We start from the raw sequence: 57,671 nt of genomic DNA on the forward strand, positions 1-57,671 counted from the left end.
CGTAGATGCTCCAGTGGGAGGGAGAGAACATATCCGCATCAAAAGCTCCGTTGTTTCCGTTTTTTATATACGGAAGGTATTCCTTTTCCACTTGTCCCAGGGTGCCGTAGCTATGTGGAAGGATCAAATCTGCTCCTCCCGAAGGGCTTGCCCCCACCTGTATCTCTTGCCATTTCAGGCCGAATCCGTCGAAATAGACGATGTCACTGACCGTCTTTGCACTACTGCTTCCTGTTTGGGAAGTGGGTTCTATATACGTTTTCTCAGCGGTATAATTGCGCGTTCCCGTATATCCTGTCGTATTCTGCCCTTTTGCCAATGGAAAGAAGAACAGCAGACCAACAAGTAACTGTATTTTTTTTGTATACTTCATCTTTATATGTTTTTTATTGATTAATAATTCGGTTGTATTTGTATTCTTTCAGCAAGTTACCGTATTGGTCCTTTATCTGAGTGACTCTTCCTGCCGGGTCGTAGGTGTACAGTTCCAGACGTTCGTTCTGATCGAACCGGGCATGTGCTGTTCCGTCAGCATTGAAAGAAGTTGCATTGAAAGAGGCTCCTTCGGGCACCAAAGCCATGTACACCCCTTGCGGTGATACGCTGACCGTCGTTACATTGGTATACGTGCTCAGGTCAATGTCGTATACTTTCAGTGAAGACGAGTTGTTGCTTGTTACCGTACTACTTGCCACTCCGCCTGCATGGGTAATGGATACCGAAGCTGTCTGGTTTCCACTCATCACATATAGTTTCATTCGCTTGATATCCGGCAGCGAGGCCAAATTGACTGAACATACCGAACTGCCGGGTGTTCCTGTATCATATCGCTTTAAGTATAAATACTCAAAGAACCTTTGCTCGTCATAAGACATCATAACGTTATCCAATGCCTGCACAAACCGGGTGAGTGGCTGGTATTTCGGATAGAGCTGGACAAGCCTGGTATATTCCTGTTTGAACTGGTTGAGTATTTTCTTCCCATCGGTTGAGATGATGTCATAATAGGTTTGTGCTTCATTGATATCCGGATTGCTCTTTATCATTTCTTCTGCGAATGAAATGATAAAAGAATGTTCGCGCGATCTGAAGAAACTAAGAAAACGGTCATCTTTTACATCTGCGGGAATCGTCCTCGACATGGACTGAAACTGCTGGTAACTTCCTTTGAAATTGCTTAATGACAAATCTATATCCGGCTGACTGTTCCATTCGATTACATCATACCTGTCTTTCGCATCGGCTACGGCTGCATTGCATTCCAGCAATACCTTACCATAGTCATCGTAAGCATAGCTTTTTTTCTTAGTCCGCCCTTTTTCCTTCACCGGCAGGCGGGAAGTTCTGTTACTGGCATACTGGTAAGAGGCAACAGGCGTATAGTTGCTTTCGCCGTAAGTGAACAATCCTGTTTCCTGTGCAACTACAGCATCGGTAACCGAAGTCTCGGGTACGTACAGGAGTGCTTCTGCCGGAACGATAATGTTTCCCGATTCTTTATGCCGCCACACCGTCTCGTTGATCAACCGTCCCTCACAAAGCATCCGGTCTTTCACTACGGCCGACAACAAATTGCTTTGTTTCATCTTATCAATGGTAGTCTGAACGCCGTCTGCCATATCCACTACCCGTTTGCAGACTTTCGTGAGGGTTCGGCCATCCGATCCGGTACGCATGATCCGGTTGGGGAACATGGTCCGGGGATTGTCATACAGGTAGGTTGTCCAACTATAGGGTGTGTTCTCATCAAGCCTGTATTCTACCTCTTCCTTCAAAACGGTTTTTCCTCCATAGCCCAAATTGTAAAACTGGGGTGCGTCGGCAGGAGATAAACGGGGTTTTATGTTGTTCTGATACAGTTCGTCTCCTTTGATGTAGCTGGTTGTCTGAGATTTGTAGTAGGGCTCTAAGGCTGCTCCATCCAAGTAATAGTCCGAGGGTTGCATCTGGGGCAATTGTTTGTTGTAGGCAGACAATGTCTCGTAGCTGTACTTGGTCATTTGCTGCAAGTTGCCACTGGCATCATACACTGCTTTTTCAGATAGCAATCCGTTGGTCCAGAACGGGTAAGACGTATTCACGCTCAACGATGGAGTCGCTATATGAAACCGATACGTATTCATTCCCTTCCCATGAATTGTTTCTGTCACATACGGATAATAGAGTCCGTTGTTACCCATATTCACCACCGGATGTCCTTCCGGGCGTACTCTGTCATAAGTGATTTTATCACAAAAGCCCGAATAACAAACACTGACAATATTGGAATAGGAATAATACACACTTTTGCCAGGTTGCGGATAGCCGTACGAGATCGTATCCTTCCGGTTGCTTGCTCCGTCATTGAACAGCAATGATTTTAGCCGGATTCCTCCGTAATTGGAGCCTGTGCCGACCTTATTCTTCTCGTATTCAATGCCTATTTTCCCTCCGTCGGTCAGCGTAATGCCTTTCAGTGAATACAAGGCAGTCAGCATTTCATAAGCCTGTCCCGATGCGTTGCGTGCGCTGCAATACCCCCATAGGTCACCGGTCACTCCATTTGGCAGTGATGGAAAGTCTTCGTATGTGAAATAGTCAAACTTCATGTTGGCTGTTTCCTTGCTGTCTTTACCGAGGAAAGAAACTTTTTTCAACGTTTTGTCGTATTGTGTAAAGCGGACGGAAGAAAGTAGTGTCTCACTCGGAGTGTACAAATTGATTTCAGACAAGGATAGAACTGCATCTTCTTTGTATGCAAACTTCACTATACGTTCGGGGGAGATAATCATACTTAGTATCGGTGATACTATATCATAGCGGCTTCCTCCGCTTATTTCCTTTTCTGTGATGTTCTTGATCTCAACCAGGCAGGCATGTACGCTGTTGGCTGCACTTCTCAGGCAAGCCCCGGCTCTTTCCATATGGGCAGAGGCTTCTACGTGGGAAGAAGTGCCGGCCAATTGGTCGCAGGTACTCGATAAGGAGAGCAGTGCTTTTTCCAGATCTTGGGAGGCGGAAGTCATCTCCTTGATATTTGTCAGCATGCCCATAATCCTGTTGTTGGTTTTTACAATGGGGTTTTCTAGGGGTTGAATAGCCATGCTCTTCAGTCTTATGAGCAAGGTCATTTGTGTATCAACCTCTTTCAGTAATGTTTCCTGGGAATGCAACCTCAAATTGTATCTGGCTTCTTCAATATAGTTTTTGAATCCCTTCTGATATTTATCAAAGTCAAAGGGCTGCTCTTTTACCGACTTCCCATACAAGTATTTCATTGTATACGGATCGTTAATCTGTTGCGTGTTTATTCTCCCCGTCGTATAGTACTCCGAGTTATCCACATCGCCTTTATAGCAGAATTCAATAGGTGCCCCGTTGTATGGAAGGATACGGGTGAGATGCCATGCCGAAGGATATACTGTTTGCGAGATGGCATTGGAAGTGGAAACGTCCACATGGCTGACATCCGCATTCTTCTCTATTTGCCTGTAAATATACCGGTTCCCATTATTATCGGTAATGGTCCATCCTGTGATTTTGCCGGACTCCGTTTCGCACTTGATACGTGCATCCGTTTGTTCCAGCGGTTCTGCATATATCTTTTTGTTCTCATCAACACGAATGATGAAATCCACTTTCTGTCCGTTGAATACAGCTGTAAAGATGTCACTTTCACCATCTCTTTTGCGAAGCCCTACATTCTTTGCATCATCCTGTAGAGGGGTGGAGTTACTTTCGGATTGTAGATAACCAAAGGAGGTATCTTCATCGGGAAATCCTCCACGCATCGTACGGGTGACGATTCCACCCACATTAAGCGTCCAATTATAGCCGATGAATCCGGGAGAGTCACTATCCTTTACTCCTTTTCCAATATAATCCAGCGAAATAGGCAACTCATAATTTCCTGATTTCAATTCGTATAAGGGTACTTTGTAATTGAATATTCCCGTTGAATAATCGACCATTACATTTTTCTGTTCCGTCAGGTTTTGTGTTTGCTCTCCGGGTTTAAAATCTTGCGCCCATCCGTTTAGTGTGATGAGCAGGAGAAATAATAAATATGTTATTCTTTTCATGATTGTGTTTATTAATTAAGTTTTAAATGAAAGCCGGAAGTCCTTTTCCTGTGTTCTGCTCCTGTTCAAAGGACTTCCGGCTTATAGATAATTTTTTATTGACTTTATGTACAGTCTACAGATTCATTGCATTCGCCCCCAGTGCCCCGAGCACTGCTGAAGCCACAGCGATAATTGCTTTTAGGATTATATCCCATGTTGCTTTTCCGATTGCCATTGTTTTTTACCTCCTTTCCTGTTCTTTAAATAGTTTAGTTTACTTCAGACAGTAGTTTCATCCTGATGTATGGATATACTTTCATCCTTCGGGAAGAGCGTACGATTCCCCTTTCATAACGTTGTTAGGCGTCATGATCAAATTGATATCCAACAGGTAGGCAATTGATTACTAGTCCGGTTCAGTTCTCAAATCTTTGTTTTCTAGTTTAGTTGATTTTGTCTTTAAGCTTATTGACACTACAAAGATAAAGTAATGTTTTCAGATGAATAAGTGATTTTAAAAGTGTGCGTTAATAAGTTCGTTAATATGTTTATGTTGTTGATATATAGTGTTTTATTGTATAAACGTCTATTTATTTACTATACTCAACAGATAATGACTGGGCAGTATTCTTCGCATAATAATTCTATTTTAGTATTTTATTATTAAACTTGTTATTTTTGATTTGTTAAATATCCTGTTCTGCTTCCACTGCCAGAAGTTTTTGTCTTTTGCGTTGGATACTGGCTGCAACAGTTTCAAGGGCATGGAGAATGAGTTCTTTTCGCACATTAGGATCTTTGATGAGGGTAATGACGGGATATGCCGTTTCTCCCTTGGTTACAAGAGTTTGTTTTTCTACTTTGCGGTAATTCCGGCTAGCAGATTTCCGGCATTCTTTACAATAATTTCCGGGAAGATTCGTTTTCTTATTCAAATAGAAAGCTTCCAGAGGAAGTGTACGTTTGCAATGTCCGCAGACGTGATTAGTTGATTTTTTTAAAGTTTCCATGTTTTTATTCATTTTATTATTTTGATAAATAGTTAGTTGTTGTAATAATTATTTTCTTGTATTTTGCTTTAATTCCTCATTATCATTTGTTAATATTCAAATTAATAGATAATAATAATTCACATCTAAGCTATTGATACTTTACATGTTAACTATTAATAGTCTACATTTGCTAGTCCTCTTTTCACAAATCAATAAAGAAGTTTTCGGAATTCTCGCATTTTTTTTTGTTTTTTCATGGATTTCCCATTTTTAATTTATACATTTGAAATGTATTAGTAGCATCCGTACTGCAAATATAAAATGAATTTCATATAAGAAACAAGCGGTTTTAGATTTTAATTCTTAATTATTTTATAAAGTACTATTAATGAGGAGTTAATAAGTTTATAATTATTTACATTATATTAAAACAATAACAGATGGATACATTTTTAGATGTTACAGCAATTGTGAACCGTGCCAAGCAGGTTCTCAATTTTAAAAAAGACAGTGAATTCGCTGATTTTCTAGGAGTTTCACGACCAACACTATCAAACTGGTGTGCACGTAATCGGATTGATTTTCCTTTATTATTGGATAAGATGGGAAATGATGTAGACTACAATTGGCTATTGATTGGAAAGGGAAATCCTAAACATCACCTAGTCTATTGTAACGATGAGTTAGCACAGGGAGAAGTGGCGATAATTCACAATCCAAAAATAATGGAAGTAATGAATGATCGTAGTGTGGTATTATACGATATTGCTGCAGCAGCCAACCTGAAGACTCTGTTTACGAACAAAAATCAGTTTGCTGTAGGAAAGATACAGATTCCGAGTATTCCTGTGTGTGATGGAGCGATTTATGTGAGTGGGGACAGTATGTATCCTATTCTCAAGTCAGGGGATATTATAGGATTTAAGGAGATAAATAGTTTTAGTAATCTGATTTATGGTGAGATGTATTTGGTATCATTTAATATTGATGGAGACGAATATTTGTCTGTGAAGTATGTAAATCGGTCGGATAAAAAAGATTGCCTGAAACTGGTTAGTTACAATACGCATCATGAACCGATGGACATTCCGTTTGCTGCTATTAATGCTATGGCGATTGTGAAATTTTCCATCAGAAGACACATGATGATGTAGAGCAGGTGATATGAAGGTGTAAAAACGTAATGTGTACAAACAAATAACGTGGAAAATGGATTTATTTTGATAATCCGTTTTCCGCGTTATTTGTATTAAAAGAATGTTTATTTAGTTTCTTCAGAATCCTGTAACATCTGGAATAACTTATCCAACTTAGGAGCCATAATGATTTCTGTGCGGCGGTTTTTACTTCTTCCTTCGGCTGTTTCATTGTCATCAACTGGCATAAATTCACCTCTTCCGCTAGGTTGAATCTGCAACGGATTAACATCATATTTCTTAGTCAGAATGCGTACCACGGATGTAGCACGAAGCACACTTAAATCCCAGTTGTCCTTGAATATTGCTGTATTGATAGGTTTGTTATCCGTATGTCCTTCGATAAAGACATCGATATCCGTCTGTTTATTCAATACTTGAGCCAGTTTGCCAAGTGCTTCCTCACCACGTTTATCAAGAGTGGCACTTCCTGACTGGAACAAAAGCTTATCGGACATAGCCACATATACTTTTCCATCTTTTTCTCGGATGGTGAGTTCTTCGCTGCTAAAGCCTAATAATGCGTCTTTTACACTATTCAACAGTTGTTGCACTTTATCATTTTGTGATTTAATCATAGCTTGTAACTCATTGATAGTACGTTCTCTCTCGTTGAGTTCATTTTTTTTCTGGTTTAATAGTGCATTTAGTTTTTCTTGCTGGGTCATGTTGCTGCTCAGCATATTCTGAAATTCACGAATACTATTTCCCATTCGAGTGGTATCCTGCATAAGATTTTTAATTTGCGCCGACATTTGTGCTCCCTTATTTCGGCAGTCGGATAATAGTCCGTACAGACTGTCTCCACTTGCGATAGCTGCTATACGTCCGGTCTCAGCAATCATGTATTTCTTTTTAGTTACACATGAAGTACACACAAGCAATGTAATAAAAGTAAATAATGTAATTTTCTTCATCGCACTTTATTTTTATTTTTTGCAAAGTAATAATTTTCTTGGGAAGATTACAAATATCTTATAAAAAACTCTGTATCATATTGTTTAGCTTTGCAAAAACTTGCAGAGTTTCTGCAAAGCTAATGCCCGGTGGCTGATTTTATTTTTTATATCATTTCCCAGTTCAGCAAAAGTACGGTCATATCCTTCGGGTAGGAAAATAGGATCATAACCGAAACCGGAATCACCACGTTTCTCTTTGATTATTTCGCCTTTTATCACTCCTTCAAAGAGATATTCCTTTCCATCTAAAATCAGCGAGATAGCGGTACGGAACTGGGCTTTGCGATTTTCTTTTCCTTCCATCTCGTGAAGCAGTTTGAGCATATTAGCTTGTGCATCGTGTCCTTCTCCGCTTGCATAGCGGGCAGAATATACTCCGGGAGCTCCGTTCAGTGCTTCCACTTCCAGTCCGGTGTCGTCGGCAAAACATTCCAGACCAAAGTTCTTATAGACAAAAGAAGATTTTAGCAGGGCATTTCCTTCCAGCGTGTCGGCTGTTTCGGGAATATCTGTATGGCAGTCAATATCGTTCAGGCTAAGTAGTTCGATCTTATCACCTAAGATGGCGGCTACTTCTTCCAGTTTATGAGCGTTGTTGGTAACAAATACGAGTTTGCGTTTCATAGGTTTATGGTTTTATATGTGAGTTGGTACTTGTGGAATGGTTTATTTTACTTTCAGTTGGTCAAATCCTTCACCATATACGCCGATAACAGAGCTTTGTGAGATAAAAGCATTTGGGTCGATGCGTTTTACCAGACGGAAAATATCCAGTGATTGACGTTTCTTGGCTAGTACGACCAATACTTTCACATCGTGTTTGCTATACCATCCTGTACCGTTGAGGACAGTCACCCCTCTGTCTGTTTCTTTCGTGATGCAGTCGGCTATTTTCTCATATTGTTTAGAGAAGATAAGGAACTGAACCGATTGGCGGGCACTATTGATGATCCAGTCAAGTACGACACCGATAATGAACAGGGTTACGAAACCGAAGATGACACGGCGCCAGTCATGAAAAACGAAGTAACAGGAACTAATGATGAATACATCGCAAATCATGATCATTCTTCCAAGTGTCACGTCTTTGTATTTATTGACGATGGCAGCGATGATATCTGTTCCTCCGGTACTTCCGTTATAGTTGAATACAATGCCAAGACCTATGCCACATAAGGCAGCACCGATGATACAGGCCATAAAGTCCTGTCCGGCTCCCAGTAAAAGAGGTTTGCCGTCTGTCGATACATCGGGTACTTGTACGTAGTCATTGACTACTATTTGGAAAATCCAAAGTAAAAAAGTCAGCATGAAAATAGCATAAGTTGTTTTTATGCTGAATCGCGGACCTAATATCCGGATGGCAAATGTCATTAGGATGGCATTGATGATGAAATAAGACCATTGGATAGGAAATCCGGTGGCATAATAGATGATAGCTCCGATACCGGTAGTTCCTCCGGTGGTTATTTGGTAAGGGAGAAGGAAAGCTGCCCAACCGAATGAATAACTTATCAGTCCGAGAGTGATGTAAAAATAGTCTTTTACTTCTCTCATTATTTCCGCTTTTGCTGGTCTTCGCATAGAGTTATATTTTGTTTTTTAATTTACCACAAAGGACACAAGAGGCATAGAAGTTTATCGTTTGAAAAGAAAACTTTCTGTCCTCTGTGTCCTCTGCAATGAAATGAGATGTTAGATTACAACGTTTACTATTTTTTTCGGCACGACAATCACTTTTTTAGGAGTTTTGCCTTCGGTCCATTTCTGCGAACGCTCATCGGCTAGAACAGCAGCTTGGATAGCGTCTGAAGTAGCATCAGCGGCAAATTCCATATTGAAGCGAGCTTTTCCATTGAAAGAGATGGTGTAGTTGATCGTATCTTCTTTCAAGTATTCTTCGTTATAGGCAGGCCATTGGGCGTCGCATACGGAAGTGGTATGTCCCAACGTAGCCCACAGCTCTTCGCAAACGTGTGGAGCGAAAGGTGCAAGAACGATAATCAATTGTTCCAATATCTCTTTTTTGCTGCATTTCAGATTAAATAATTCGTTTACACAGATCATGAATGCGCTGACAGAAGTATTATAAGAGAACTGTTCAATGTCTCCGGTTACTTTCTTAATCAGTTTGTGGAGGCTTTTCAGTTCCTCCTTGTTAGCTGGTTCGTCTTTTATCAGATATTCGTCTGTACGGCTATAGAATAATGACCAGAATTTACGGATAAAGCGGTGTACGCCGTCAATACCGTTTGTATCCCAAGGTTTGGATTGTTCAACCGGACCGAGGAACATTTCGTACATACGAAGTGTGTCTGCACCGTATTTCTCAACGATCATGTCTGGATTGACAACGTTGAACATAGACTTGCTCATCTTTTCAACTGCCCAACCACAAATATATTTTCCATCTTCCAGGATAAACTCTGCTGTTTCGTATTCAGGACGCCATGCTTTGAAAGCTTCCTGATCAAGGATATCATTAGATACGATATTTACATCTACGTGAATCGGAGTAACTTCATACTGATCTTTCAGGTTCAGGGAAACGAATGTATTGGTATCTTTGATACGGTATACGAAGTTACTGCGGCCTTGAATCATACCTTGATTTACCAACTTCTGGAATGGTTCTTCCATTACCGATATACCTAGATCATACAAGAACTTGTTCCAGAAACGAGAATAAATCAAGTGGCCGGTAGCATGTTCCGTACCACCTACATAAAGGTCTACATTTCTCCAGTATTGGTCTATCTTCGGATCAACCAACGCTTTGTTATTGCGTGGATCCATATAGCGCAGATAATATGCGGAAGAACCGGCGAATCCCGGCATTGTGTTTAGTTCCAGCGGGAAGACGGTCATGTTGTCGATTTTTTCATTGTCTACAACACACTTGTTTACAGTGTCCCAAGCCCATTTAGTAGCATGTCCCAATGGAGGTTCACCTGTTTCGGTAGGCAGGAATTTAGCTACTTCCGGAAGTTCTAGAGGCAGGCTGTTTTCGTCAATCATATAGGGCATTCCATCCTTGTAGTAAACAGGAAATGGTTCACCCCAATAACGTTGGCGGGAGAAGATGGCATCACGCAAGCGGAAGTTCACCTTCACACGGCCCAGGTTATGTTCTTTTACATATTTTTTTGTGGCGGCAATGGCTTCTTTGATAGTCAATCCATTCAGTGAGAGGTCACAATATGCAGTAACATCCGGACGAGGTGAGTTACAAACGATACCTTCCTTCGCATCGAAGCTTTCTTCGCTCACATCGCAGCCTTCTACCAATGGACGGATTTCCAAACCGAAATGTTTGGCGAAAGCATAGTCACGACTGTCATGAGCCGGTACAGCCATGATAGCTCCTGTTCCGTATCCGGCTAATACATAATCGCTGATCCAGATGGGCACCGCTTCACCTGTAAACGGATTGATGGCATAAGAACCACTGAATACACCGCTGACACTTCGGTCGGCAATGCGTTCACGTTCCGTACGTTTCTTGGTACGGTCGAGGTAAGCATCTACTTCCGCTTGTTGGCTGGGTGTGGTTACTTGAGCTACCAATTCACTTTCAGGAGCTAATACCATGAAAGTAACTCCGAACATGGTATCAGCACGTGTAGTAAAGATGGTGAATTCGAGATCGCTGTCTTTTACTTTGAACTGGATTTCAGCACCTTCCGAACGACCGATCCAGTTTTTTTGAGTTTCTTTCAAAGATTCGGTCCAGTCGATTTTATCCAGTCCGTCGAGCAAACGTTGTGCATAGGCAGACACACGCAAACACCACTGACGCATTTTTTTCTGGACAACCGGGTAACCGCCACGTTCGCTGACTCCGTCTACCACTTCGTCATTAGCCAATACAGTTCCCAGTGCAGGACACCAGTTTACCATCGTTTCGCCCAGATAAGCAATACGGTAGTTCATCAGGATTTCCTGCTGTTCTTTTTCACCTTTTGCTTTCCATTCGTTAGCTGTGAAATTCAATTCTTCGCTGCAAGCAACATTCATGCCTTCGGTTCCGGTAGTTTCGAATGCACTGATCAGTTCTCCAATAGGGCGGGCTTGTTGTTCATCGTTGCAGTAGTAACTGTTAAACATCTTCTGGAAAGCCCATTGTGTCCAATGGTAATATTCGGGATCACAAGTGCGGATTTCACGATTCCAATCGAAGGAGAAACCTATTTTATCCAACTGTTCGCGATAGCGGTTGATATTATTGACTGTAGTAATTGCAGGGTGTTGTCCGGTCTGGATGGCATATTGTTCGGCCGGCAGACCATAGGCGTCATATCCCATCGGATTGAGTACATTAAAGCCTTGCAGTCGTTTATAACGGGCATAAATATCCGAAGCGATGTATCCTAGCGGATGACCTACGTGCAATCCGGCTCCTGATGGATAAGGAAACATATTCAATACATAAAATTTCTGCTTCGATTCGTCTTCCGTAACTTGGTAAGTTTTATTCTCTACCCACTGTTTCTGCCACTTCTTTTCAATCTCCCTGAAATTATACTCCATAGCGATAAACTTTTTATTTATAGTGATTTATATTGTTGTTTCAAATTTAGGGGGCAAATTTACACGTTTATTTTCAGATAACCACGTGAAGAGGGCAAAAACCTTTATATAATAAGGTGAGCGGGAAATTTATCGGGAATTACTGTACTAAATGAACTTTTAGTTTGGTTATTTCATATTTATTTGTATATTTGGACAAATTAAAGTGAAAGTACAACACATGAAAGTTAGAATATAAAATTTCAATAGGTGATCTGTAATTGCATTACTAGGATAACTAATGGGAGAGAAACTGTGAAGGTTTTCTCCCATTGCCATTTTTACTCCTGACATCAGGATATGGAAAGGTGAGAGAATTACCCAACTTTGTTCGGCCAAATAATATTGCCTACGCAATTGAAAAATTTATCGTTAAATACTTGCAGATATTTCGAAGTTTTACGAATATTGTACATTAATCGTGTATACAATGATTGATTATTAGGAGATTGACTGTTTTTTTGAATAATTTTATACCTATGAAAACGCATTGCTATTTCTCTATTTTATTCCTTATATTAGCATTTACTGTAAGTGCGAATAACAATAAGAGTATTCAGGAATTTGGAGTGTTACCGGGAAATACTCCGGAAATGAACCGGGATAATCTACAAAAAGCGATTGACTGGGCTACGTCTACAGGAGCTGCTTTGTGGGTAGAACCTGTTGCAAATGGTTACCCTGTAGCAGGGGGAATCCGGTTAAAGAAGAATGTCTCTTTGATTGGTGTACACGGACCTACCGGAAGAGGAACTCGAAATCCGGAAAAGGCTGAACCTGTCGGTTCATTGTTTAAAATTACAGATAAATCCCAACCGTTCATTACAGTAGAATCAGCTACTCAAATCCGTGGAATCCAATTCTGGTATCCGGAGCAGTCTCATACTGATTCTTCTAAGATTATCGCTTATCCGGCTACCATACAGGTGGATGTAAACCAGAATGTGCAAGGAGTTACGCTTTCTTGTCTTACCTTTTATGGCGAATACGTAGCGATGGACTTTTGTTCTACCGGAAAGAAAATTAATGAGCAAATTTTGTTCGAACATTGTTACGGTTATCCTTTGAGCGGAGAATTTATCAAGATTGATTATTGCTATGATATTCCCCGTATTCTGCATTGCCATATTAATCCGGCTAATATGCGTGAATTCGGGCGTTCGTTTAGTCGTGATGTGATAGATGCTGTAATTGCCCGTAAAAGCTTCGCCTATGCGATTAATCATACGGATAATGCCCAGATGATTGATGTGTTTACTTTTGGAACATATGGTGGAGCCTGGCTGGGACCGGAAACGTATGGGCAACTGACTAATTTTAATTTTGACTGTGTGACAATTGGTATTCATAAAATGGGTACACAAAACAAAAACAGGAATTGGCAGATTGCTCAAGGATCTATCATTGCTAATGCCGGTGCTACTGTGGAAGAGATTCATCCATTTGTAATTGAGGGCGAAGGACATACGGCTATTGTGAATGTAGAGGCTTTTTCCGGAATGAATGGTGCTCTTACGGCTATCGGTGAGTCTTATGATTATATGTTGGTGAAAGGAGATAAGAAGCTGACTGTTTCCTTGGTAGGTTGTCGCATGAGAAATTATGTTTCGGACCAACCTTTTACAGTTCAGAATCCCCAAGCACGTATACAGGCTGTTGCTTGTGTTGATAAAGAAGAGGAGTTTTATAATTATCCATGAAATGATAGTGGATAGTATTAATATTAATAAACGCCTAACTTATTATGATGAGTATTTGAACTAAATTAGTTTATGTTAATCTATTGACAAAAAAGGTTTGTAAGCAAATTAAGTTTTTGTCAATATATTTTATATAAAATAAGCAACAGGGCTATTGATTATCAGTACCATAATGCTTTAATCGATATAAACTCAAATGATTAGTTAGGTAATATAAAATCATTTCGTCTTAAATTTATCTCGTACAAATATATCTTGATGGATGATTTAACTTCCTCTCGGTAAAGTGCATGTATATTTTGCTAATGAAAATAACTTTACTCAATCGAACGAACAAGAGGTTTCTGTTATAAGTTCTATAGATAATGGTGATACGTGGGGATAATCATATAGAGCAAATTGCTGGAATGAAATGCCTCTTGGCAGAGTGATTAAGGATGAGATTGTTGTTATTGAAGATAATAACATAGGTAATTTCAGACCTTATACTGTCAGGGTAACTGGTTGTTACCAGTGTTGGCCAATGATATGAACAGTGATTATTGTTTGGCAGTACATAAAGGAAATCGGAATATGCCGGATTGGAAAGATAGGTTTACTGCTTTTACTGCTATAAATGTAGTATCGGATAATATTTTAAAATTTTAATTGACAGAATAGACGGAAGTTACAATTTTTTATATAATTTCCCGATTTTGTGTGAAAGATGTGCTGTTGGTTTTGATATAAATATGATGATTAATATTGTTGGTATGTATATAATTTTCACTTTTACCTTTGTGTTTGACTTTTTATTTAAATATAAATTGTTTCTTGTCAGATAGTTTCTTACTTTTGTATAAAGTATAACTTAAAATCTAATATATTATGAATTGGAAAACAATAAGCATATTCATTAGCAGTACTTTTAATGATATGCAATCGGAAAGAGACTATATCAGAAAATTTGTGATTCCTCGTTTAAGTGAAGAATTATCTTCCTATAAGATATACTTACAGGTTACAGATTTAAGATGGGGAATTGATACGCATGAAACAGATGAAAATGAACGCGAGGCAAAGGTACTTCATGTATGTATGAATGCGATCCGAAACAATAGACCTTATTTTATAGCATTGTTAGGTGAACGGTATGGTTGGGTACCGCCCTTAAATCGTGTTAGATCGGTGGTAAACTCTTTGGCTCCCGAAGAGCAGATATTGTTGGGAAAGATAGATGAAGCAAAAAGTGTGACTGAGATGGAAATACTTTTAGGGGCTATTGGAAGCAGTGAATTATTACCCCATAGTTTTTTTTGTTTTAGAGGAAAGAAATCGTATGATAATATGGAAATGGAAGAGAGGAAATTATATATTGATGCTTTTTCTGATAACGATGAAATACAACGACATGCGCAGAAGTTAGAATCATTGAAAAATAAAATAAAAGATCAGTGTCGGGATGTAGAAAAAAAAGATAATCTTTTATATTATGATGTTGAATGGGATGGTAAAGAACATAAATTTACTGGCTTCGATCAATTTGGTGAAGAGCTGTATCAACTCTTGCTGAAAGATATATTATTTGATATAGAGGCAGAAAAAGAAGAAAAGTCCTCTTTAGAAATGGAGAAATTTTATTTTGATTCATTTGTGACTTCTCATTTAGAAGATTTTAAGGGAAGAAAAGCATTGATAGATAAATTAATAAATTTCTTATTGGATAGTCGTTCGGTATCTACTATTTTGGATGGGTTGAACGGAATTTTTCTATCGGGCTTTTCAGGCTGTGGCAAGAGTTCTGTTTTCAGTATCCTCTATGATCAATTAACTCGGATTGCAAAGGAGAAGTCTTTATTTGTATTAGGACATGCGGCTGGTATTTCACCAAAATCAATATTACCTCAGCAAATGATTGATTTATGGAGTTGGGAAATGACTATGTATTTGGGAGATTCATATCAGGATGAGAAACATATTAGTGTTCAGAATTTCCAGAATTTGTTGATGCGTATTCAAGCTAAAGGTCTTTTTCCAATTATACTTATTGATTCATTAGATAGTTTTGTTAAAGATTCACTCATAACTAACTTTAATTTTATTCCTTATAATGTTCCTTTTATTTGTACTAGTTTGCCGGGGTGTGCAGGAGATATTATAGCAAAACATTCTAACTATTTTAATTTTGATATAGATGTTTTCACGTATGAAGATGCTCAACTAGTTATCGAGGATATTTTAAGAAAGAACTCTAAAGAGTTATCTTGTGAACTAAGGAATAAACTACTTTCGATTACAGATTCAAAAGGTTGTCCGGCGTACTATTCTCCATTATGGGTTAGAATGGCTATGTCTATCTTGATGGAACTTGGTACCGAAGATTTTAATGAGATACATCGAGAAAATTGTGAAAAAGAAGATCAAAAGATAGAAGTATATCTGAATAAGATAATAGAAAAGTTTCCTGGTGATGCAGAAAGTCTTTTTGAATATTTGTTGAATTTAACTTGTCGGTATTTTAATGAAGACATAACAAGAAAATCTCTGACTTATATTGCTATTTCACAATATGGTATTAGGGAAAATGATCTCAGTGAACTTATAGGAGAAACATGGAGTCAGTTGGAGTTTAATAGTTTGCGATATTGGTTGAGAGATTTTATCCAATGTAATAATAAAGATAGAAAATGGTTCTTTACACATTCTATTTTAAAAAAGATTTTGTTGCACCAAGATGAAGGATTTGTTATAGAATGTAAGAAACTATTGTTCGGGTTGCTGAGTGAAAGGGCTTTAGAAAGTATAGAGGAAAAAAAAGAGTTTATCTATCAGATTGTAATTTCTTTAGAATATGATGTGCTGGATAATTATATTGAAGAATTTGATACTTATGACCTTGATGATATATTTTATGATTTTCTTTTCGAAATAGAAGAGCAGACATTGAGTTTTTTAGATTGTTACTTGGCAAAGTACTATAAAAAGAATAATGCTTGGATAGACTCATTGGCTGGGAAACTTATGAATGAGACGGAAGCTTCTCCTTCTGAACGGAAGACTCAATTAGCATTGTCTATTTACGATATGCTGATAGAGAAATTTAAAGAAACGGATTATTTGAGTGGTGATAAATATCTGATAAGTGATTTCTTTAGAGCTCACGAAGGTCGATTCGATTATTTCTATCAGAATGAAATGTATGAAGAGTATGGAAAACTATTTCTGAGTTTGAAACAAATATATTTGAAAAATAAGGAGTTACATAGTGATCATTTCGTTTCTACTTCGACAAAGTATGATTTCTATTGTATTTGGAAACGTTATCTTTTCCGATTGAGTATGCAGTGCAAATACGAAGATAGACATGCAGAATATAAAAGAAACTTTGATGAGCTTTTAGCAGAAATTGAATGGTATATGCGATGTATGGGTAATTCTTATTCTACACTAGATACTTATGTTGTGATTTTTAATGGAGAATTGAGTAGCAGAAATCGTGCATTATCTAAGGATGAATTAATTGCATATGCACAAAGAATACAAGACGATTTTTTAAAATTATGTCCATCAGAAAAAGATGATGATTTTGTATGGGATACATTTTATGAAAGTGGCGATAAACTTGTTTTGTTGTATGAGAAACTATTTGATAATAAGGCAGATATAATAGAAACACCTTTATTGCAGATGTTAAAAAAAGAATTGGTTACTGAACCATTGGAGGATGAATGGGATGATGGAGGTCTGTTACAAAGTGTCCGAGAGGAAGAAGAGAATGTGAAGTGTGCTGAAATATTATTTATGAGTGAAGATGAAATGGCAGATATGGACTCAGATGAGTGGCAGATATTAACTGAAGAGGATTTTGATAGAGAAGAAGGTAGTGAGGAAGAAGAAACAGGAATTCCTTCTGAAGAAGAAATACGGAGTGCAGAAACTGCCTTAGATAATTACATTCGAAATAATCCATTAAATAGAATTGAAGGAGAAAAAGAATATTCCATTTTGGATAATTATTATAATTTGTTTAAATCCTTAGCAAACTTGCATCTAAGAGCGGGTAATGATGAGAAGGCGATAAAACTGATGCAAGCCGTTGGAACCTTATTGATTAAGGTTGTTTTCGATATGGGTGATAACTATGCAATGGGAGAAGATGAAACCAAAAATATAGTGAATTTGAGCAAGTGGTTTTCTAAAAGAGAATTATACAATGAACAGATGGCTTTATTGGAATCGGTAAGTGAAGCTATTGTGCAGAGTTATTATCATCATATAGACGGAGATGCGCAGAATTACTTGTTACGGGAATTGTTAGAGTTGTATGGTGAGCAAAATTTGACGGATAAGCAAATAGCAATTCTTGAAAAAAGGTTCGAGATATGTTATAGATACCAGATAGAACGTATCTTTAGTCCGTATGATTATTGTTATAGAGATTTAAGCTATGTTCGTCCTGTCTATAATCTATTATATGACACATTGAAAAAGGCTAAAGATATAAAGAAGGGCGTTATTGCTATTGAAATGTGGTTAGATCTCTGTGAGAAGGTTTATGTAGACGAAAAAGATACGGGATATGGATATGATGATATTGATGAAGCTTATGATCAGTTAGCCTGTCTTTATGATGGGACCCCTACTTTAGTGGAAGGAATGAAAGAACGTAATTCTATATTTTTAAAAGATAAGTGTATATTAGTGTGTTTTGAGGGAAAATGGGGATATATTTCTCATGATGGTAAAGTATTAATTCCATGCGTTTATGATAGGGGATGGAAGGCGGAAAGTGATATTTTGTCAGTGTGTAAAAATGGTAAATGGGGATATATTTCTATGGATGGTCATGTAGTTATTGACTTCAAATTAGATACGGCAATACCTATTCGTGAGGAATATGCACGAATTCGGGTCGGAGATAATTGGGCTGTTATAAAGTCTGATGGAACTTTCATTCCACTAGAGACTAATTGTGAACAATATCATGATATAAAGGAGGGAATTATGAAGGTTTCTCTGAAAAAAGATCATGATTATAGGCAAGATTTCTTAAAATTAGATGGGCAGACTTTACTTTTCAATGGTAAAATGCAAAATGTAAAATCTATTAATCAAGGGGTTATCGTTGCAAGTTATTATGATGAGTGTTCGAAAAAGCATACAGGGTTGTTTGATATGAATGGAAATATTATAGTGTCTCCAATGAGATATGAATATATTGTTCCTTTTGGAGATCAAACTTTAACGCCTGCAGGGAGTGATGATAAATTGGGATTTATAAATCGGCAAGGTGAAGAAATCATTCCAATGAAATATTCGCAAGTGAGACCTTTTTCTAATGGGGTGGCTCCTGTTGCTAAAAGTGGGCGGACTGCATTTAATAACTATTGGGGATTTATCAATGAGACTGGTGAAGAGATTCTTCCAATCAAATATAATGATGTTGGTGATTTTCATGAAGGGTTAGCTTGGGTTTGTTTCGGAGAATCTAGAAAAGGGTTTGGTTTTCGGGGAGTTAAGTTTGGATTTATTAATACTCTTGGAGAATTTGTAATACCTATGATTTATGATGATGTTTCTTCTTTTTATAACAGTCGGGCTTTGGTATTTGTTGATGGTGAGTCTTTTTATATTGATAGAAATGGAGAAAAGATTAAATAAAACTTTTTTGTTATTCTAATATGGTAAAATATACTTAATAATAAACTGATAAGAGACTTTAAATATTTTGTTATAAAACAATGAAAGGGTTATTTCAATATTTGGGAATAACCCTTTCTTTTGGGAGATGTCTGATTCTACTCTGTCCATACCGCAACTCCCGCAGGCTCCAGACAGGCACTTCCTATCATTATTTTTGCAGATGCCGGAATGTTTATAGTCTGAGTATCGGAAGTATAATTCAAAGCGATATGGAAACCGTCTCTCCATTCTAATAAAACACCTGCCGGCAAGTCTTCTATACCTACATTTGCTTCCCGGTAGATACGCTGCATGACTGCTTTTTCCAATTTTCCATCATCCGTATCTACACCAATGTAAGTAACACTTCCTTTACCTAACTTGCGATGAGTGACCGCAGTAGAATTTTTATAGAATTGGTCGGCATAACTTCCCCAAATCTCAGTACCTTCATTGGCTGTCATGACATCTCCCCAGTTGTTCCAGCCGTAAGACTCACCGTTAAAGTTGATATGCCCCCAATAGTCTGAAGGTAAATGATCAAAAAACAGGTTATTTATTCCAACCAGTTCATGGATAGGAGCGGCAAAAGAATCTTCCCACAGTTGTGCTTCCCGGTTTTTCTGTCCGGTACGGCAAGTCAGAATCAAATGTCCGCCTTGCTTTATGTATTCTTTCCAACGTTCAACTAACTTATTGTCGAGCAACTGGTAAGCAGGAGCCAGTAAAAATGGATAACGGGTAAAGTCCTCCTCTTCGGAAATCACGTCTACAGGAGCAGCAAATGATTTCAGCAATTTATAATATTTATGTACGTGCCCCATTGTATTCCATTGATTAGTCTGTGGCTGAAAATTCATTTCGATATTATTATCCATCGTAAACATCATACCGATACGGCGGGAAGCAATGGATGCAGGAATCTGATTATCTTTATTGTAGGCAGCACGTAACTTCTGCATTTCATTGATGGTTTGCTTATATTCCAATCCACCGGGTGATAGACTTACTCCGTCTGTTTGCATCAATCCGTAATGATATTGTTCGCTCCCTTTTAGAGGTTGGCGGAAACGGTAGTTACATACAAATTTACCGCCACCGGCAAATACATGATACATCCACAGCCGGATGGCTCCAGGCAGAGGTTGAGGGTTATAAATTCCCCAATTCACCTGACCCGGTTGTAACTCCATTACACCAAATTGTTTTCCCGGATAATTGCGGAATAAGTCATTCGGAAATCCAAGGCTTTCAATGTTACTGATACGGAACCCTTGCTCTCCGTAGCCTCTTTCATGCCCAGTCACCGGGTAACGTGTGTAAGTGGTGAAATCCAGGTGATCCATACGTGCCGGGTCCACTGGATAGAATACAGGTATAATATTAGAGGTCACCCATTGTTTTTTTCCAACGTATTTATGTAAAATATCAGCTTGCATATTTACGAATCTTGCAACTTCGTTTGCCATGAAACGGTTGTAGTCGAGTATAGCGTGAGGATTGGCTTTTTCAATCAGTTCACCGCTGTTGGGAATGCGTATCTGGTCAAAGTTCTGGTATTTTTCACTCCAGAATGCAGTTCCCCACGTATTATTCAGTTGGTCAATAGTCGAATATTTGTTTTTCAGCCAGATACGGAATTGTTTCTGTGCATTATCGCTATAATCCATTTTCCCGTAATGTCCAGGTTCATTGTCTATTTGCCAGCCAATTACTGCAGGATGGTTTCCGTAACGTTTTGCCAATCTGGTGACAATGTTACTAACATAATCTCTGTAGACAGCACTGCTCCACGAAGCGTGTTGCCGGCGTCCGTGCTGGATGGAGACTCCCATCTCATTGGCAATTAATACGTCCGGATGTTTTTCGGTAAGCCATACGGGTGGAGTGGGGCTAGGAGTACATAAGACCACTTTTAATCCATACTTTTCTGCCAAAGCTATAGATTTGTCCAGCCATTCGAAATTATATTTTCCTTCTTCCGGTTCCAGTTCAGCCCAGGCAAATTCTGCAAAGTGAGTAAAATTGATACCTATTTCTGACATATTCTTCAGGTCGCGTTCCCATTGTGAAGGATTCCATTGTTCGGGATAATAATAGGAGCCAAATATCATTAGATCTTTATCAGGAAAAAAGTTTGCCGCTGATTGACACCAGAGAGTTCCGGTAATGATTGATAAACTTAGGGTACTAATCCATCTTTTAATTTTATGAATGCACATTTCTAATTAGATTTAGTTATAAAGAATGTTTTTTATGTTGCAAATATACGAAGGAGTAGTCTTTTATAATATCAGAATAATCCCAAATAATGTAATTATCGTTTCAATATTCTTTTATAACGTATCATATATTCGCGATTCCCTCTTATCTTTGCATCATCTTTAAAACCACAGGTATGAAATTGAAGTATGGATACTATCACTTGGTTGCAATATTGACAGTCTCTATTTGGGGATTGACTTTTATATCCACCAAAATATTGATTCAACATGGATTGACTCCGCAGGAAATCTTTTTCTATCGTTTTCTTATTGCTTATATAGGTATTTGGTTCATTTCTCCCCGTCGGCTTTTTACCCATAGATGGAAAGATGAATTTTGGTTGATGGCAGGTGGTATCTTCGGTGGTTCTCTCTACTTTTTTACAGAGAACACAGCTTTAGAAATTACACAGGCTTCGAATGTGTCTTTTATTATTTGTACGGCTCCTTTGCTCACTACTATTCTTTCCTTGTTGTTTTATAAAAATGAGAAAGCGACTAAAGGTTTAATCGGTGGTTCATTATTGGCATTGGTTGGGGTGGGACTTGTTGTTTTCAATGGGAGTGTAGTGCTCAAGATATCTCCTGTTGGAGATCTGCTGACTTTACTTGCTGCTTTGTCATGGGCATTTTATAGTCTGATTATTAAAAAGATGGCAGGGCGTTATCCTACTGTATTTATTACCCGTAAGATATTTTTTTATGGTGTGCTGACCATTCTTCCTGCTTTTTGTGTCCATCCGTTGCGATCTGATTTCAGTATGCTTTTGCAATCGACTGTTCTGTTGAATTTGTTGTTTCTGGCAATATTGGCTTCATTGGTTTGTTTTGTTCTCTGGAATGTGGTACTGAAACAATTGGGGACAGTGAGAGCTTCTAATTATATATATTTGAATCCATTGGTGACAATGGTTGCTTCAGCATTGATATTGCAGGAACATATTACTCTGATAGCTTTGGCTGGTGCTGCTTGTATCTTGTTAGGAGTTTACTTGGCGGAAAAGAAGTAGGAAAATCGTAAAATAAAACTTCTGAAATAGAGCTTTTATTAATTCTCAATATAACGAACTATGGAAACAACAAAAAGATGCTTATTAACTTTCATCTGTTTAATTCTGTCCGTATTGATTACTTATGGAAACCCGGATGGTTCTAGAGATAAATCAGGACCTTTGTATCAACCTAAAAAGGGTAATCCGATAGATGGAGTTCGTATCGGGTGGGATTATAGTACTCTTCAACAATTGTCGGCAAAAGGGGGATATCCTCGTTCCATTCGTTTACAAGATTATTCGGTGGTGGCAGTGTACGAAGATTATAAAACAGGCTATGCAATGCGGCGTAGTACTGACGAAGGCGTAACGTGGAGTGACCCTGTTACATTGTTCCATTCGCATGAATTTACGAATGAAAAAGGAAGTACATGGATACATATCGCTAATTCAGAGATTTTTCAATTGGCTAATGGTGATTTGTTGGCTGCGTGTAATTACCGTCCTAAAACAGCTGGAATCGCTCCTTTTGCAATTGCAATACGTCGTAGCACAGATAATGGAGTAACGTGGAGCGATCCGCAAGTAGTCTATGAAGCACAGCCACGTTTTACAGATGGCTGTTGGGAACCTTCATTTCTCCAGTTGCCCAATGGAGACGTACAAGTTTACTTTGCCAATGAAGGTCCTTATATTCACTCCAATGAACAGGAAATTTCAATGCTGACTTCACAGGATAATGGGATGTCGTGGGGAGGTTATAAAACAGTTTGTTTTCGGGCTGGCAGTCGCGACGGGATGCCGGTAAGTAAGATAGTGGGAGATGAGATTGTCTGTGTTATTGAAGATTGCGGTTTTGTGACTTTTAAACCTTATACGGTACGTACCAAAATAACAGATAACTGGTCTTTGCCTGTGTTGGCTGATTCTCCGGATCGTAGCAAAGCTTTGGCAGATACCATCGAAGACTGGGTTTATATGGGTGCTCCTTATTTGGGAGTTCTCCCAACCGGTGAGACTTTGCTTTCCTATCAAGTAGATGATACTCGTCATGCTGACCAGTTTGGAGATAGAGTGCCTTATAGTACTATGGAAGTGGCAATTGGTGATAAAAACGCACGGAACTTCACACGCCGTACTCGTCCATTTCCTGTTGCAAAGGGGAAACATGCTATATGGCCATCAGTGGCGGTTTGGGATGCAAATACTGTAGTTGCCCTTGCTTCCAGTAATTATGGAGGAGGGGAAGCTCCTTGCTTCATCAAAGGTCATGTAATGAGAGATTTGGAAATAAAGAACACTACAATTTCTGAATATCCCATATTCATTGGGCATTATGGAAAATCCAACTTGCGTGCCGGTGTGGGGAAAGATAAAAAACATCTTTATGTTACCTGTAAAGTGAAAGACTCTGAACTCTTTTCAGGTGAAAAAGGCACGCAAACAGGAAGTGGAGTTTATCTTTATCTGGATACAACTAATAGTTGCCTGGAAGAGCCTGCAGAAGGAGTATATAAGATCTGGTGTTCATATAATGGAGATATAATTGTATGGAAAGGAAATTGCGGTAAATGGGACATTGGAAAAAAGGCTGGGATAAGAGTGACTTCGGATATAGTACAAGGTGGGTATGTGTTAAACTTTTCTATTCCTCTGAAAAACTCTTTTAGCAAAGAGAATATGCGAATCAGTGCTTCTTTGTCTACAAAGTCTTACATAGAAACATTGGTACATAGCGATGAGAAGAAGTCGTGCACATGGATGAAGATGAACTTATACCCATAAGTTGTAAATGTAGGAAAGATGAAAGATACGGAAAAAAGTAAGGATATTCCATGTACAAACATAGGCATGTTTGGAATATGATGTTCTATGCCCGATACATCTTTTTTAGTTTAGTCACGTTAAAGAAAGAAATTATCCGATTGAAACGGAAACTTCATTAGATAAAAATTTCAGATATTTTTAAATAGATTCTTAGATATGAAATACTTTTTATTTTCCATTGCTATCATTTTTCTTTTTGCTAACTGTAAAAAAGAGAATAAACAAGATCCTCTTCTATCACAAGCTAAATGTGTAGACATTAACAATCCGATTTCTATTTCAATAAATGATCTTGTAACTGATATAGATACCATTGGGTTGGAAGTGACAGACTCTTCTTTGTTGGGTGATATACATATGTTGCGTATCATGAATGATAAATTATATATTTTAGATACGAAAGATGATGCGATTTATATATTTTCCCGTAATGGGGATTTTATCCGTAAAATATATCGTGTGGGACAAGGACCAAAGGAATACATACGAATCAATGGTTTTGAAGTGGATTATCAACGGAACTGTCTCATCCTGACAGACTCTTTTTCAAAAAGGATTTTTATATTCGACGAATATGGAGAATTACTTAAAGTTGTACCTTTAAAGTTTAGTGCATACATACTATTGGCACGCAATGGAGGATTCTTGAATTTCTATTCAGGTCCGAAACAGATGTATGCTTCCAACCAGGATATGGAGAATTATAATATTCATGTGTTGGATAGTTGCGGAAACTTCGTGTCTTCTTTTTTAGAAAATCAAACGCCTCATAGAATCGATCTTGAATCTACAGAACGAATTGATTATCATGCTAATAGTGAAGATGTTCTATTTCATCCTACTTTTGGTAATGTGATATATAGAATTGATAAAAACAATCAAATATCTCCTGAATATGTATTCAGAAATAAATCAAATTATAAACTGCTTACTCCGGAAGAGCGTAGGGATATGACTCATATATTTGGTCAAAAGAATATGATTGAAGAAAAAGAGCGTGAAGGTTATCTGTTATCTTGGGGATGCGTATATGATTTGGATGATTATTGCCTTTTCACTATGACAGGTTGGAATCATCCCAAACATATTTATTACCAAAAATCGACTGGAAAAAGTATAATGATAGATCCTGAAAAGATGAAAGGAGATGCTTCTTTATGTAGGCTGTTTAACACTCCGATATATCAGACAGAGGACAATTATTTTTATAATATTATTCCTTTATATATTGTGGATGAATTGGCTGATAAGCTTCCTGAAGGGAAATTAAAAACATTTTTGCAGAATCATAATACCCCCAACAGTAATCCTTTAATAATTAAATACAAGATAAAGTTTCCGGAATAAATGGATTACCTTAAAATGATGTGTATAAGAGCTTCATCTTTTACATCCGTCTATCGGATGTTATAGGTGAAAAACTCTTTTAGCAAAGAGAATATGCGAATCAGTGCTTCTTTGTCTACAAAGTCTTACATAGAAACATTGGTACATAGCGATGAGAAGAAGTCGTGCACATGGATGAAGATGAACTTACATCCATAAGTTGTAAATGTGGGAAAGATGAAAGATACGGAAAAAAGTGAGATGTTGCTGGGGTCTACAGTAACTGAAATCAGTGATAATAAAAATGCGATTATTGGCTCTAAACCGACGGAACCTATCCATTTCGCTTTCACAAATTAAATAATAAAGTTTGTTTGTCGGCTATCCAGACAAATAATAATGTAAGAAATGATAATGTAGATTGGATTGAAATAATGATAATTAGAGTTGTAAGATAGAGGTAAAGGATGAAATAATGAATAATAGGAAAGTGTATTTGTAATTTCTGTAATTTTAGCTGTATAAAAGGATGCCTTATGAAAACCAATTGATAGTATTAGTGAATTTAGTTTTCAGTCATCGTCATATTTTGACATATCTTTATGATATACAATCAGTTGTATTGCGTCATCTTTTTTTAGTTCTACAACAGAATAGGAACAGTCACGCGAAGACGCTTACAACGGAAAATATAGGATGTGCTTCATCGTCATAAAGATCCTTCATTGTATTTTGTTGATTGATAGCGACGTACTGAAAAACATGACAGAGAAAAAAGTGTTTTCGTTTTTGGTGAATAAGTATTATTTCTCTAAAAAAGATCGAGAAGTTTTTTTTAAACCATTCCAATGTTTTAAAAAAACATCGAAATGTTTGGAAATAAACTTCCCATAGATTGGAAAAGTATATACTTAGGAATTTATAAAAAAGCGATTGTTTTAATCAGATAGAGTAGTCAATTTATATTGCTTATTTTTATGGAAAGTAGCAATCAAGTGAGTAAAAAGGAGTGGTTGTTTTTTCAAGTATATCTTTCCTTCAAATGAAGTACATCTCTTGTTTCCTTGTTGTACAACATTCAGTTGACTCTTATACTTCTTTTAAGCAACTCTAGTACTTCTTTCAACTAACTCTAGTACTTCTTTTACCAAGTTCCTGTACATGCTTTAGGAAGATAATAATAACGGATAGAAAGAATAGAAGGAAACGTATGGACATAAAAAAAGGAGCAACGCCTTGCTCCAACCTTTGTTAACCTTAAATCTAATACTATGAAAAACACATTGCAAAGGTACGGACTTTTATGACATTAGCAAATTATCCAAATAAAAAAGTATGTTTTGTAACACGTTTTAAGATATTTCGCCTACTTATTAAGAAAAAACTCTCTTTTTATTAAAGAATTCAACATAAATTTTGAATATTGAAAAGAAGGATTCCGTTGATTCTCTGCCGGAAAACAATTATCTTTGCTCCGATATCTGAATTATTTACCTTAAAAGAAGAAAAGGAGAGAACCGTGAGCGAAGAAGAAATAGTGCTTACCCCTATGATGAAACAGTTTCTGGATTTGAAGGCTAAACATCCGGATGCAGTGATGCTGTTTCGTTGCGGTGACTTTTATGAAACATATTCAACGGATGCTATTGTGGCAGCCGAGATTCTGGGAATAACACTGACAAAACGTGCTAACGGAAAAGGCAAGACAATTGAAATGGCAGGTTTCCCTCATCATGCGCTCGATACTTATTTGCCGAAATTGATTCGTGCCGGAAAGCGTGTTGCCATTTGTGACCAGTTGGAGGACCCGAAACTGACGAAGAAGTTGGTGAAACGTGGTATTACTGAGTTGGTTACTCCTGGGGTCTCTATCAATGATAATGTACTGAATTATAAAGAAAACAATTTCTTGGCTGCCGTTCATTTTGGAAAGGCTTCCTGTGGAGTGGCTTTCCTTGACATATCTACCGGTGAATTTCTTACGGCTGAGGGGCCTTTTGATTATGTGGATAAACTGCTAAATAACTTCGCTCCCAAAGAGGTGCTTTTCGAACGAGGAAAACGTTTGATGTTTGAAGGTAACTTTGGTAACAAGTTCTTTACCTTTGAACTGGATGACTGGGTATTTACAGAGACCACAGCCCGTGAGAAGTTATTGAAACATTTTGAAACGAAGAATTTGAAAGGATTCGGGGTAGAACATCTGAAGAATGGTATTATTGCTTCAGGAGCTATCTTGCAATACCTGACGATGACACAGCATACTCAAATCGGTCATATCACTGCGCTTTCCCGCATCGAAGAGGATAAATATGTTCGTCTGGATAAGTTTACTGTCCGAAGTCTTGAGTTGATTGGCAGTATGAATGATGGGGGGAGCAGTTTGTTAAATGTGATCGATAAAACTATCAGTCCGATGGGAGCTCGTTTGTTGAAGCGTTGGATGGTATTCCCATTGAAAGATGTAAAGCCGATTAATGACCGCTTGAATGTGGTGGAGTATTTTTTTCGACAGCCTGATTTTAAGGAATTAATAGAGGAACAATTACATTTGATTGGCGATTTGGAACGAATCATTTCGAAAGTTGCTGTAGGACGTGTGTCTCCTCGTGAGGTAGTTCAGTTGAAGGTGGCATTGCAGGCCATCGAGCCTATTAAACAGGCATGTATGGAAGCAGATAATGCAAGTCTGAATAGTATTGGTGAACAGTTGAACCTTTGTATATCTATCCGCGACCGGATTGATAAAGAGATTAAAAACGATCCGCCATTGCTGGTCAATAAAGGTGGTGTGATAAAGGATGGCGTTAATGCAGAGTTGGATGATTTGCGCCGTATTTCGTTTACGGGAAAAGATTATCTGTTGCAGATTCAGCAACGGGAGAGTGAACTGACCGGCATTCCTAGTCTGAAAGTGGCTTATAATAATGTGTTCGGCTACTATATTGAAGTCCGTAATATACATAAAGAGAAAGTACCTCAGGAATGGATTCGTAAACAGACTTTGGTCAATGCGGAACGTTATATTACACAGGAACTGAAAGAATATGAAGAAAAGATACTGGGAGCGGAAGATAAGATTCTAGTTTTGGAAACTCAACTTTATACAGACTTAGTACAGGCATTGACAGAATTTATCCCTCAGATACAAATTAATGCAAATCAGATTGCCCGTTTGGATTGTTTGTTGTCATTTGCCAATGTTGCTCGTGAGAATCGTTACATCCGTCCGGTAATTGAAGATAATGAAGTTCTGGATATCCGCCAAGGACGCCATCCGGTGATTGAAAAACAGCTTCCGATCGGAGAAAAGTATATTGCAAACGATGTGATGTTGGATAATAGTACACAACAGATTATTATTATTACAGGTCCGAACATGGCCGGTAAATCAGCACTCTTGCGACAGACGGCGTTGATTACATTGTTGGCACAAATCGGTTCATTTGTTCCGGCAGAAAGTGCACAGATCGGATTAGTTGACAAGATATTTACCAGAGTAGGAGCCAGTGACAATATTTCAGTGGGTGAGTCTACTTTTATGGTGGAAATGAACGAAGCAGCTGATATATTGAACAATATATCTTCCCGTAGTTTAGTTCTTTTTGATGAGTTAGGTCGTGGTACTTCTACGTATGATGGTATTTCTATCGCTTGGGCGATTGTAGAATATATTCATGAACATCCGAGGGCAAAAGCCCGGACTTTGTTTGCTACGCACTATCATGAATTGAATGAGATGGAGAAATCCTTCAAGCGTATCAAAAATTATAATGTGTCTGTAAAAGAGGTGGATAATAAGGTAATTTTCCTGCGTAAGTTGGAGCGGGGAGGCAGTGAACACTCTTTTGGTATTCATGTAGCAAAAATGGCGGGTATGCCAAAAAGTATTGTGAAGCGGTCGAATGAGATTCTGAAAGAGTTGGAATCAGATAATCGCCAACAAGGAATTGGTGGTAAACCATTGGCTGAAGTTAGTGAAAACCGGGGAGGAATGCAATTGAGCTTTTTCCAATTGGACGATCCGATACTCTGCCAAATTCGTGATGAAATTCTGAATCTGGATGTAAATAATCTAACTCCAATTGAGGCATTGAATAAGCTAAGTGATATTAAGAGGATTGTTAGAGGCAAATAAGGGGTATATCCCTTTCATTGTTTAATTCTCCTCTCTCCTCTTCCGGATTTCTATGTTTATATATGCTTTATCTTTCCGACACTTTTTTGCGGTCGTAAAAGAACATAAAATAGATGCCGACAATAATGAACGGAATGCTTAGCCATTGTCCCATGTTGAACATCATATTGTCTTCAAATGATTCCTGGTTTTCTTTTACGAATTCGATAAAGAAGCGGAACGTGAAGATATAAGCCAGACAAAGTCCGAAGAAGAAGCCTCGGTGTAATTTCCTACTGTATTTTTTATACAAGAAAATCATGATGAAGAATAGAATCAGGTATGCAATAGCCTCATAGAGTTGTCCCGGATGACGGGGAAGCATATCTACTCGTTCAAAAACGAATGCCCAAGGCATATCTGTCGGCTTACCGATAATTTCAGAGTTCATCAGGTTTGCCAGACGAATGCAGCAGGCAGTGAGTGGGGTAGCAACGGCAATCATGTCCACTACTTCCATGTAATGCATCTTCGTTTTACGGCAATATAACCAGAGTGCAATAATCAAACCGAGTGTTCCACCATGACTGGCGAGTCCTTCATAGCCTGTAAATTTCCATCCTCCACCCGGCAAGAACCGGATTGGAATAAACATTTCTATGAATCCTTTTCCACTGGTCAGATAATGGCTTGGATCATAGAACAAACAATGTCCCAGACGGGCACCAATCAGAATACCGAAAAAACAATAGAAGAAGAGAGGATCGAATTTCTTCTCATCTATCTTTTTATCCCGATATTGGTAACGAACAATGAAATAAGCGCAGAAGATTCCTATTGCCCACAAGATTCCATAATAACGGATAGAAATGCCGAACAGGTTGAAAAATTCGGGATTCGGATTCCAATTGATAGATAGTAATAAGGTATTCATTTTGTATATTGGTTTACGGTTTTACAATTAACGTTTAGTAAATTTCTCAGCAACCATGCGGTAAGTAGGGATATCCACTCCTTGTTCTTCTGCAGTTGCAATCATATCGAATAACAAACCTTGAATTTCGGATTCATGTCCTTTCGCCAAGTCCTTTTGCATGGACGCGGTACTTTCAGGATCGAGCTTGTCGATGACTTTCAGGTTATAACTAATTGGATCTTCCGGAAACTCAACTCCTAGTTTGCGTCCCAATTCGGAACTTTCCTTAGAGAGTCCAATAAATGTATCCCGCACTTTTCCAGGCTTCTGTACTTCGCCCATAGGGACATCATAATAGGCTCCTGTAACAGCCATTGCTGAGATAAACGACCATTTGATAAATGTATCCCGGTTGATATCCGGAGAAATCTCAGCCTTGATGCCACTGTCCTGGAGATCTTTCTGTATCGCTTCCAGAATGCCTGGAGCAACCTTAGTACCTTTATGTGCTCCATAAACCAAACGGAAAATCTTTCCCATTTGAGTGATTTCACCTATACCGGAAACGAAGCCGACAATGTAGATGCAACCATCAAGTACCGTAACACCCGGTACGAGACGCTGGATGCGTGGACCAGTTCCGTAGACATTCAGAATAGGGATAACAACCGTATTCTCATGTGAGTCTCTCTTGATAAGTTCAGTAATGGAATCAATGGAATAGCCTTTGACACAAACAAAGATGACATCTACTTTCTCATTAAACTCTTCTGCGTTTGTCGCCGGTATGGCGAGTGTATGTTCTCCTTTTAAGTCTGATTTCAACTTTAGACCGTTTGTTTGTATGGCTTGCAAATGAGCTCCGCGAGCAATACAAGTAACATCTTTTCCGGCGAGTGATAGAAATCCTGCAATACTGCCACCGACGCCACCGGTTCCTGCGATAAGATATTTCATGATAGATGAAGAATTAAAAATGAAGAATGATGAATTGTGAATAAACCAAGTTCACCACTCCTCATTAAAGTTGTTAAACGTTGAAACGGAAGTGCATGATATCCCCATCTTGCACGATATATTCCTTTCCTTCAATACCCAGCTTTCCGGCTTCTTTCACAGCTGCTTCCGATCCGTAGTTGATAAAATCTTCGTATTTGATTACTTCTGCACGGATAAATCCTTTTTCAAAATCTGTATGAATGACTCCGGCACATTGTGGAGCTTTCCATCCTTTCTCGTAAGTCCATGCACGTACTTCTTGTACTCCTGCTGTAAAGTAAGTTTCGAGGTTTAGCAGTTTGTAGGCTGATTTGATAAGGCGTGCTACGCCCGATTCTTCGAGTCCTACTTCGGCAAGGAACATCTGGCGGTCTTCATATGTTTCAAGCTCGGCAATGTCCGCTTCTGTTTTGGCAGCTACAATCAGAATTTCAGCATTCTCATCTTTCACTGCTTCACGTACCATATCTACATATTTGTTGCCATTCACTGCACTGGCTTCGTCTACATTACATACATACATTACAGGTTTGCTGGTCAGTAGAAACAGTTCGTGTGCAATCTTCTGTTCATCTTTAGTTTCAAAGGTTACAGTACGTGCAGACTTACCTTGTTCGAGTGCCTCTTTGTATTGAACAAGGACATCGTAAGCTTGCTTGGCAACTTTATCACCACCGGTCTGTGCTTGTTTCTGTACTTTTTGGATGCGGCTTTCGATTGTTTCCAAATCCTTTAGTTGAAGTTCATAGTCGATGATTTCTTTGTCGCGGATTGGATTAATACTTCCGTCTACGTGTGTCACATTGTCGTCATCAAAACAGCGGAGCACATGAATGATGGCGTCTGTCTCGCGGATATTAGCAAGGAACTTATTTCCCAATCCTTCGCCTTTGCTTGCACCTTTCACCAACCCGGCAATGTCTACGATTTCTACTGTAGTAGGAACGATTCGTTGAGGGTGAACCAGTTCTGCTAGCGCATTTAAACGCTCATCGGGAACAGTGATTACCCCTACATTCGGTTCGATTGTACAGAAAGGAAAATTTGCCGCCTGTGCTTTTGCATTCGACAAACAGTTGAAAAGTGTCGATTTACCTACGTTCGGTAGTCCGACAATACCACATTGCAATGCCATTTATCTATTTCGTTTTTATTTAGTTATCGGTAATTAGATTGCAAAGATAGGCATTTTGGAAGAGTTTTAGTATTTTGACTGCTATTTCTTATAAAAAAGTAGCGTCACTCATTATCAAAGGACGCTACTTTTAATGATCTTGTGATATATTCTCCCAAATGATCTTTTGTAAATATAAAGATTTTATTATGGAAGTACTTCACTTAACTTCTTTGATAATTCCTCTCCTCTCAAATTGGTTGCAATGATTCGCCCTTGAGGATCAATTAAAAAATTTGATGGTATGCCATGAACGCTGTAAAGTGCGGCAGGAGCTGCGTTCCAACCTTTTAGATCGGATACTTGTTCCCAAGTTAGATTATCTTTTTCTATTGCTTTAATCCATGCTTCTTTAGAGTTGTCAAGTGATACTCCTAATATTGTGAAATTTTTGTTTTTATATGCGTTATAAGCAGCTACTACATTCGGATTCTCTCTGCGACAAGGTCCACACCATGAAGCCCAGAAATCTAGTAATACGTATTTTCCACGAAATGAGTTGAGAGAGATTTCTTTGCCTTCAGGATTAAGAGCCGAGAAGTTTGGAGCTATCTCGTTGATCTCCACAGACTGTGTATTATCCAGTTTGTTTTTGAATTGTTTTCCAGCTTCCGACTGTTTTATATTCTCTCCCATTTGGTTGAATAAGGCCATAACTTTCGATTTCTGTGTAGCAATGTTGAAAGATGAATTTAGCCAGTCAAAGCTTACAAAAGAATTTGGATGAGAGTTGAAGAAGTCATTTTCTGCTTGTTTCAATTTTAATTCCAGATCGTCATATTCACTTTCTATCATTTGCATTTTTACAATATCCTTTTCCTGTTTAGCCTTACTATAATCCTTTTCCAGTTGATTCATTTTTATGATGAATGTTTTTCTGGTTTCATTATATGTATATAAATCTTTATTGGAAGGAGTTCCGTCTAATATGCTGTTATCTAATGTCGGTTCATTTGAAACGACAGTAATCTTTCCCGATTCTAAATATATGGGGAATCCTTTTTTAAAAGAAGTATTACTGGAATATTGCTCCTTAGGGACTAGATAAAGATAGGCTTTACTTATGTTGGCTACTTCTCCTTCTGTATGGAAGTTTCCATCAGTCGATACTATGGAATCTATTTGTACACTGTTCTTCTCTTTTTGAAGAATGAATAACTTGCTGTTAGGGCTGTTTACTTTGACATCAAGTGTATATTTTATATTTTGCGCATAGACTCCTCCCATAGAAAGAATCAATACAATTGTCAAACTGATAACTGTTTTTAAATGTTTCATATATCAAATCGCTTTTAATATTTCTTTAACAGGTATATAATCTCCGTATTTATCTTCCATATTATAGTAAATATAGAAAATACGTTCTTCAGGGTCATAATAACTTTGTGTTTCTGTGTCCTGATGTATAATTGATTGTAAATAAGGTTCCAGAAGCAAGGTGTTATCGTCATTAATAGTTATTTGGTAATAGTCTGTATTGTAATCTAAAGTATTGCTACTCGACATATTGCTTTTATTGGCCAGTGGTAGCAGAATCTTTTTACTAGTTGCAGCAGTAATCTTTTTGTTAAAATCTCCTTTCGCTGTATTATTGATAGTACATGATGATATATAGTTGCCGGCATATATGTTTTTTATTCGAATGACATATAAAATTGTGTGTAGATTTTCGCTTATTTCAGCACCTTGTGCTTCATATATAGTAATAGGTAGTATGTATACTTTATTGGGTAGTAACGCAAGTGTGTTGATTGTGAAATTCAAACAACCGTAAGGATTTCCTTTTTTGATTGTAACATCTGCAGTTTCAAAAGAATATAATTCTTTAGGAATCAGAGAAAAATACAGTTCAGTCCGGTCACCGTATTCTTTCTGGTTGAAACTATCTAAAGCTTTCTCGTCTACTTTGTAGGATACTCGAATATCTTGATTAGGTAATTCGGAACCTGTAGTATATACACTGATGTTGCCTTTACTAGCATTAGTTGCATCGTGTTGTGCATAATACAATGCATCTTTACTATTGACAATATATACAATTTTTTTATATTGTTCTCCAAAGTCTACTTTGTTCGAGCACGAAGTGAATAGGGAAGCAATCCCTAAAATCGTTAATAAATATATTTTTTTCATATTCTTCTTTTTGTATTATCATTCCCATCCGGGATTTTGAACTATATTCGTATTTTTGGTGATTTCAGTTTGAGGGATCGGCCAAAAGTTTTTTCGTGAACTAAACCTTTTGTAGGCATATGCTACTTCTTTTACTTGTACGACACGATAAAAACCGTCATCTTCTTTTTTATTGACAGCCATTCCTGTTACATTATCATTTTCTTCTTCGATAGCAATTTTCCATCTTCGTACATCGAAATAACGGTGTCCTTCCCAGGCTAATTCTATTTGGCACTCTTTCCGTATGAGTTGCCTAACCTTTTCTGCATTATCTGCATCTGAGAGTGTGATTCCCGGTAGCCCGGCACGGTAGCGAATCATATTGAAATATTTTTTTATTTCCGATGGATCACGAGAAACAGTTTTTTCTCCTATTGTATGAGAACCCGTTAGTTCATTTAGGGCTTCTACATAATTCAGGTAGATTTCAGCTAATCGATAGTCTATCCATACTTTAGGTTTAACCGAACCATAATAACTGCCTCCGAATACATCCTCAGGATTTTGGAATTTACGGCATAAGTAGCCTGTCATACAATATCTGAAACGATCAGCCATCCATGTTCCTGAAACGGCATCTGTACAATTTCCTCCGGAATGAAATTCTGCTTCGAAATTTTTAAAAGTACTTCTTGGACTTGAAGAACCAATATAATAAGAACGGTTAAACCCTATTGTGGCATAAAATCTCATTTCACGATTTAGATACCAACCATATACACCTGAAGGAAGTATATAACCTGAAAAATTAGTGCTAGAACTAGATTTCTCTGTAGTATATGGGTAATCAGGATCACTTCCTCCCTCCTCAATTGTTTTTCCATTGATCATATAATATGCATCTACTAGTTTTTGAGTAACATTGTAGCTACTGTACCCTCTCATTTTATTGGGACCGCAATATCGGTCTATTTCTATTCCTGGCATTGCAAAAATTATTTCAGTATTTTTTGAACCACTGACGGAACCATTAAACATATTGGCATAAGATAAATAATGATCAATGCCTGCAGCTCCATTAGGATATTGATTGTAGAAATCCGGATCAGATACTACGTTTTTAGGTAATGCAGGAGTTTTTTCATCTTCAGGAACGTTCATGAGCTTATATGTTCCTTTATTGATCACTTCTTTGGCTGCTAGAGCTGCAACGGCCCATTTGCTTTCATCCTTGATCTGGTTGATATAATTGATACCTGTCTTTTTATCTTTGAAGTCGGCATAAGATGTATTTCCATTGAATAAAGGACTTGCACTATAAAGAAGTAACCTTGACCTGGCAGCAAGTGCTGCTCCTGAGGTAGGTTTTCCAAAATCTGACGAGGGGCGTTCGTCTGGTAATTTTTGGGCTGCTTCTTCAAGAAGATTGTTGACGTAATCTACACATTCGTCCCAAGAGTTTCTGGCGATCAGAATTTCTTCTATGGGCTGTTCCAATGTGAAGCCATCTTCTGGTACTAAGCATATCGGACCATATTGTTTCATGAGTTCAAAATAAAAATAAGCTTTAAGGAACTGGGCTTCACCTATATATTCACGGAGTTGTATAGTGTTTAACTCTTTACACTCTGGTGCGCGTTTTATGAAAATACTGGCGTTACGTATACCTTCATAGTACCTTTTCCATTTCGTGAACTCTTTATTATTAGATGTGAAAATGTTATTGCAAAAGTTATTAACGCCATTAGGCTCTACATTAAATGCCTCATCTGCACATAATATCCATGGAATGGATTTGGGATTATCTCCATCCCATGTTTGACCGGGGGATGGTAAGTAACTGTATACATTATAGAGGAATTGTTCTGTTAATCCTTTTTTCTGAAAAACGGTATCCAATGATTGCATATCATTGATATACTGGTCAATATCCAGATAGTTACAGGATTGTATGAAACATGTACATAACCCTATTAGCAAGGAAATGAACGGTAAGTATATAATTTTTCTTATCATAATTTCAAATTTTAGAATGAAGCTTGTAAGTTTAAGGTAAAGGAACGTGTGAGTGGGTAGATTGCACCGTTTTTATCAGCTTGTTCCGGATCCCATATTTTCACCTTGTCCCATACATGTAGATTATCTCCAATCACTGATATTCGTAATCCTTTCATATATATATTGTGCAATAACTTGTTTGGCACAGTATATCCGATTTCTATGGTTTTCAATCGTAAAAAGGCACTATTCCCTAACCAATGAGTTGATTTTTGAAAATTATTTTTGTTTGTACCATAAGATAATCGTGGAAAACGTGCATTAGGATTTTCTGTAGCTTTATCTCCTGAAAACGAAGCTGGTATCCAGCGGTTTGACGGATCATTGACGATACTAAGAATATTTCCTGTCTCTCCTTTCTGGAACGGGAAGTATGCTTGCCCTCCATAAAAGAAATCCGAAGCTCCGGAACCCCTGAAGAAAATACCTAAGTCCCAATTCTTATAAGAGAAATTACCAGCAAATCCGTATTGGATACGTGGGATGTTAGAGTTTCCTATAGGTACAATATCTTCTTCTGTGATAGCATTGTCTCCGTTGACATCTTTGTATTTAATATCACCTGGCATTACGTTGCCAAATTGTTGTGGGCTGTTTTTAATATCATCTTCATCACGGAAATATCCTAGTGCTACGTATCCATAAGTTATATTCAAACTTTGTCCTTTTTTGGCTAGGTAGGAATATTTATAGTTTGGTTCGTCGTATTCTAAAATCTTATTTTTGGTAATTGTAAAATTACCTCTTAATTCATAGGAAAAATCATCACCTATTTTGTCATGATAACTCAGTGTTCCGTCATATCCGTAATTTTTCATTTTACCTACGTTTCCGTAAGGGGTAGTTGGTATACCCATGATATCTGGAAGTTGGGTACGTTCCATAAAAATACGACTTCTTGTATCATGGAAATAATCAAATTCCATGGAAATCTTATCAAATAATGTGATGTCCAGTCCTAGGTTATGTTTGACAGCTTTCTCCCATTGCAATCCTTCTGAACCTTGTTGAGTAATACCGATACCTTTAAACACGTTTTCTCCACGATCACCAAATTTATATCCATCAGTAGAGCCGACATAAGTCAGGAATGGGAAGCGTTGGTTTAATTCATCATTACCTACCAGACCAAATGAATATCTTATCTTCATCAGTCTGAGGAAAGGTAGTTTTTCTTGTATTGCTGCGTAGTTACTAATTACCCATCCTAAAGCGATGGAAGGGAAGAAGCCGAATCGTTGTCCTTTAGGAAAGTTTTCAGTACCGTTGTATCCAAAGTTAAATTCAGAGAGGTAAATATCCTTGTATGAATAAGTTATTCTTCCTGCAATTCCTTGTGTACGTACCGGAATGGAACTTATTTCGTCTGTAGCTCCTGTTGTGTTGTAGCTACTTTGATTATATAAAAATAATCCTCCAATTCTATGCCATCCAAACATTCGTTCATAATGGAGTCGTGCTTCAGCATAAACTTTTCGGTTGCCTCCCGAAGTCGGAGTATATTCTATGGGTTGAGCTTCTACGGTTTTTTCAGTGAGCAATTTACCAGTAGAACTATATCCGATTGCTTTGTATAGTTCCGGCATTTTCTTTCGTTCTCCATTATGATAATTATAGGAGTCGAATGATATGGAAGCCTCAAAACTTAACCCCTTGGTTATCATTCCCAAATCTTGATTCAGTTTCAGTGTTGATTGCAGTGTGTTGTTATATTCACTAATGTATCCGGTTTCATTCAATAGAACGTATGGAGATGTTGCATCATCTTTTCCGTATGCGGGAAATTGTCCATTAGTATATACTTTAGGTACGTTTAAAGGGTTCATATTTGCTTGTGCACTCCATATAGCGTTTGTTGTTCCAATACCCGGGCGATTCATATCGATAATGGTAGTAGCCAGATTTAAGCTAATAATGGTCGATTTTGTTACATTCACATCGATGTTGGAACGGAAGCTATATTGGTGACGTTTAACATTGGTATTGTATTTATGTATATTTGATTCTTTGTAAGCTGCATCGTTGCCTCTATAATTGAGACTCATAAAATAGCGTGCAATGCTACCTCCACCAGAGATATTCAAGTTTGCTTGCCAGCCAAAAGTTGCTTTTTTTAGTATCTCATCCTGCCAATTGATATCGGGGTAGAAGTTGTCATCCAAATGGTATTTTATTACTTCAAACATTCTATCATCGTAAAGAGGCACTTCTCCACGTACTAACTTCGCTTCATTTGCCAGATTAGCATAATCATAAGCTCTTAGATATTTAGGGAGTCTGGGAAGATATTCAATCATTGTTTTAACATTGGCACTAATAGACATCTTTCCTTCTTTACCTCTTTTAGTAGTAATCAATACAACTCCATTTGCGCCACGAGCACCATAAACGGCTGTAGCTGAAGCGTCTTTCAGAATGGAAAAACTTTCTATATCTTCCGGGAGAAGATTGTTGAAGTCATTTTGCGTGCGTTCTACTCCGTCGATCAGGAATAAAGCAGTTGATTTTGCCCCAAAAGTACTGATACCACGAATCCAGAACTCTGAAACATCTGATCCGGGTTCTCCACTTTGCTGTACTCCGATGATACCAGCCATTCTTCCGGCTAAGGCATTGGACATTGATGTGACCGGTGAGCTTTTTAAATCATCTATATTGATGGACGAAATAGCTCCCACTACACTCACTTTTCTTTGTTTGCCATAAGCTACTATTTCTACTTCATCAATTTTTCCAGTTTCTTCTTCCAATTCGATATCCAGTTTACTGGTCTTTTGGCTAATTAGTTTTTCTTGAGATTTATATCCAATAAAAGAAAAAACTAATACGTCAGATATTTGTACTTTTATTTGATATTTTCCATCAAGATTAGTGACAACACCTGCACCAGGCTTATTTTTAATATGGATATTTACTCCGGGAAGTAACTCTCCTTTGGATGTAACAACACCAGTAAGATTGAATGATGTTTCTTGCGCCTTTATTGTATTGGGAAGGCAGAGTAAAAGACATGCAAGAAGGATATATGTGTTTTTTTTCATTTTTCTTTCAGTCTAAATTAACTATTGAATTGCAATACATCGAACGCGGTGATTTCCAGCATCTGCGACATAAATAAAATCTTCAGGGGATATAGTTACGTCATAAGGACGGTAAAATAATGCTTCTTCTAGACTTCCATCTTTATGTCCTCCTTCTGGATTTCCTATAAATGTGCTGACCTCTCCTTCTGGGTTAATCATGCGAATAACATTGTTTTTAGAATCAGCTATATACATATTACCTTTACTGTCGAATGCCATTCCTCTGGGTTCATAAAATGTTGCATTCAGGCGTGGACCATTATTAAGTCCACTTTGATTCAATGTTCCAGCATATAACTCAAAATCGTCACTTTCTAATGTTTTAATGCCTGCTTCAAAACGAATAATTACATTTTCGAATCTAGTAGATATGTAGATATGATTGTCTTTGGGATTATACGCTGCATAATAATCTACACCACTTCCGTCAGCTTCAATATCAATGAGATCACTTGGAATTTTACCAATCACAGTGATTGTTTCTGTCTCAATGTTTTTTTGGGCAATTTCTCCCTTGTAACCAATATAATATACATTACCTTTAGAGTCTGTCACTGTAGTAGCAGTACCATATCCCATATCAACAGTATTTGGTACGACCGAACGCAACCAACTGGAATTACAGTCTAATTCATTGGACATGATACTATTTCCTTCCATTCCTATATAAAGTGTTGAATAATCTGGTGAAAAACTCAAGCCATATATAGATCCATCTTCAAATAGAGTAGTTACTTTACTTTCTTCTATGGAAATTAATCTTAAGTAATCACCTCTATAGTCAGAAGCAACGATATTGCCTTTGTCATCTACAGCGATGTATTCAGGGGATGCAAATGCGGCTTCCAATGCATTTCCGTCAATAACGTCATATTCACCACTACCGGCAACAGTTGTAACAGAAGAAGTTACGATATAAGTGAATTTCTCTTTTAATACCCCTTCTTTATCATTAACAATTACTTTAACGATGTGTTCTCCTCCCGTTTGCCGGGGATTTAACACATACAAGTGTTCGCTTTTAGCAGTAATGATTTGTGCTTGAACATCATCAAAGTAAACTTTGATTTTGGATTTGTCCACTCCGAAATTTTTTCCATGAATAACAAGTGGTAAAGCTACAGATCCGGTTTCTGGAATGATAGCATTAACTTCTACAGGAGCATTTGGATTAAATTGGTTCTCGTCCGAATCAGAATCCTTACATGAGAAGAGTAGGGGAAATACTAGGGAAAAGATTCCAAGAAACTTCAACCTCGTTCTTACATAATTTTGTCTTCCTAATTTCATATTTCTTATATTTTATTTGTGAGTATGCGCAAAGATATAAAAATATTATATTAACAATATAAAAAATTAAGTTTTTATCATAAACAACAATATATAACTAATGCTCTTCTATCATTGATATTGTGCCTAGTATATATGTGGTTTTATTTCTTTGTTTTGTTTTGCTCTTTTTTTATAAAAGGTCAGTGAGTTTTTCTAATAACATTTATTTGTAAATTCAGAGTGGTATGAATGTGTAAAATAGTATAGAATAAAGATTTTAAATAATATCTTCTTGGGATTAAGTGGTTGTTAGTATGGTATAAAAAAAGAGGATACTCGTGGGGAACAAGAGTATCCTCGGTAAAGAGTAAGTTATAAAGTCTGGGCTTTCGCAAGAACAGACTTATACTCTTTGAAGTTCAATTAGGAAGGGTATTGTTCTTATTAATACCCTTCGTTTTTCTAATCACAGATCGGTATTTGTACCGATTTTGTGTCAGTTCTTACTATTTTCAGTAGACAGAACAATAATATCACCTTCAACCTCAATAGTTGATATTTCGGGGATAGTAATTGTTACTACAGATTTAGCAGACTTATTTTGCTGTAAATCATTACCGCCATTATACCAATCGATTATAGAACCGGTAATTGTCAACTTATCTCCGAAAGATGGGTTAGGCTTCAATCCATAATTAAAGGTGATACCAGCCTTGTCAAGTTTATAAGTGTCTTTGCCATAAGTAGTATAAGTACCTTTTTCATAAACTATTTTATCATCTCTGTCTCTAATAACTACTAGGTTAGCAAGATCTTTAGAATCATGGTTGGCCATGTAAGTTTTCAGAGTCATAGCATCAACTTCAGCACTGAATGGAGGAACGAAACGAACTACGTATTCTTTCACGCATTTTTCACCATTTGACAAGTCAGCTACCATTTCAACATTGTAGTCACGAGAACCTTCACCTTTAGCAAACGGAGTAGTCAGTTTAATCTCCTGATCTTTATAATCTGTACCGGAGATTGAAGCACCAGTCTGATTTGTACCTTTCAAGCGGAAGTAAAGTTTAGTGTGGTTGCCCGGCAATTGATAACCGCTCATGTAATTCTTGAACTGTTCCTTCATTTCACTTACAAGTTTCCATGAGTTGTCTTCCATCTTACCCTTAACCTGAACGATGTTAGTACCAATCAGATAATCAGGATTCAGTTCGGGGAATGCTTTTGTATGAACTACGTTGTAAGTAAATGTGATAACTACATTCTTATTCACGAAGTTATTTTTCGCAGTGTATGTAACTTTTGCCGTTCCTTCACCGAGAAGCACTTTAGGAGTCATTTCAATCCATGCCATAGCAGTTTCGGTAGTAGAACCGGATGTATAGGTCCAGCCGCTAGCGGTTACACCTGTCTCTTGAGTTATCTTGTAAGTTTCATCATAGTTCTGCTGGAATGTTTCCTTAGTCATACCCAATACGTCATAAATTTCGGCATTGGCTCTATCCCATGATAATTCGTATCTATTATAAGGAGTGGCGATAGAAGAATATTCAATATCTCCTAATGCAACAGCAATAGGCAAGTCACCTTTTTCTACAGATTCAACAGCTGTTATTTCTGCTTTAACATAACCGCTTGCAACAACAGTGCCATTCACTTTTGCTGTCACAGTAAAGATCGGAGTACGACCAACAGAAGCAGTACCTTGAGCTAACCATGCTTTATCAACGACAACAACACCGTTCTTATCAGGGGCTGTTACAAACTGTTGTTGATTAGTCTTTCCATCACTTCCCAGATATTTCTCCGGTTTAGCATATTCATAAGTAATGTTTTCCACACCGATAGAAGCCAGAGATTTTTCAATTTCTTTAGCCCATGCTTCTGTAATCTTACTTAGATTTAGTTCACCTGTATAGATAAATTCTGCATCAGCTGGAACACCAAGTGCAGGCACTGTAGTGGGATAGTAAGATACAGGTGTAGTTGTTGCTTTTCCATCTTTGATCTTAGCAATACCATATTCTTTTAGTTCAGAAGCTTTGACTACTGCATAGTCTGATACAATTTCAGTAGCATCTTCTTTATTAGTTGCTTTCAGAGCAAAAATAGCTTCCTGGTTTGCTTTCAGATAATCCAAAGTCTTTGTTGATTGCAGTTGGAAAATCATGCCACCCTCTTCGCCTTTTTTTGCACTCATAATCTTAAGCAAAGATTCATTGTCGCCGGCTACACGAGTTTCTACAACACGATCAATGAAAGACCATTCTACGTTTTTCACATCTGCGTTTTGAGGATTCAAGCGATAAGTAACAAGAGGATTGTTTGATACCAGGAATTCATTCTTCTTACTTGTATTATTATATACCAAAAGAGAATAGAAGTCAATAACTCCCATACCTAGCTTCGTGTCGATTGTTCCAGGTACAAAAGCCAATGAGCGAAGAGTATCTGTCAATTTAATCTTAACAGGACCTTCACTTTTATCTACGTTGTTAAGAATAAGATAACCATTTTCTGTATCCCAAATGGCAGAAACAGCTTCTTTTCCTTCAGGAATACAAGGGATGGTAGTTACTTCTTTCGTTTCTTTTCCATCAGCAGCTTTGGTCATTTTTACCCATAAACCAGCTTCTGCGCCATCAGTACCCGGATAATAATAAATGGTAGGTGCAGAAACACCATCATTGCCATCGTTACCATCATTGCCATCATTACCTGCTTCGCCCTTTATACCACGAGAAGGCAGACCGGAGTCTTCGCCGTCCAAGAACCAGTTCCCATTCTCTCCGATAGTAACAACTGTACCGTTGGTTCCGTTGGTTCCGTTTGTACCATTGGTTCCATTAGTTCCATTAGTACCGTTCTTTAATTCAAATGTTTTGTTGTCGCTCAATGTTACAGTAACTCCATTAGCAGTGGGTGTTACATTTGTAATAACAGCACCCGCATTAATCCGAGCTTTAAGGTCCTCCAAACTTTTCTCTACGGAAGTGATCCGTTGATCCAGACTATCGATGTCGTCATCATAGTCTTTACAAGACGTAAAAGTCCCCATAGAAACCGTCAATAAGGCTCCAAATAGGATAACGCTTAAATACTTTTTGTTCATAATAAAAAAATCGTTTAATTTATAAATTAAAAAAAATAAATTCCTTTAATTTGCTAATTCTATTAGCAGTTTGGAGGTGTGTCAAAACTCAGGCACATCTCCTTTTTTTGATCTAAAACATTCATTTTCCTTTTTTGTCTATGCGGCTATTTTTTGCCTCATTAAACGATAAGTCGTTACATTCCCCGCATTTTGAGCCACACATGGTCTGAGAGCGATAAATATAGCGTGTACATTCTTTCCCTTTCTCGCTTTTAGCAGTTTTGCACACATTTTTTTGATATTAAATGCTATAGCAAAGAAGGCAAAGTCCATTGTAACCTTGTCTTGTCCCACATGCCGGAACCTTCTGTATGCCATGTTGTGTTTCATTTGTCCAAAAACTGCTTCCGGTTCTATACATCGCCTTCCCCTATGCCTGATGCCTTCTTCCGAGAGCAACCTTTCCCGTGCCTGCCGTTTGTATTGGTTTAACCGGTGGTTTACTTCTATAATACGGTTCCCCCGGGCTTTAAAGCAACTGCCACGCAAAGGGCACCCTTCACATCTTTGTGCTTTATACCGGGCACTTTCGGTGATGTATCCGCTCGCAGTCTTGTCACATCTGGTTCCTATACGGTTCATGTGCTGCCCCATAGGACAAACGTAATAATCCTCTTCCGCATTGTAATGGAGACTCTCCGTATGGAATGGATTGGGGGTATAACGGGGACGCCGTTCTTTATGGAAGTAGTTGTACTTGACAAAGGCTTCTATCCCATTATCTTGCATGAACCGGTAATTTTCTTCCGAGCCGTAACCGGAGTCTGCCACACCGACAGTTGGTAAGCGGTTATAGCGTTGCTCAAAGGAGTGGAAGAAAGGTATGAGGGTCAGTGTATCGGTTGGGTTTGGAAACAGTCGGAAGTCTATGAGGAATTGGTTCTCGGTACCTATTTGCAGATTATATCCGGGCTTTGTCTGCCCGTTTCTCATGGCGTCTTCTTTCATGCGCATGAAGGTGGCATCAGGATCGGTCTTGGAATAGGAGTTGCGTTCTCCAAGAGTATCAAGATGGTTGTCGTATTCCATCAACTTGTCACGGTACTCCTCAAGTTCCCGGACCTGTTTCTTCTTTTCCCGGATGACTTTCTTTTGTTCCTTGTCCTTTGTTACAGGTTGGTGTTCCAGTACCTCTTTAAGTTCATCCACTATATCTGAGAGCATGGCGGGAGTGAACTCTACGGGGGTGTCTTTGACGGAGTTCTCTTGGGCTATGGCTTCATCCACCTGCTCCAGGAGAATGCGGATCTTATCCATCAGCTTTGTACGGTTCTTTTCGACTGTCTTGCGCCAGACAAAAGTATATTTGTTGGCCCTGGACTCAATCTTGGTACCGTCGATATACTCTACGTCAAGGCTGATGAAACCTTTGTCGGCAAGGACAAGGACCAACTGCGTGAAGACGTTGTTGATTTCCTCCTTGACACGGTTACGGAAACGGTTGATGGTAATAAAATCCGGATGTTCATTACCGGAAAGCCAGATATAATGAATGTCACGTAGGAGAAGCTTCTCTATTTTGCGGCACGAATAGATATTGTTCATGTAGGCGTAAATAATCACCTTGAGCATCATTTTAGGATGATAAGGACAACGACCGGTTGCTTTATAAAGCTTCTTGAAATTGTCAAGATTGAGATTATCAACAACAGTATTAACTATGCGAACCGGATCGTTCGCTGCTATGTTTTCATCAATTCTTTGGGGAAAAAGAACTGTTTGGTTGGGAATGTAAGGACGAAAATGTAACTTTGCCATAACGAAAAACTTTATGCCTAAAGATACAAAAACTTTGGGTAATAACAAAGCCCGGGCTTGGGAAAGTCTGGGCTTTGTGCATAAAAAAAGGTTGGGCCAGCGTTTTGACACAACCTCATAAAACACGCTGCAAATATGGACATATTTCTGAAAACAAGCAAACAAATAACATCTTTTTTCTAATAAACTATTAAAAAAGAATAGTAAAATGCACGAAACTACGAATTCTTTGTATTCACAGTCTATGAACCTTCAAATTTAAGCAAAGAATTCTCTTATCCTCATTGCATATTCCGGAATGAGGGAAATAATCTTTTTGTACTTTTTGTCAGTAATCATCCGCCCGAACGCCTTGGAGGATGTCACAAGAGAAATTTGTCGTTACCTATTAAGTAATATTCTATATCTCAGGCAATTATAGGAGTAATGTATTGTTTCGCAAAAGCAATCACTTGAATATTTGCCTCATCTATTTTCTTATTTCTAAAAGGTTTTAGATAAGTCTCAGTCACCATAATAGATGAATGTCCCATTGCTTCGGAGATAATGCCGGGATGCACCTCGCTATAATAAGCCATCGTAGCCCATGTATGGCGTGCTGTATAAGTAATATTTAGAAATGCAATAAAAAACAGAATGACGATAATTAAACGTAAAACGTTTATAATTAAGCATTTTGCGAGAATTGCAGAACAGACAGACCTGCAAAAGAAAACAAAATATTGCGACGTTTCAGTTACCAGACTGTTAGCCGCCTGTTTCGGAAACGACGGCAGGTAACCGAATTTTTACCGATAAGAACAAAGCGGATTTGTATTCACTGTTTCTCAATGTTTTGCATGCCAAAGGACGCTTTTCAAAGGAGTATTTTTACAACCTAAAAAAGAGCGTTATGAAAGTGGAAAAATTCAAGGTGCTGCTCTACCTGAAAAAGAGCGAGCCGGACAAGACCGGCAAAGCCCCGATCATGGGACGGATCACCCTCAACCGCACGATGGCGCAGTTCAGCTGCAAGCTCTCCTGCACCCCCGGGCTGTGGAACGCGCGTGAGAGCCGGCTGAACGGCAAGAGCCGGGAAGCGGTGGAGACCAATGAAAAAATAGAAAGACTGCTGCTTGCCGTACACTCGGCCTTCAATTCCCTCATGGAAAGAAAAAGGGATTTCGATGCCGCCGCGGTCAGGGACATGTTCCAGGGCAATGCGGGCATGCAGATGACCCTGCTCAAACTTCTCGACCGGCATAACGGGGAAATGAAGGCCCGTGTCGGTGTGGACCGTGCGCCCACCACACTCTCGACCTACCTCTTCACCTACCGCACGCTTTCCGAATTCATCAAGGCGAAATTCAAGGTTCCGGACCTTGTCTTCGGGCAGCTCAACGAGCAGTTCATCCGCGACTATCAGGATTTCATCCTTCTGGAAAAGGGATATGCCGTGGACACGCTTCGCGGCTACCTGGCCATCTTGAAAAAGATCTGCCGCATCGCCTACAAGGAGGGCCACTCGGAGAAATACCATTTCTGCCACTTCAAGCTGCCCAAGCAGAAGGAGACAACACCGAAAGCACTCAGCCGTGAGAATTTCGAGAAGCTGCGTGATCTGGAGATACCGGAAAAACGCAGGTCACATGTCATCACCCGGGACCTCTTCCTCTTCGCCTGTTACACCGGCACCGCCTATGCCGATGCGGTAAGCATCACCCGGAAGAACCTCTTCCGGGATGACGAGGGCAGCCTCTGGCTGAAATACCAGCGAAAGAAAACCGACTACCTCGGACGTGTCAAGCTGCTTCCGGAAGCCGTCGCGTTGATTGAGAAATACCGGGACGATACCCGCGAGACTCTTTTCCCGCCGCAGGACTACCACACGCTCAGGGCCAATATGAAATCCCTGCGCCTGATGGCAGGGCTGAGCCAGGACCTTGTCTACCACATGGGACGGCATTCTTTCGCCTCGCTGGTCACGCTCGAGGAGGGAGTGCCGATAGAGACCATCTGCAAAATGCTGGGACACTCCAACATAAAGACCACCCAGATATACGCGCGCGTAACCCCGAAGAAGCTGTTCGAGGACATGGACAGGTTCGTCGAGGCAACCCGCGATTTGAAACTTATCCTTTAATCCCTAAACAATCATTATCATGCGCAGTACATTCAAGCTCTTATTCTACATCAACCGTAACAAGGTGAAATCGGACGGCACGACCGCCGTCCTCTGCCGGATCAGCATCGACGGAAAGAAATCGGCAGTCACGACAGGCGTCTATTGCAAACCCGGGGACTGGGACAGCAAGAAGTGTGAAATCAAAACAGCCAGGGAGAACAACCGCCTTGCCGCCTTCCGCAGCCGGTTGGAAGAGGCGTACGGGAACCTGCTGAGGAACCAGGGAGTGGTCACGGCCGAACTGCTCAAGACCACCGTGTCAGGCGCCAATTCCGTACCGGAATACCTCCTGCAGGCCGGAGAGGTGGAACGCGAACGGCTCAGGGTCCGCTCCAAGGAGATCAACTCCACTTCCACCTACCGCCAGTCGAAGACCACCCAGCTCAACCTCAGGCAGTTCATCGAATCCCGCGGGATGAAGGACATCGCCTTTTCGGACATCACCGAGGAGTTCGCCGAATCGTTCAAGGTCTTTCTCAAGAAGGAGCTGGGACACAGGAACGGACACGTGAACCACTGCCTGTGCTGGCTCAACCGGCTCATCTACATCGCCGTGGACCGGGAAATACTAAGAGCCAATCCGATAGAGGACGTGGCATACGAGAGGAAAGAAACACCTAAACTAAGGCATATCAGCCGCAGTGAACTGAAGCGGATGATGGAAACCCCGCTGCCCGACCCGATGATGGAGCTGGCACGCAGGACGTTCATCTTCTCCTCGCTGACCGGTCTGGCCTACGCGGATACGAGGGCTCTCCATCCCCGTCACATCGGAACGACTTCGGAAGGAAGAAGGTATATCCGCATCCGCCGCGCCAAAACGGACGTGGAGGCGTTCATCCCGCTGCATCCCATAGCCGGACAGATACTGGAGCTTTACAACACCACGGATGACGACAGGCCGGTATTCCCGCTGCCGGTCCGCGACGTCCTCTGGTATGAGGTACATGGAATGGGCGTGGCATTAGGCATGAAAGAGAACCTGTCCTACCACATGGCCCGGCATTCGTTCGGGACCCTGACACTGACCGCAGGTATTCCGATAGAGAGCATCGCCAGGATGATGGGCCACACGAACATCGACAGCACGCAGGTCTACGCCCAGGTCACCGACCGGAAGATATCCTCGGACATGAACCGGCTGATGGAAAGAAGAAAGCCCGCGGCCGGCAAGGAAGCCGCAGGCTAAATAAAAACTGCCGCCGGAATCGTAAATGCAATTCCGGCGACAATCCTTAAACTTAAATACGATATTATACCAATGCAGGGTGATAGTTCTCCTCCAGCAGCCTCTCGATGTCCGACTGCCTGTACAGGATCTTCCCGCCAAGCTGGATATAGGGAATCCGTCCTTGGTCCCTGTAATCCTGCAGGCACCTGCGGCTGATCTTCAACATCCCGGAAAGCTCCCTGTCGGTCAGGAACCGTTCCCCGTTGAAGGGAGGACGGTTGTCACGGGCAAGACGTTCCACTTTTTTCTCCATGTCGTCCAGCAGGGCAAAGAACCTGCGGACACGTTCGTTCTCCTTGTCGATAATGCCTTCCATCTCTTCCGCTCTTTAAAGGTTTCCGTTCTTCCTTCTTTCTCTCACCTCCTTCTCCTTGCGTCTGATGCCGACGTAGACCATCAACTTCTCCACATCCCCGGGCTTGTAATAGAACTTGCGCTGGAGGCGGGTGAACGCCAGCCGTCCGGTATCGCGGAGAGTCTGCAGGGTACGCGGCGAGATGTCAAGGCGCAGGCAGACATCCTGGCCGTCCAGTCACTCTCCGGGTTCCTTACAGCGGTTTCTCTCATACAATCTGTCCACACGTGCGGACAGGTTCTCGGCGCGCGCCAGCATCCTCTCAAGGACACCGGCCTCGATGTAGCATATTTCCATATTTTCAACTCGTTTAAATATCAGTGCGAATATAAGGGAAGAAACCATGAGAGGCAAGCACGACCGGCACACTGGCAGGAATAGTCATGGATAGTCGGTTTTTGTCATATGGGAAGGAAAAAGAAAGCCGAAGCAGGTCTGGATCCACTACCCCCTTTGGGTATGTGAAAGGAACGTTGTGGTGAAAGAAAAAACTCCTTTTCACACATGGATGAGGCAATGCCGGAAGTCCGGCAATAAAAAATGTGGCTTCTCTATCCGGGTAAATGCCATGATTACAGACTTCTTCCTGTTCCTATACCATCAGGTCGGTTACCTTCAGGTTAACAACTTATCCAACCTGTGATAGATCCGGATGTGAAAAGATTACTTTGGCTGGCTATTACAATATAATAAGTAGAATCATGTCAAATCTACTGCTGCTATTGTTTGTTGATAATGGCTGGCAGTAGAACAAACTTTCGTTAAACCAATACGTTCATTCTTTATTATCAAGTTTTTAGACTACCTTTGTATTTTATTAACTCATTTACCAAACATTATGGGACTACTCAAACCGAATCAAGTTTTGAACAAAGCATATAGACAGGTTGCGATTGAAACAACAGATTTTGACTTATTCAAAAATGCCCTTCGCACATTGAGAGACAATATTGTGGATGGGCAAAGAGAACACACGCAAAAAGAACATTTACGTAATTTTCTGAGTGAAACGTTCTACAAGCCATACTACATGGCTCCCGAAGAAGATATTGATTTGGCTATCCGATTGGATAAAACTATCAAGTCCAATATAGGGTTATTGATTGAAGTAAAGAGTACCACCAACAAAGGTGAGATGATTTCTAATGACAATCTTAATCGTAAGGCTTTGCAGGAATTATTGCTATACTATCTTAAAGAACGTGTCAATAAGAAGAACAATGATATTAAATATCTCATCGCTACTAATATTCATGAATTCTTTATTTTTGATGCCCATGAGTTTGAACGCAAATTCTATCAGAACAAACAATTACGTCGTGAGTTTCAAGACTTTGTGGATGGACGCAAAACCAGTAACAAAACCGATTTCTTCTATACTGAAATTGCAACAACCTATATTGAGGAGGTGAAAGATAGCCTTGAATACACTTACTTCAACTTACAAGACTATCAACACCTGCTTGATAGAACAGACAGTAGCGCTTCACGCAAACTTATCGAACTTTATAAGATATTCAGCGATACACATCTTTTGAAGCTATCGTTCCAAAATGACAGCAATTCGCTCAACCGTGGATTCTACACTGAGCTGCTACACATTATTGGTATTGAGGAACGCAAAGAGAATAATAAAACCGTGATTGTACGCAAAGCTGTGGAACGGCGTGACGAGGCTTCATTACTAGAGAATACTATTAACCAACTGGATGCAGAAGATTGTTTGCGTCACATAAATGGTCGTTTGTATGGGAATGATTATGAGGAACGGTTATTCAATGTTGCAATGGAATTGTGTATTACTTGGATGAATCGTATCCTTTTCTTGAAACTGTTGGAGGCTCAGATGTTGAAATACCACAATGGAGATGCAATCTATAAATTTCTTTCAATAACTAAGATTCATGACTATGATGATCTCAACACACTCTTTTTCCAAGTGCTTGCACGTGACATGGGCAGCCGCACACACTCCATTATGCGTGATTTTGCTTACGTTCCCTATCTTAACAGTTCTCTTTTCGAGGTGACAGATTTGGAAAGTAAAACAATTAAGATAAACAGCCTTTCACAACGTACGGTACTTCCTGTCTTGGCGAGTAGCGTATTACGAAATAAAAAACGCAATCTACAAGTCAACGCATTACCCACCCTGCAATATTTGTTTGCTTTTCTCGACGCTTATAACTTTGCGAGCGAAGGCAGTGAAGAAGTGCAAGAAGAGGCTAAAACACTCATCAATGCTTCTGTTTTAGGGCTTATATTCGAGAAAATAAATGGTCACAAGGATGGTTCAGTATTCACTCCAGGCTTTATCACTATGTTCATGTGCCGTGAAGCAATCACCAAGACCGTGTTGCAAAAGTTTAATGGTTATTATGGCTCAAATTATTCAAGCCATTCGAATCTTGTACCAAACAAGCTTGTGTGTTAAAAATATTTGCTGCTTTTTGAGATAAAAGAATATTTGCTTCTACCGTTATTGCATCGAATATTTTTATACCTGCAAAATCTACCAACATAATAGGATTGGTCTTGCTTGCGAAATAACCTCGCAAGGCTTCACCATACCCTGCACGCATCCATTTATTAGACGTGATATAGCAAAGAAAACCATTGGGAGTAAGCAGGTTCATACCCAACTCATAGAAGAGGCAGTAAATATCACCAGTGCGTGCATAAGTTATGTAACCCATGCATTCTAATACATCGGCACTCTTACCCATAGATTGTAACTGAATGTAAGGTGGATTGCCAATGATACAGTCAAATCCCAAGAAGTTGCCTTCGGCATCGAGTACTTCTGGAAACTCTATACGCCATTCGAATGCACCAAGATAAATTTTGTTGGAGCGTATTTCCTCAAATATATTTTCTAAAGTCGCAATTTCTTTCTTTAAATCGGCAATGCGCTTGTCCGACGCTTTCTTTTCCTTTTTTGTCGGTTCAAACAGTTGAGGCGCTTGTAAGTTTGCCAACTCAGAGCGGCGTTTGTTCAATCTAACCAATCGTGCATCCCGGCGGTTGATCTCTGTTTTCAGTTTCGACTTGATTTCTGTTATAAACGTTTCCAAATCCTGCTTTTCGCTTTTACTTTGGGCATTTTTATATTTAGCTACAGCCTCCTTATATTGGCTGATGCTGATACTAGACTCTCGCAGTACGGTCTGAATACTGTCTGTCAAAGCGAATCGGTGAAGCAAAGAATTTCCACATTTGATGTTAATGTCGATATTTGGTAAGGTTTCTAAATAAGTGTAATTACTTTCAGCCGTATAGTAAGCATTCTTCAACAATTCAATCCACAGTCGTAGGCGGCAAATCTTCACAGAGTTGGGGTTAATATCAACGCCAAATAAACAGTTCTCAATGATTTGACGCTTCTCCTTGAAAAGAGTTTCCTGCATGCGGCGACTTTCCGCATTGAGTGGGTTGTAAGCAAATAAATTACCTTCGGTATCGGTAACAATCAGCTCGTCATTTTCAATGGCAAGTTGATAGTCCGCTTTGCGGATACGCTTACCGGTAGCATCTACCAAAATACCTAATTCGTATTTCAAGAGTATCAGTTCATTGAGAGCAGACACAAGAAAGTGACCCGAACCAACAGCTGGATCACACAGTCGCAAACTGTTAATTAGTTCATTAGCTTCGACTATATTGTCAATATGGTTGTATAGTTCTATACGGGTGGTACAATTCCAGCGATTTCGTGCAGCAACAAGGCGTGAAGTGTAACTTTGCAGATTCTATCCCATGGGTGATATTGTCTCCCATTGAACAGAGCATCAAGCAGAAGATTGAGTCTGTGGGAATACCCTTGAAGGATTGGAACATCCAAATCAACTATGGGATAAAAACTGGTTTCAATGATGCTTTTATCATTTCTACCGAAAAGCGTGATGAGATACTAGCGAATTGTCAAACAGAAGATGAACGTGTTCGGACGGCTGAACTTATACGACCGATTCTTCGTGGCAGGGATATCAAGAGATATGAATATGAATGGGCGGACTTGTGGATTATAGCCACATTTCCTTCGCGGCATTATGATATAGAAAGTTATCCTGCGGTGAAAAATTATCTTCTGTCAATTGGCATAGAGCGTTTAGAACAAACAGGAGAAACTCATATTGTTAATGGCAAAAAAATAAAAGCCCGAAAGAAAACTAGTAACGAGTGGTTTGAAACACAAGATAGCATCAGTTATTGGGAGGATTTTTCTAAGCCAAAAATTGTATGGAAAATAATCGGAAACCAAATGGCTTTTGCATATGATGCCAACAATTATGTAATGAACAATGCCTGTTATATTATGACAGGCGATCATTTGGATTATCTGTTGGCAGTATTGAACTTTTCCAATAACTGAAGTAACCTTCGTGTAATCATACGAGTCTGTGATTTCCTGCGTTTACGCAGTTTGCTATAAGCAAGATAGGCACGGCGTACATCAAGATACTTGTTACGGGGACGTTGTATGTGCAAGGTCTGGCAATGTTTGCACAGATGACGATGAAGCCATACAATACCTTCCCATAAGAGTTTGGTATCAGTAGGAAAACGCAGATGACTTTCATAACAGGTGGCATCGGTCATACAGACATGAAGGTTCTCAAGATAAGGTTTCCAATGCTCGGCAAGAATGAGCTGGAGGGGCTCAACGTCAAGGCGATGCGCTAGTTCCTGACGAATTGCACTAACGATTTTAGGATTGGTTAGTGGATGAAGCGGATCAATCTGAACACCACAAAACAACTGGTAATGAATATTACCGTTTAAATGCTCAATCAGTTGTGCATCGGAAAAGTTGGTATAGGACTTCAAGACCATCAAGGCTATTTTACCTTCGGGAGAAAAATAACTTTTACGACCCAAAGCAGAGGACTTCAAATGCATTTGTCGGGCCAGTTCCGAGAAAGGAAACAGAGCATGGAGGCGACCTAATTCACTCGTTGCAAAACTTTGACGATATTTTTTTAGCATATCGAACTCGGTAAAACCTAAACGAGGTTCGATTTCTGAGATTTTTTGTATCTTTACCATGTGTTTTTATTTTAGATTACCCCCGTTTTGGCCGTCAAACCTTTTTTTGGGGGGAATGCTTAAAGATACAAAAAAGGCAACTAACTCGCAATGAATTAGTTGCCTTAAATTTTATTATTTTAGGAATATCCCTGTTTTAATGATTGGTGTCTGGAACTGGTTGAGGAGTTATACTATAGACATTTACTGAATGTCCCTGTATAGTGTCGATAATATTAAAGAAAAACTTGTTATCTCCCTATATGCCAAAGGAATGAGCGTGTCAGACATAGAAGAGGAGATGCGTGAAATCTATGAGATAGAACTGTCCACATCAGCTATTTCCATCATCACGAACAAAGTCAACCAGGCTGCTCAGGAATGGCAGAACCGCCCTTTGGATCCGGTCTATCTCATCGTTTGGATGATTCTACCTATTTTGACTTTTCAGCCTATTAATTGTTTTGGTAACTTCGTTCATTAGCTTTTGATTGGAAGTTCTAAATGTGTTAAGTTCTTTGATTATATCTGCTTTATTATAGTATAAATTATACCAGCCTAATGTTTCAGCAGCCAATATGCGAAGTTCTTCTTCTTGGCTTTCATTTTTTATAATGTTCAGTAATGGCTCAATAGCTTTAGCAATAGGTTTATTTCGGAACCTACTTATTTCGCTTTGTATCTGTTTGGTAGTACTTTCCGGACTGTCAATAAGTGCAAAATCTCTTTCAAGTCCTTTCTTTTGGCGAGGAAGGTATTCTAACAATTCATTCACATAGGAAGAATCGTAGAAAGACCAATCGGCAGCCTGTTTCTTCAATTCATTCAAAGCCATATCATGGTCGAACGTGTTGATAGCACTAAAAATTCTGAAACGATGGCGGTTTTCATGTCCGCGTAATAAATAGCTTTCTATCCATGCCGGCAACAATTCCGGATTGCAATTCTTTTCAACGTATTCCACCGCATAACGACGGATCAGTTCATAACTGTCGTTCATGGCTGTCTGCAATACATCGGCAACCTCTGTCGGATAGTTCAAAGCTAATAGGCGTAATGCTTCCAACCGCACAACGAAATAGTTCGATTCGTGGTAACTTTTCTTCAGCAACTCAACGAGACCACTATAATTTGCCATTGACAATTGACGGAGCGCCATTGCCTGCATGTCAGCCATAGGGGAATTCAGCTGTTTTTTCCAGAATGTAACATTTCCTTCCTGCGCAACTAAAGCTTGGTTGATGTCCATATCCAGCCCGGCATTATTGGTGAAGTGAAAAGTCGGGTCACCGATCAGATGATTTTCCAAGAAGCAGGTAAAACGAGTGAACTGCCCGATGCGCATACCGGCAGCTAACAAGCCGAGAAATTCATCCGGCCATTTATCTTGAATGGTGTTAACCGTACATCCCATAGTAGCAATGGTCTTACCCTTATTGAATATATAAGAGCCTACAATGTTGTCATCCAAATGGAAAGAACCGTTGAAACAAGCATCGAACAATATAAAACGCGCATTAGGAGTCAAAAGACGAATATCTTCAGTATAGATATCCATATTACGGTTTACAATGGAATCCGATTTTATTTTCTCCTCATCGAAAGCTTCCGCACACCAACTTTCAGGCACCCCATACTGCTTGGCATATTCTTTGATAGCAGCTTCACGCCCATGTTTCTTGGCGTATGAAGGCACTTTGCTTCGCAAGAATATTTTGGCATTCTCAATACTCAAATTAATACCGGAACCATTTTCATAGCCATTGATATACTGCATGGTGGGGCCACCGTGGTGATGGAATAGCATGACATCTAATCCTTCGCGCTGAATCTCGTTCAAGTATAATGGTTTCATCGGATAGCGCATGTTAAAATCATAGAACTTCACTGTATTACCCGATTTGAATATTTGCGGCAATTGCTCACGTAAGGCTATTTGCTCACCGCTCCATGCCAAAGGATCTTCAGAATTGTAACCATGGCCACGGGCCATAGTCAGTTGGTCAAATGCATTTTGCTTTGCTTTTTCGGCAACTGCCTTTTTTAAGTAATCGCGTAGCATCTGATAACGGTTCTCACCTTCTAAATGTAATGGACGGATACGGGCCGAATAAATATCCGGTGAAATATACTGTTTAGAATCAGCACGCAATGTCATATAATGATAGTCAGGTATCAAACTGTCTTGTTTAATATAATCAAATTTTAATCCGAAGTCATCATAATAACGGTCGGAAGGAACGCTTGATTTCTGCCAATTGGCTTTGGGAGACCTTTTGAAAGCCGAAGATAGATGATGTGCATCACGAATCATTGGAATAGGGATGTCACCTATAAATACGCAACCCTCCAAAGGCGTTTTCTCATTCTCATGCAATTTGACAAGTTGCTCACGAATAGGTTCGGGCCTTTTCCAATCATCAATTAGCAAGTAAGTACCTAAACCTTCTTTTTCTATACTGGTACGATAAGCATCAATTTCACTTTTCGCTTCATCATAACTTTTCTGATCGACTACAATTGCAAAAGTAGTCTTTGTTTTTATACTAGGATGTACAACTGTTTGCGCCTGCATATCCTGTAAGCACAAAGCGGTAATTGCCAAAAGGATGTATTTATTCATATTTATAAACTTAATCTTTTGATTGTCTGTTCAAGCTCTGCTTTTAAATCTTCCGGAAGATTGGCTGTTTGTTGCATCTTCTTTATTTCTTCAAG

General features: G+C 39.1%; 36 protein-coding genes and 3 pseudogenes (2 of these 39 only partly in view). 13 read left to right on the forward strand and 26 right to left on the reverse strand.

Annotated elements, in window-relative coordinates:
- The 4 genes from CZ225_RS01535 to CZ225_RS01545 all read right to left on the reverse strand — a co-directional run.
- Positions 1–373, reverse strand: the start of a protein-coding gene (locus CZ225_RS01535; RefSeq protein WP_077152749.1) for an RHS repeat domain-containing protein. The gene continues 2,816 nt to the left of window position 1, outside the view; 373 of the gene's 3,189 nt are visible here — the first part of the coding sequence; the start codon lies at positions 371–373; its stop codon lies beyond the left edge, outside the window.
- 13 nt (positions 374–386) lie between these two features.
- The gene (locus CZ225_RS01540) at positions 387–4,061 is read right to left on the reverse strand and encodes a hypothetical protein (protein WP_077152750.1); all 3,675 of its coding nucleotides are present in this window, start codon (positions 4,059–4,061) and stop codon (positions 387–389) included.
- A gap of 115 nt (positions 4,062–4,176) precedes the next feature.
- Positions 4,177–4,272, reverse strand: coding sequence for a smalltalk protein (locus CZ225_RS23580; RefSeq protein ID WP_159441798.1), 96 nt, complete (start codon positions 4,270–4,272; stop codon positions 4,177–4,179).
- Positions 4,273–4,729: 457 nt separating this feature from the next.
- On the reverse strand, positions 4,730–5,053 hold the full coding sequence (locus tag CZ225_RS01545; RefSeq protein ID WP_077155639.1) for a hypothetical protein: 324 nt from the start codon (positions 5,051–5,053) through the stop codon (positions 4,730–4,732).
- A gap of 422 nt (positions 5,054–5,475) precedes the next feature.
- On the opposite strand from CZ225_RS01545, the gene CZ225_RS01550 reads away from it, so the two are divergent.
- Positions 5,476–6,189, forward strand: coding sequence for a LexA family transcriptional regulator (locus CZ225_RS01550; protein WP_077152751.1), 714 nt, complete (start codon positions 5,476–5,478; stop codon positions 6,187–6,189).
- Between the two features lie 107 nt (positions 6,190–6,296).
- On the opposite strand, the gene CZ225_RS01555 is transcribed toward CZ225_RS01550, so the two are convergent.
- From CZ225_RS01555 to leuS, 4 genes are all read right to left on the reverse strand, one after another.
- Complete coding sequence (locus tag CZ225_RS01555) at positions 6,297–7,148, reverse strand: OmpA family protein (protein ID WP_077152752.1); 852 nt, start codon at positions 7,146–7,148, stop codon at positions 6,297–6,299.
- A gap of 84 nt (positions 7,149–7,232) precedes the next feature.
- Positions 7,233–7,814, reverse strand: coding sequence for a non-canonical purine NTP diphosphatase (locus CZ225_RS01560; protein ID WP_077152753.1), 582 nt, complete (start codon positions 7,812–7,814; stop codon positions 7,233–7,235).
- Positions 7,815–7,856: 42 nt separating this feature from the next.
- Complete coding sequence (locus tag CZ225_RS01565) at positions 7,857–8,774, reverse strand: YitT family protein (protein ID WP_077152754.1); 918 nt, start codon at positions 8,772–8,774, stop codon at positions 7,857–7,859.
- A 111-nt stretch (positions 8,775–8,885) separates the two neighbouring features.
- Positions 8,886–11,720, reverse strand: a complete 2,835-nt coding sequence (gene leuS / locus CZ225_RS01570) for a leucine--tRNA ligase (RefSeq protein WP_077152755.1) — start codon at positions 11,718–11,720, stop codon at positions 8,886–8,888.
- A 518-nt stretch (positions 11,721–12,238) separates the two neighbouring features.
- On the opposite strand from leuS, the gene CZ225_RS01575 reads away from it, so the two are divergent.
- Entirely contained in the window at positions 12,239–13,459 is a 1,221-nt protein-coding gene (locus CZ225_RS01575) for a hypothetical protein (protein ID WP_077152756.1), read from the forward strand.
- Between the two features lie 867 nt (positions 13,460–14,326).
- Positions 14,327–19,099, forward strand: coding sequence for a WG repeat-containing protein (locus CZ225_RS01580; protein ID WP_077152757.1), 4,773 nt, complete (start codon positions 14,327–14,329; stop codon positions 19,097–19,099).
- A gap of 137 nt (positions 19,100–19,236) precedes the next feature.
- Here CZ225_RS01580 and CZ225_RS01585 read toward each other — a convergent pair whose 3' ends face one another.
- On the reverse strand, positions 19,237–21,342 hold the full coding sequence (locus CZ225_RS01585; RefSeq protein WP_129585724.1) for a beta-galactosidase: 2,106 nt from the start codon (positions 21,340–21,342) through the stop codon (positions 19,237–19,239).
- Between the two features lie 176 nt (positions 21,343–21,518).
- Between CZ225_RS01585 and CZ225_RS01590 the strand changes: the two genes are divergently transcribed.
- From CZ225_RS01590 to mutS, 5 genes are all read left to right on the forward strand, one after another.
- On the forward strand, positions 21,519–22,394 hold the full coding sequence (locus CZ225_RS01590; RefSeq protein ID WP_077152758.1) for a DMT family transporter: 876 nt from the start codon (positions 21,519–21,521) through the stop codon (positions 22,392–22,394).
- 60 nt (positions 22,395–22,454) lie between these two features.
- Positions 22,455–24,161, forward strand: a complete 1,707-nt coding sequence (locus CZ225_RS01595; RefSeq protein WP_077152759.1) for an exo-alpha-sialidase — start codon at positions 22,455–22,457, stop codon at positions 24,159–24,161.
- A 198-nt stretch (positions 24,162–24,359) separates the two neighbouring features.
- On the forward strand, positions 24,360–25,550 hold the full coding sequence (locus CZ225_RS01600) for a 6-bladed beta-propeller (RefSeq protein WP_077152760.1): 1,191 nt from the start codon (positions 24,360–24,362) through the stop codon (positions 25,548–25,550).
- A gap of 216 nt (positions 25,551–25,766) precedes the next feature.
- Positions 25,767–25,889, forward strand: a complete 123-nt coding sequence (locus tag CZ225_RS24555; protein WP_262483194.1) for a hypothetical protein — start codon at positions 25,767–25,769, stop codon at positions 25,887–25,889.
- A 1,189-nt stretch (positions 25,890–27,078) separates the two neighbouring features.
- Positions 27,079–29,667 (forward strand): DNA mismatch repair protein MutS, encoded by a 2,589-nt coding sequence (gene mutS, locus CZ225_RS01605; protein WP_077155641.1) that lies wholly within the window; start codon positions 27,079–27,081, stop codon positions 29,665–29,667.
- 67 nt (positions 29,668–29,734) lie between these two features.
- Here mutS and lgt read toward each other — a convergent pair whose 3' ends face one another.
- The 11 genes from lgt to CZ225_RS24110 all read right to left on the reverse strand — a co-directional run bounded on the left by lgt (position 29,735) and on the right by CZ225_RS24110 (position 46,756).
- Complete coding sequence (lgt, locus tag CZ225_RS01610; RefSeq protein ID WP_077152761.1) at positions 29,735–30,580, reverse strand: prolipoprotein diacylglyceryl transferase; 846 nt, start codon at positions 30,578–30,580, stop codon at positions 29,735–29,737.
- Between the two features lie 27 nt (positions 30,581–30,607).
- Positions 30,608–31,519, reverse strand: a complete 912-nt coding sequence (locus tag CZ225_RS01615) for a ketopantoate reductase family protein (protein ID WP_077152762.1) — start codon at positions 31,517–31,519, stop codon at positions 30,608–30,610.
- A 73-nt stretch (positions 31,520–31,592) separates the two neighbouring features.
- A complete protein-coding gene (gene ychF / locus CZ225_RS01620) occupies positions 31,593–32,696 on the reverse strand; it encodes a redox-regulated ATPase YchF (protein WP_077152763.1) in 1,104 nt (367 codons plus the stop codon).
- 186 nt (positions 32,697–32,882) lie between these two features.
- Positions 32,883–34,013, reverse strand: a complete 1,131-nt coding sequence (locus tag CZ225_RS01625) for a TlpA disulfide reductase family protein (RefSeq protein ID WP_077152764.1) — start codon at positions 34,011–34,013, stop codon at positions 32,883–32,885.
- A 3-nt stretch (positions 34,014–34,016) separates the two neighbouring features.
- Positions 34,017–34,868 (reverse strand): BT_3987 domain-containing protein, encoded by an 852-nt coding sequence (locus CZ225_RS01630; protein ID WP_077152765.1) that lies wholly within the window; start codon positions 34,866–34,868, stop codon positions 34,017–34,019.
- Positions 34,869–34,886: 18 nt separating this feature from the next.
- Positions 34,887–36,866 carry a RagB/SusD family nutrient uptake outer membrane protein gene (locus CZ225_RS01635; protein WP_083714554.1) on the reverse strand — a complete coding sequence of 660 codons (1,980 nt, stop codon included), beginning with the start codon at positions 36,864–36,866 and terminating at the stop codon, positions 34,887–34,889.
- A gap of 11 nt (positions 36,867–36,877) precedes the next feature.
- Entirely contained in the window at positions 36,878–39,949 is a 3,072-nt protein-coding gene (locus CZ225_RS01640) for a SusC/RagA family TonB-linked outer membrane protein (RefSeq protein WP_077152766.1), read from the reverse strand.
- Between the two features lie 21 nt (positions 39,950–39,970).
- Entirely contained in the window at positions 39,971–41,281 is a 1,311-nt protein-coding gene (locus tag CZ225_RS01645) for an NHL domain-containing protein (RefSeq protein ID WP_077152767.1), read from the reverse strand.
- Positions 41,282–41,759: 478 nt separating this feature from the next.
- A complete protein-coding gene (locus CZ225_RS01650) occupies positions 41,760–44,378 on the reverse strand; it encodes a PL29 family lyase N-terminal domain-containing protein (RefSeq protein ID WP_129585725.1) in 2,619 nt (872 codons plus the stop codon).
- 138 nt (positions 44,379–44,516) lie between these two features.
- Positions 44,517–46,178: an IS1182 family transposase gene (locus CZ225_RS01660; protein ID WP_077152662.1), complete on the reverse strand. Its 1,662-nt coding sequence runs from the start codon at positions 46,176–46,178 to the stop codon at positions 44,517–44,519.
- 407 nt (positions 46,179–46,585) lie between these two features.
- On the reverse strand, positions 46,586–46,756 hold the full coding sequence (locus CZ225_RS24110) for a hypothetical protein (RefSeq protein WP_317045342.1): 171 nt from the start codon (positions 46,754–46,756) through the stop codon (positions 46,586–46,588).
- Between the two features lie 314 nt (positions 46,757–47,070).
- On the opposite strand from CZ225_RS24110, the gene CZ225_RS01665 reads away from it, so the two are divergent.
- Both CZ225_RS01665 and CZ225_RS01670 read left to right on the forward strand, forming a co-directional pair.
- Complete coding sequence (locus CZ225_RS01665) at positions 47,071–48,300, forward strand: site-specific integrase (RefSeq protein WP_004311259.1); 1,230 nt, start codon at positions 47,071–47,073, stop codon at positions 48,298–48,300.
- Positions 48,301–48,319: 19 nt separating this feature from the next.
- A complete protein-coding gene (locus tag CZ225_RS01670) occupies positions 48,320–49,531 on the forward strand; it encodes a site-specific integrase (protein ID WP_004311260.1) in 1,212 nt (403 codons plus the stop codon).
- 64 nt (positions 49,532–49,595) lie between these two features.
- On the opposite strand, the gene CZ225_RS01675 is transcribed toward CZ225_RS01670, so the two are convergent.
- Together CZ225_RS01675 and CZ225_RS01680 are read right to left on the reverse strand one after the other, a co-directional pair.
- Positions 49,596–49,889, reverse strand: a complete 294-nt coding sequence (locus tag CZ225_RS01675) for a helix-turn-helix domain-containing protein (protein WP_004311261.1) — start codon at positions 49,887–49,889, stop codon at positions 49,596–49,598.
- Positions 49,890–49,901: 12 nt separating this feature from the next.
- Positions 49,902–50,105 (reverse strand): helix-turn-helix domain-containing protein, encoded by a 204-nt coding sequence (locus tag CZ225_RS01680; RefSeq protein WP_032849094.1) that lies wholly within the window; start codon positions 50,103–50,105, stop codon positions 49,902–49,904.
- 661 nt (positions 50,106–50,766) lie between these two features.
- Here CZ225_RS01680 and CZ225_RS01690 point away from each other — a divergent pair.
- The gene (locus CZ225_RS01690; protein ID WP_449374840.1) at positions 50,767–52,362 is read left to right on the forward strand and encodes a type IIG restriction enzyme/methyltransferase; all 1,596 of its coding nucleotides are present in this window, start codon (positions 50,767–50,769) and stop codon (positions 52,360–52,362) included.
- Here CZ225_RS01690 and CZ225_RS01695 read toward each other — a convergent pair.
- The gene (locus CZ225_RS01695; RefSeq protein WP_371737208.1) at positions 52,295–53,557 is read right to left on the reverse strand and encodes an Eco57I restriction-modification methylase domain-containing protein; all 1,263 of its coding nucleotides are present in this window, start codon (positions 53,555–53,557) and stop codon (positions 52,295–52,297) included. The two genes, CZ225_RS01690 and CZ225_RS01695, sit on opposite strands and share 68 nt — an antisense overlap.
- A gap of 68 nt (positions 53,558–53,625) precedes the next feature.
- On the opposite strand from CZ225_RS01695, the pseudogene CZ225_RS01700 reads away from it, so the two are divergent.
- Positions 53,626–54,285: pseudogene (locus tag CZ225_RS01700) on the forward strand (TaqI-like C-terminal specificity domain-containing protein); the annotation flags it as partial.
- Here CZ225_RS01700 and CZ225_RS24810 read toward each other — a convergent pair.
- Positions 54,285–54,974, reverse strand: a pseudogene (locus CZ225_RS24810) (transposase); the annotation flags it as partial. The pseudogenes CZ225_RS01700 and CZ225_RS24810 sit on opposite strands and share 1 nt — an antisense overlap.
- Before the next feature lie 232 nt (positions 54,975–55,206).
- On the opposite strand from CZ225_RS24810, the pseudogene CZ225_RS01710 reads away from it, so the two are divergent.
- Positions 55,207–55,380, forward strand: a pseudogene (locus CZ225_RS01710) (transposase); the annotation flags it as partial.
- Positions 55,381–55,383: 3 nt separating this feature from the next.
- Here CZ225_RS01710 and CZ225_RS01715 read toward each other — a convergent pair.
- Both CZ225_RS01715 and CZ225_RS01720 read right to left on the reverse strand, forming a co-directional pair.
- Complete coding sequence (locus CZ225_RS01715; RefSeq protein WP_004311265.1) at positions 55,384–57,576, reverse strand: hypothetical protein; 2,193 nt, start codon at positions 57,574–57,576, stop codon at positions 55,384–55,386.
- A gap of 2 nt (positions 57,577–57,578) precedes the next feature.
- Positions 57,579–57,671 carry the end of a HEAT repeat domain-containing protein gene (locus tag CZ225_RS01720; RefSeq protein ID WP_011108060.1) on the reverse strand. It continues 2,109 nt past the right edge of the window, so 93 of the gene's 2,202 nt are visible here — the last part of the coding sequence; its start codon lies off the right edge, out of view; it ends in the stop codon at positions 57,579–57,581.

The sequence above is a fragment of the Bacteroides bouchesdurhonensis genome (genome assembly GCF_900155865.1).
Taxonomy (GTDB): Bacteria; Bacteroidota; Bacteroidia; order Bacteroidales; family Bacteroidaceae; genus Bacteroides; species Bacteroides bouchesdurhonensis.

Coding starts and splice junctions, on each gene's coding strand:
- CZ225_RS01580 (WP_077152757.1), top strand. CDS start 14,327: ATGAATTGGAAAACAATAAGCATATTCATTAGCAGTACTTTTAATGAT.
- CZ225_RS01635 (WP_083714554.1), bottom strand. CDS start 36,866: ATGATAAGAAAAATTATATACTTACCGTTCATTTCCTTGCTAATAGGG.
- leuS (WP_077152755.1), bottom strand. CDS start 11,720: ATGGAGTATAATTTCAGGGAGATTGAAAAGAAGTGGCAGAAACAGTGG.
- CZ225_RS01550 (WP_077152751.1), top strand. CDS start 5,476: ATGGATACATTTTTAGATGTTACAGCAATTGTGAACCGTGCCAAGCAG.
- CZ225_RS01585 (WP_129585724.1), bottom strand. CDS start 21,342: ATGTGCATTCATAAAATTAAAAGATGGATTAGTACCCTAAGTTTATCA.
- CZ225_RS01615 (WP_077152762.1), bottom strand. CDS start 31,519: ATGAAATATCTTATCGCAGGAACCGGTGGCGTCGGTGGCAGTATTGCA.
- CZ225_RS01660 (WP_077152662.1), bottom strand. CDS start 46,178: ATGGCAAAGTTACATTTTCGTCCTTACATTCCCAACCAAACAGTTCTT.
- CZ225_RS01600 (WP_077152760.1), top strand. CDS start 24,360: ATGAAATACTTTTTATTTTCCATTGCTATCATTTTTCTTTTTGCTAAC.
- CZ225_RS24555 (WP_262483194.1), top strand. CDS start 25,767: ATGAAAGATACGGAAAAAAGTGAGATGTTGCTGGGGTCTACAGTAACT.
- CZ225_RS01625 (WP_077152764.1), bottom strand. CDS start 34,013: ATGAAACATTTAAAAACAGTTATCAGTTTGACAATTGTATTGATTCTT.
- lgt (WP_077152761.1), bottom strand. CDS start 30,580: ATGAATACCTTATTACTATCTATCAATTGGAATCCGAATCCCGAATTT.
- CZ225_RS01670 (WP_004311260.1), top strand. CDS start 48,320: ATGCGCAGTACATTCAAGCTCTTATTCTACATCAACCGTAACAAGGTG.
- CZ225_RS01575 (WP_077152756.1), top strand. CDS start 12,239: ATGAAAACGCATTGCTATTTCTCTATTTTATTCCTTATATTAGCATTT.
- CZ225_RS01560 (WP_077152753.1), bottom strand. CDS start 7,814: ATGAAACGCAAACTCGTATTTGTTACCAACAACGCTCATAAACTGGAA.
- CZ225_RS01675 (WP_004311261.1), bottom strand. CDS start 49,889: ATGGAAGGCATTATCGACAAGGAGAACGAACGTGTCCGCAGGTTCTTT.
- CZ225_RS01630 (WP_077152765.1), bottom strand. CDS start 34,868: ATGAAAAAAATATATTTATTAACGATTTTAGGGATTGCTTCCCTATTC.
- ychF (WP_077152763.1), bottom strand. CDS start 32,696: ATGGCATTGCAATGTGGTATTGTCGGACTACCGAACGTAGGTAAATCG.
- CZ225_RS01715 (WP_004311265.1), bottom strand. CDS start 57,576: ATGAATAAATACATCCTTTTGGCAATTACCGCTTTGTGCTTACAGGAT.
- CZ225_RS01545 (WP_077155639.1), bottom strand. CDS start 5,053: ATGGAAACTTTAAAAAAATCAACTAATCACGTCTGCGGACATTGCAAA.
- CZ225_RS01665 (WP_004311259.1), top strand. CDS start 47,071: ATGAAAGTGGAAAAATTCAAGGTGCTGCTCTACCTGAAAAAGAGCGAG.
- CZ225_RS01690 (WP_449374840.1), top strand. CDS start 50,767: ATGGGACTACTCAAACCGAATCAAGTTTTGAACAAAGCATATAGACAG.
- mutS (WP_077155641.1), top strand. CDS start 27,079: ATGATGAAACAGTTTCTGGATTTGAAGGCTAAACATCCGGATGCAGTG.
- CZ225_RS01645 (WP_077152767.1), bottom strand. CDS start 41,281: ATGAAATTAGGAAGACAAAATTATGTAAGAACGAGGTTGAAGTTTCTT.
- CZ225_RS01565 (WP_077152754.1), bottom strand. CDS start 8,774: ATGCGAAGACCAGCAAAAGCGGAAATAATGAGAGAAGTAAAAGACTAT.
- CZ225_RS01590 (WP_077152758.1), top strand. CDS start 21,519: ATGAAATTGAAGTATGGATACTATCACTTGGTTGCAATATTGACAGTC.
- CZ225_RS01595 (WP_077152759.1), top strand. CDS start 22,455: ATGGAAACAACAAAAAGATGCTTATTAACTTTCATCTGTTTAATTCTG.
- CZ225_RS01640 (WP_077152766.1), bottom strand. CDS start 39,949: ATGAAAAAAAACACATATATCCTTCTTGCATGTCTTTTACTCTGCCTT.
- CZ225_RS01555 (WP_077152752.1), bottom strand. CDS start 7,148: ATGAAGAAAATTACATTATTTACTTTTATTACATTGCTTGTGTGTACT.
- CZ225_RS24110 (WP_317045342.1), bottom strand. CDS start 46,756: ATGGCTTATTATAGCGAGGTGCATCCCGGCATTATCTCCGAAGCAATG.
- CZ225_RS01650 (WP_129585725.1), bottom strand. CDS start 44,378: ATGAACAAAAAGTATTTAAGCGTTATCCTATTTGGAGCCTTATTGACG.
- CZ225_RS01540 (WP_077152750.1), bottom strand. CDS start 4,061: ATGAAAAGAATAACATATTTATTATTTCTCCTGCTCATCACACTAAAC.